Raw genomic sequence first — 57,094 nt, 5'->3', positions numbered from 1 at the left:
CGTAGCCGAGGTAGGCGGGTGCTCCGGCGCGCAGGCCGGGGAACGCCGAGCCGAGCAGCATGTTCGGGTCGTAGGTCGCGAGCCCCGGGGCCGGACCGGCCGCCGAGCGCAGGAACGACGAGGGGAGCGTGCCGAAGGCGGGCGCGAACGCCGGCGCGGCGGCCGCGGCCTGCTGGGGGGTGAACGTCGGCGCGGCGGCGGCCGGCGGGGCGACGGCCGCGGAGCGCGGGGCGGTCGTCCGCGACCGCGGGGCCGGGTCGAGCACGGCACCGGTGTCTCGGCTCAGCTGCTCGGTGGCCTGGCGCAGCGGCGGCGCGGCCTGCGCGACGCCCGCCGAGACGGGCTCGACGACCTGCACCTGCACGCGGCAGAGCAGCCCACCGACGCCGCCGAGGACCTCACGGATCGGCTCCATCCCGCGGCGCACCTCGCGCTCGAACGGGAGGCCCAGCTCGGGGATCACCTTCACGGTCTGGCCGGGCTCCGCGCGGACGGTCTGGCCGCAGCGCGCCTCGACGACGTCCTCGTCGGCCGCCGGGGCGGCCAGCGCGGAGCCGGCGCCGAGGAGCAACGAACCGGTCACCAGCCCACCGGCGAGGACGGCCGTCAGCAGGCGGCGGGGAGCACGCAGCGCCATGAAGGGGACCTTTCTCCGAATGCCCGGGGAGTGCCGGAGGGCCCCGCGGGGGAGCGGGCCGACCGGCGGCACGTGGTGACCAACGAGTAGGTCGCCCGGTGGTGACGCCCAGCCTCACCCGGCCGCCGAGCTCGTCGCCCAGCGACACGCCCGCACCGCGGGTCGCGACCTCATCGAGGGACTCCAGTGCGCGACCGACGGCGCAGCGGGCGCGCCACCACCTCGATCACGGCGTCGGCGCGTGACAGGCGCCGGGTGTCGTCCGGTGCCCCGTCGAGGACGCCGCCGTCGGGGTCGTCGAGGCCCCGCGAGAACGACGGATCCCGCGGCGTGCGGACCGGGTCGCGCTCCGGGCGCAGGACCGACCGCACGACGAGGCCCGCGATGACGAGGACGGCGATGTCGCGCACGACGACCGCCCCGTAGAACCAGGGTGCGGGCAGGCCCTTGGCGTCGGTGCCGAGGTAGTAGTACATCCGCGGCGCCCACACCAGCGCGTCGATGAGCATCCACGCGAGCAGCGGACGCCAGCGGGGATACGCGAGGACGGCGAGCGGCACGAGCCACAGCGAGTACTGCGGGCTCCACACCTTGTTGGTCAGCAGGAACGCCACGATCACGAGGAAGGCGATCGCCGCGAACCGCGGCCGCCGCGGCGCCTTGACCACGAGGACCGTGATCGCGAGGCAGCACACCGCGAACAGCACAGCGCTCACGGCGTTGAGCACCGACGGCGGCTCGCCGGGTGCGAGCGTGCCGTCGAACCCGCTCCAGCCCGTGAGTCCGGAGACGACGTTGTAGAGCGAGTCGGGGTCGGCGCCGCGCTCGCCGTTGAGCCGGAAGAACTCCCACCACCCCGTGGGCGCGGCGAGGGCCACGGGCAGGTTGAGCAACGACCAGGTCAGCACCCCGGTCGAGGTCGCCTGCCCCCACGCCCGCATCCGTCCCGCTCGCAGGCACAGCAGCAGGAGCGGGAAGAGCAGGAACAGCGGATAGAGCTTGGCGGCGGCGCCCACGCCGAGGATCACCCCGGCGAGCACGGGTCGTCGGCGGGCCCACGCCAGCATCCCGAGGGTCGCGGCGGCGACGGCGAGCGTGTCGAAGTTGGTGAAGGCGTGCACCGCGACCAGCGGTGACACGGCGGCGAGCGCGGCGTCCCACGGACGCCCGGGTCGCAGGCGCACGAGCGCCCAGATCGTCACCAGCCACGCGAGGGCGAGCCAGAACGCGGACAGGTCGAAGTAGACGACCACCGCCAGCCCACCGGGGAGCAGCCCCGCCTCGGCGCCGGCCAGCCAGGCGTCCGCGAGGCGGGCGTTGGCCCACTGGAAGAACCCGGTGAGCACCGGGTACTCCATGTACCGGACCTGCTCGCTGCCGTCCTCGCGCCGGTCGACCCACGACGTCAGGTACGGGATGCCGCCGACGTCGAGCCGCTCCGCGGTGTAGAGCGGGACGGTGTCGGAGTAGCACATCGCCACGTACTGACGCCCGTCACGCCAGTCCAGCTCGAGGCCGTTGTCGCCGGGGTACTGCTGCAGGCACGGCGCCTTGGCGAACCACGCGAGCGCGAGCGTGACGACCGCGAGGAGCAGCACGACCCGCAGCGGCGTGAGGAACCGCGCCCGTCCGGCCACGGCGTGCTCGCCGAGCGGGCCGCCGACCACCGAGGACAACGAGGCGACGAACGGGTCCTCCTGGGTGGGGCGCACCCGCAGGTCCGGACCGAGCGAGGCCGGGTCGTGGGTGCGGGCCCGTCCGGTCGGGGCACCGGCCCCGCCGCCGCCCTCGGTGCTGCTGCGCGTCGGCGCGCCGGTCATGCGGTCCTGCAGATGCGGAGTCGGTCAGGCCGGTCAAGTACCGGGGAACAGATCGTTCCCACCGCTTTCGCCGTCACCGCCGCCGTCACCGCCCTCGCCGCCGCTGTCGTTCTGAGCGGCGCCGCCGTCCTGACCACCGCCGCCCTGTCCGCCCTGGTCGCCCTGGTCGCCGCCGTTGCCGAACAGTCCGCCGCCCTGGTCGCCGCCCTGGTCGCCCTGGTCCCCGCCCTGGCCCTGATCACCGCCCTGGCCCTGATCACCGCCCTGCTGCTGGCCCTCGGGCGGGCACGGCTGGCCCTCGACGCAGTTCTGCTGCTCCGGGGGCGCGGCCGGGGTGGTCTGGGGCGGGGTGCCGATCGGCCGGAAGTCCGAGAACTGCTCGACCGGGTCGCCGCGCACGGCGTCGTTCATGTAGCCCTGCCAGATCTGGCCGGGCACGCCGCGCCCGTAGATCGGGCGCCCGTCGCGCGTCTTGATCGGCGTGTTGTCGTCGGTGCCGACCCACACCGCCGTCGAGATCGACGGCGTGAAGCCGACCATCCAGGCGTCGTTGTTCTGCCCGTCCACCGACGACTGCACAGTGCCGGTCTTCGCCCCCACCGGGCGCCCACCCGCGAGCGGGATGCCGGAGTGGTCGGCCACCTGCAGCATCGACTCGGTGACGTTGCGGGCCAGCTGCTGGGTCAGGCGCTGCTCGCCGGCCGGCGCACCGGCGTCGAACAGCACCCGGCCGTCGGCGGTGGTGACGCGGCTGACGAGGTGCGGCCGGTGGTAGACGCCGTCCGCGGCGAACGTCCCGTACGCCGCGGCCATGTCGCCGGGGCGGACCTCGCGGTCGCCCAGCGAGATGCCGCCGCTGGGGTTCGGCAGCTCGGCCGAGATGCCGGCCTGGTGCGCGGCGTCCGCCACGCGCTGGGGGCCGACCTGCACGCCGAGCTGGTAGAAGACCGTGTTGATCGACTGCGTCATCGCCGTGCGCAGGTCGCAGTTGGCGCAGTTCTCACCCTCGTTGTTCGCGACCTCCGTGCCGGCGATCGTCTGCGGACTCGACCCGTCGAAGGTCGTGCCCAGGCCGATCGGCGACGGATTGCGCTGGAGGCCGGCGAGCAGCACGAAGGGCTTGAACGACGAGCCCGGCTGGCGCTGGGCCTGGGCGTAGTCGAACCCGGAGCCGTCCTCCCCGCCGTAGTAGGCGACGATCCCGCCGTTGCGGGGGTCGACCGACACCAGGGCCGTGCGCAGGTTGTCCGGCTGTCCGCGCAGGCGGCGCTCGACGGACTCGACCGCCTGGTCCTGCAGGTCCGGGTCGATCGTCGTCGTGACCTGGAGGCCCTCCTGGTTCACCTGCTGCTCGGTGATCCCGTAGGAGTTCAGCTCGCTGCGGACCGCGGAGACGATGTGGCCGCGGTCGTTGTCCGGGATGCCGCTGCGCCGCGGCTGTGGCGGGATGGCGTTCGGGAAGACCTGCCCGGCCCGCTCGGCGGCGGGCAGCCAGTTCTGGCTGACCATGCCGTCGAGGACGAAGTTCCAGCGCTGCTCGGACATGCCGCGGTCGACGGCGGGGTCCCAGCGCGACGGCGACTGGATGAGCCCGGCGAGCATCGCGCCCTCCGACACCGAGAGCTGCGAGACGTCCTTGCCGAAGTACGCCTGCGACGCGGCCTGGATGCCGTAGGCGCCGCGTCCGAAGTAGATCGTGTTGAGGTAGTTCCCGAGGATCTCCTCCTTGCTCTGCTCCTGGGAGATCTTCGCCGCGATCACCACCTCGCGGTACTTGCGCCAGATCGAGTACTCGTCGCCCACGAGCACGTTCTTCACGTACTGCTGAGTGATCGTCGATCCGCCGCCGCTGCCGCCGGTGGCCTGGAGCCACACGGCACGCAGGATGCCGACCGGGTCGAAGCCGAGGTTGGAGTAGAAGGAGCGGTCCTCGGCCGAGAGCACCGACTGCTGGACGTGCAGCGGCACCTGGGTGATCGGCACCTTGATCCGGTTGCCCTGCTCGGGCACCAGGGAGGCCAGCGAGGAGCCGTTCGCGTACGAGATCGTGGCGAGCTGGTTGTTGGTCGCGTCGTCGGGCGTCGGCACCCGGAAGAAGATCCAGCCGACCGCGAAGGCCAGGACCGGGCCGAGGACGAACAGGCCGAGCAGCACGTACGCGACGCGACGGATGCGGCGGTTCCGGCGCTTGCGGGGGTCCGGACCGGGCTCGGGGCGCTTCGCTCGCCGACCGCCCGGTGGCTCGTCGTCGCCGCCGTCCCCGCCGCCCGGGCGGGTGCGGGCCGGGGCGACGGCGGTGCCGGACAGGCCGCCGTTGCGCATCGCGGAGGTGCTCGCCGCCGGGGCCGTCGCCCGCGTCGCCGTGCCACTGCGGCCGTTCTCGCCGTCGACGCGCGTCGGACGGCCGTTGTCGTGGGTCAGCAGACGCGGCTCACGGGCGGACTCGCGGCCCTCGGGCGGGGTGACCGTGCCGACGGCACTGCGCCGCGCGGCGGGCGCAGCGACCGCGGCTCCGGTGGCGACCGTGGGCGCGTCGGTGGGCGCACGGTCGTGCTCGTGGTGGTGGGTCGGGTTCTGCGACGGCGGCGCCTGCCGCCAGCCGGGAGGCAGGCCGTTCTCCGGCGGGCGCTGGGGTCCGCCCGGTCCGGGCGGGCCCGGCGGGCGCCGGCCCTGGGGCGGGCGGCCCTGGCCGGTCGGAGATCCTTGCGGTCCCGGGGGCGGGCCCTGCTGGGGCGGCGGACCCGGCGGCGGGCCGGGCTGGGGCCCGGGTGGACGGCCGTTGGGGCCGCCGTTGGGGCTGCCGGGTGGCGCTCCGTGGCGGTCGCCGCGCGGGCCGGACCCGGCCGGGGGTGCGGGCGGGGTGCCGCGGTCGGGCCCCGGGGGTCGACCGCCCCCGCGGTCCGTGCGCCGCTCGTCGTCCACCGATCGCCTCCCGATGCCGGGTGGTTCTCTCCTCGGGCCCGTGGGCGTTCCCGTCGGACCGGGTTCCCACGGGCGTCAGGGGGAGGCGGTCCGGCGTCGCCGGCGGCCTCCTCCCGACGCGTCGTCGGTTCCCAGGACGTATGACTGTACGAGGTGGTTCCACCGGCACGACCGGCAGACCTCCACGACGTGCACGGTGAACTCGCTGATCGCATCCGCCAACCGGTTGATCTCGTCGGCAGAACGAGCGGATCCGGCGGCTGCACCGAGTCGTTCGCCGAAGATCCACATCACCTCGACGACCGGCTCCCGCTCGCACAGCGGGCACCTCCGGGTGGTCGGCCGACCGTGGTACGAGGCGGCCTGGAGCAGGTAGGTCCCGGCGTCGCAGGCGTCCGCGGTGGGCACGCGGCCCGCCGCGACGTCGGCGAGCATCGCGCGGCGCTGCAGCGCGTAGTCGACCACCTGACGGGCTCCCGGCACGACACCAGCCTAGCCATGCCCGGCGTCCCGCGTCCCCTGCTCGCGGGCGTGCTCGGGCGTCCGCCGCGACTGTGACGTGATCGCGGATCGACGACGCCTGATGTATCGGTCCGATATAGTCGGCGACAAGGACGTCGTGATCGTCACGGCGGAACCGATGATCGGGACGAGCGGTCCGGTCGGATGCGGGGGAGGTGGCCGTGCTCGAGCTCGCCGTGCTCGGCCTGCTCCACGAGGCCCCGATGCACGGGTACCAGCTGCGCAAACAGCTGCACGCCCGACTCGGCACCTTCCGCGCGTTCTCGTGGGGATCGCTGTACCCGACGCTCCGCAGGCTCCAACGCGCCGGGCTGATCGCCGAGACCACCGACACACCGGGCGAGGGCACCGAGGAGGGCGCCGAGACCGCCGCGTCCTCCCGCTCACGGACCTCGTCCCGGAGCACCTGGGGCTCGAAGTCGAAGACGCGTCGGGGTCGGCGCGTGTTCGAGCTCACCGCGGAGGGCAAGGAACGCTTCGACGAGCTCCTCGCCGAGGTCGGGCCGCAGGCCTGGGACGACGAGAGCTTCGGCATCCACCTGGCCTTCTTCTCCCGCACGCCGGTCGAGGTGCGCATGCGCATCCTCGAGGGCAGGCGCCGACAGGTGGAGGAGCGTCGCGAGGGACTGCGCTCGACGCTGTCCCGCGCGGGCGAGCAGATCGACCACTACACGCGCGAGCTGCACCGCATCGGCCTCGAGTCCACCGAGCGCGAGGTCCGCTGGCTCAACGAGCTGATCGCGGCCGAGCGTGGGGAGCAGCCGCCCCCGTCCCCCGACGACGACCCGGGCACCGGAGCCCGCCCGGCCCCCCACGGCGCCTGACTCCACAGGTCCCGTCACCCGTCACCCCCGAGAAAGAGACAAAGAGGAGAACAGCCATGGGTTCGGTCCGAGTGGCGATCGTGGGCGTGGGCAACTGCGCCGCGTCGCTCGTCCAGGGCGTGCACTACTACGCCGACGCCGACCCGGCCGCGCGGGTGCCGGGTCTGATGCACGTCGACTTCGGCGGCTATCACGTCCGTGACCTCGAGTTCGTGGCGGCGTTCGACGTCGACGCCAAGAAGGTCGGCCAGGACCTCGCGGACGCCATCAGCGCCTCCGAGAACAACACCATCAAGTTCGCCGACGTGCCGCCGACCGGCGTCACCGTCCAGCGCGGGCACACCTACGACGGCCTCGGGCGCTACTACCGCGAGACCATCACCGAGGCGGACAGCGACCCGGTCGACGTGGTCGCCGCGCTCCGGGAGGCCCGCGCCGACGTGCTCGTCTCCTACCTGCCCGTGGGCAGCGAGGACGCCGACAAGTTCTACGCACAGTGCGCCATCGACGCCGGCGTGGCGTTCGTCAACGCGCTGCCCGTGTTCATCGCCTCCGACCCGGAGTGGGCGCAGAAGTTCACCGACGCCGGCGTCCCGATCGTCGGCGACGACATCAAGTCGCAGGTCGGTGCCACGATCACCCACCGCGTGCTGGCGAAGCTGTTCGAGGACCGCGGCGTGCACCTCGACCGGACGATGCAGCTCAACGTCGGCGGCAACATGGACTTCCAGAACATGCTCGAGCGCGAGCGCCTGGAGTCGAAGAAGACCTCGAAGACGCAGTCCGTGACGTCGCAGATCGACCGCGACATGGGCAAGGGCAACGTCCACATCGGCCCGTCGGACCACGTGCCGTGGCTCGACGACCGCAAGTGGGCCTACGTGCGCCTCGAGGGCCGCGCCTTCGGCGACGTGCCGCTCTCGCTCGAGTACAAGCTCGAGGTCTGGGACTCCCCGAACTCCGCGGGGATCATCATCGACGCCGTCCGCGCCGCGAAGATCGCCGCCGACCGCGGTATCGGTGGCCCGCTGCTCGCCCCGTCGTCGTACTTCATGAAGTCGCCGCCGGAGCAGTACCGCGACTCGGTCGCCTACGACCGCGTCGAGGAGTTCATCCGCGGCGAGCGCGGCCCGGCCTGACGGTCGGCGTGCGCCGGGGTTGCCGACCGAAGGGCCCCTTCGGTCGGCGAGATCGGCGAAGGGCAACCCTGACCGGAATGCCGCCCATCACCAGGCCCATCACCAGGTTGTGAGCGGGCAGCTCAGACCGGGAAGCGTCGACGGGCTCGCAGTTCCTCGAGGGCTCTCCGGAGCTTCCGGCGCACGCCCTCGGGATCGTCGCGGATCTCCTTCGGGGTGACGGGGACGACGACGTAGCCGCCGGCGGCGAGCTCCCCGTGGGGTCGCATGGTCGCGTCGTAGGCCCTGAGATCCCGTTCTGGACGAACGGCCCCTTCGGTCGGAACGGGCCGGGCGTCCGGATCCCAGTGTCCGACCGGTGCGGGCTCGGCCGGTTCGTCGCTCCGGTCCTGGCGAAGGGCACCCCTCGCCGGTCTATCCGACCGAACGGTCCCTTCGGTCGGATACACACCGCAACACCCCGCGGCCGCGTCAGCGGACGACGTTGACCAGGCGTCCGGGGACGACGATGACCTTGCGCGGTTCGGCGCCCGCGAGGAGCTCCGTGACCTTGGCGTCGGCCAGGGCCGCGGCGCGGACGTCGTCCTCGCCGGCGGCCGCCGGCACGGTGATCCGCGAGCGGACCTTCCCGTTGACCTGGATCGGGTACTCGACCGAGTCCTCGACGAGCAGGGCCGGGTCGGCCTCGGGGAACGGGGCGTAGGCGAGCGTCTCCGGGTGGCCCAGCCGCGACCACAGCTCCTCGGCCAGGTGCGGGCACAGCGGCGCGAGCAGGAGCACCAGCGGTTCGACCACCGACCGGGGGGTGCCGCCGCCCGGGTAGGTCTTGGTCAGGTGGTTGGCCAGCTCGATGAGCTTCGCGACGGCGGTGTTGTAGTGCATCGCCGGCAGGTCGGAGCGCACGCCGTCGATCGCCTTGTGCAGGGCGGTGAGGGTGTCGCGGTCGGGCTCGGCGTCGGACACGCGCAGCTGGCCGGTCTGCTCGTCGATCACCAGACGCCACACGCGCTGCAGGAAGCGGTGGGAGCCGACGACGTCGCGCGTCGACCACGGCCGCGAGGCCTCCATGGGCCCCGTCGACATCTCGTAGAGGCGGAACGTGTCCGCCCCGTAGGCCTCGCACATCTCGTCCGGCGTCACCACGTTGCGCAGCGACTTGCCCATCTTCCCGTACTCCTGGCGGACGGGCTCGCCGTTCCACGTGAATCCGGTCGCCGAGGAGGAGTCCTCGACGACCTCCTCGGCGGGCACGTGGACCCCGCGCGCGTCGGTGTAGGCCCACGCCTGGACGTAGCCCTGGTTGAACAGCCGGCGGAACGGCTCCGACGACGACACGTGGCCGAGGTCGAACAGCACCTTGTGCCAGAACCGCGAGTACAGCAGGTGCAGGACCGCGTGCTCGACGCCGCCGACGTAGAGGTCGACGCCGCCGGGGTCGCCGGGCGTGCGCGGGCCCAGCCAGTAGCGCTCGACGTCGGGGTCGACGAAGCGCTCCTCGTTGTCCGGGTCGAGGTAGCGCAGGTAGTACCAGCACGAGCCCGCCCACTGCGGCATCGTGTTGGTCTCGCGCAGGTACTCGGCGAAGCCGCGCTCCGGGTCCGAGGGCAGGTCGGCGGAGAACGACACCCAGTCGGTCGCGCGAGCGAGCGGCGACTCGGGCGAGGAGTCGCGGTCGTCGGGCGCGAACGACTTCGGCGCGTAGTCCTCGACGTCGGGCAGCACCACCGGCAGCGACGACTCGGGCAGGCCGCGCGGGATCGACGGGCCGCCGTCGGTCTCACCCTCGGCGGCGTACGCGATGGGGAACGGCTCGCCCCAGTAGCGCTGGCGGGAGAACAGCCAGTCGCGCAGCTTGTACTGCACCACCGACTCGCCGGCGCCCCGGGCCGACAGCCACGCGACGATCGCCGCCTTCGCCTCGGCCACGTCGAGCCCGTTGAGGCTGATCTCGTCGTTCGCCGAGTTGATCGCCGGGCCGGTGCCGGTGTACGCCTCGCCGTCGAAGTCCGCGGGCGGCTCGACCGTGCGGCGGATCGGCAGCCCGAACACCGTCGCGAAATCCCAGTCACGCTGGTCCTGGCCGGGCACCGCCATGATCGCGCCGGTGCCGTAGCCCATGAGCACGTAGTCGGCGACGAAGACCGGCAGCGGCTCGCCGTTGACGGGGTTGGTCACCCAGGCGCCGGTGAAGACGCCGGTCTTGTCGCGGGCTTCCTGCCTCTCGAGGTCGGAGCGCGCGACGACGACGCGGCGATAACCCTCGATCGCCTCCGCGGGGGTCGCGGCGCCCCCGGTCCAGCGGCCGTCGAGCTCCTCGCCGGTCAGCGGCGACGGCCACGCCTCGGGCGTCAGCGCGTCGACCAGCGGGTGCTCCGGCGCCAGGACCATGTAGGTCGCGCCGAACAGCGTGTCGGGGCGGGTGGTGAACACCTCGATGTCGCCGGCGTCCGACGGGAACCGGATCTGCGCGCCCTGCGAGCGCCCGATCCAGTTGCGCTGCATCGTCTTGACCGAATCCGGCCAGTCGACGCCGTCGAGGTCGTCGGCCAGGCGGTCGGCGTACGCGGTGATCCGCATCATCCACTGGCGCAGGTTGCGGCGGAAGACGGGGAAGTTGCCGCGCTCGGAGCGGCCGTCGGGGGTGACCTCCTCGTTGGAGAGCACCGTGCCCAGCGCCGGGCACCAGTTCACCGGCGCGTCGGCCAGGTAGGCCAGGCGGTGGTCGTCGAGGACGCGGTCCTGCTCGGGGCGCGAGAGCGTCGTCCAGTCGCGGCCGTCGGGCAGCGCGCGGACGCCCGCGCGGAACTCGTCGTCGAGCTCGGTGATCGGGCGGGCCCGGCCGGCCTCGGTGTCGTACCAGGAGCCGTGGATCTGCAGGAAGATCCACTGCGTCCAGCGGTAGAAGTCGACGTCCGTGGTGGACACCGACCGGTGCTGGTCGTGCGCCAGGCCGAGCTGGCGGATCTGGGCGCGGTACCGGGCGATGTTCGCCTCGGTGGTGGTCCGCGGGTGCGTGCCGGTCTGCACCGCGTACTGCTCGGCCGGCAGCCCGAACGCGTCGAACCCCATGGTGTGCAGCACCGTGCTCCCCCGCATGCGCAGGAAGCGGCCGAGAACGTCGGTACCGATGAATCCCAGCGGGTGCCCGACGTGCAACCCGGCGCCGGACGGGTAGGGGAACATGTCCATCAGGTAGAACTTCTCGCCCGCGGGCGCCGGGCCGTCCTTCGACGGGTTGGCCACCGCGAACGTGTCCGCCGACTCCCAGTGGTCCTGCCAGCGACGCTCGATCTCGTTCGCGAGCGCGGCGGTGTAGCGGTACGGCGGTGTGCCGTTGCCGCCGCTGTCGGCGCGGCTCGCCACCTCGGGCTCGGCGGTCACGGCTTCCTCCTGGATGTTCCGACCTGGGTCCTCTCGCGGGGAGCCCGCGGCCGGGTCCGGCGCCGCACGACGGGGCACCGCGGATCCCTGCGAGGACGGGTCGAGCCTACTCTGGGGGTGTGATCGTCCCGGCCCTGGTCCTGGCGGCGGCGGCTCTGGTGGTGGGCGCCGCCGGCGTCCTCGCGCTGATCCACCGCCTGCCCCGCAACCGCGTGCTCGGCGTGCGCACGGTGTGGACCATGGGCAGCGTCGACGCCTTCCGCCGTGCCAACCGCGCCGCCGCGCCCGCCTTCGTCGGCGCCGGCGTTGCCGGGCTCGTCGGGGCGGGCGCCGCGCTCGCCGCCGCGACCACCGCCGCCGGGGTGACGATGCTCGTGCTGGGCGCCCTGGCCCTGGTCGGCCTGCTCGGCGCCGGGGGTGTCGCGGGGTCACGGCTCGCGGACGCGGAGCACGCCGAGAACGACGCCCTCATGGCGATGCCGGCGACACCGTGCACCGCGGGGGTGCCCGAGCAGGAACCGGCCGACTGCGCGCCGACGTCGTCGGGGAACTGCGGCGGTTCGTGCGCGATCTGTCCGCGGGCCGACGCCTGACGCTCACCAGCCCCGGGTCCCGGGCGCGCCCTTGAACGGGCCGACGACGTCCGCGGTGATCCAGCCGCCGTAGAAGCCGCCGGGCTGGGGCTCGACGCGCTCGCCGTCGAGGGTGATCTCGTCGAACGGGGCGGGGTAGAGCGCGACCCGGTCGGCGAGCTCCGGGCGGACCGACGCTTCCCACGGTCCAGCTCCGCTGCCCTGCGTGGCCCCCTCCGGGTACCACCACCCGACGTCGGTCAGCGGCGCCGCGCCCGGGACGACGATGTCGACGTAGCGCGCGGTCCCCTTCCACTCGCAGACGGTGCGCCGCTGCGCCGGGTGCAGCACACCGTCGGCGAACGCCGTGCGCGGCAGGTACCAGGTCGGCGGGTGGCTGGTCTCGAGCACGCGGACGAGATCGTCGGAGTCGGCGACGACGGTGCCGGCGTGCGTGACGACGGCGCGGCGGCGGACGGCCTCGGCGCGGGGTGGGCGGGGGTAGTCCCACACCGACTCCTGCCCGGGTCCGGGTTCGACGCGTCGCACCGCGGTCACGCTAGGTGCTCCCGCGCGGCCCGGCCCAGCGAGCGAACGGGGACTTCGCGCGCATAGAAGCAGCGAACAGCGCGTTCGCTGCCAACCGAGGGCCCGCTCAGTTCCGGCGCGGCTCGGTGACGTGGGTGGCGAGCAGGGCGAGGGGGACGCCCTGGCGACGCAGGACGCCGCCCCAGAGGTCGTAGCCGGCGGGGGCGAGGACGTCGTCGGGCAGGGCGGGGACGACGTACCAGTCGCCGCGGCCGATCTCGCTGTCGAGCTGGCCGCGGTCCCAGCCCGAGTAGCCGGCGAAGACGCGCAGGCCGCGGACGCGAGGGGCGAGGTCGTCGGGGTCGCCGTCGAGGTCCACGAGCGCCACGGGGCCGCGCACGCCGACGACGCCGCCGGTCCGCGCCGGATCCTCGCCGGTGCGCAGGGCCGCGAGGCACAGGGCGGTGCGCTGCTCGACCGGACCGCCGACGAACACGGCGTTCGGGCTGGTCGTGTGCGGGTCCCAGCCGGGGAGGACGTCGCCGACCGACACCTCGCTGGGCCGGTTGAGCACCACCCCGAGGGTGCCGGCGGGCCGGTGGTCGATCACGAAGACGACCGAGCGCGCGAAGTTCGGGTCGGTCAGGGACGGGGAGGCCACGAGCAGCGTTCCCGCCTCGACCTCGGCCTGCTGATGTTCACCCACACCACTGGCCACGCACCCCATCGTCGCACCGGCGCGCCGCGGCCCGGCAGGCACGTCCGGCGGGGGGCCGCCCGCCGGGACGGACCGGTGGGACGGGTCATGGCCGTGCCCCGTCCGGGCGACACGTGCTCGACGGGTACCCGACACCGCACCCCGGACCGCGGTGGCGGCGCACCGCGTAGCGTGGACGTCCGTGTCCGTCGCTCCCGGTCCGACCGCTCCCGCGGCCACCGGCGCGACCCCGGCACGCGGGCCGCTGCGCCGGCTGCGCGAGCTGCTCACCCACCCCGGATTCGGGAAGCTCCTGACGGTCCGGCTCGCCGCCCAGTGGGGCGACGGCGTGTTCCAGGCGGCGCTCGGCGGGCTGGTGCTGTTCAGCCCCGAGCGCGAGGCCGACCCGGTCATGGTCGCCCTGGGTGTGGCCACCGTCCTGCTGCCCTACTCGCTCATCGGCCCGTTCGCCGGGGCGCTGCTCGATCGGTGGGACCGGCGCCGCGTCATGATCGTCGCGGGTGCCCTGCGCGGGGTGCTGACGCTGATCACGGCGGCGGTGGTCCTGGTCGGGGTCACCGGCCCGGGCCTCTACCTCGGCGCGCTGGCGACGATCGGCGTGAGCCGGTTCATCCAGGCCGGGCTGTCCGCGGCGCTGCCCCACGTGGTCGCCTCCGAGCACCTGATCGGCGCGAACTCCCTGGTCACGACGTCGGGGGCGGTCGCCGCCGCGATCGGCGCCGGCTGCGCGATCGGGCTGCGCGGGATCATCGGCCCCGAGGACGCGAACGCGGCGTGGACGACGTCCGTGGCCGCCGTCGGCTCGCTGATCATCGTGCTCGTGGCTGCGACGATCGCCCGCGGCTCGCTCGGTCCCGACGAGCGCACCGAGGCCTCCCGGGCGCTGCGGGCCGTCGCGCACGGCCTCGTCGACGGGGCCCGGGCCGCCCGCGACGCCCCCGGCGTGCTGGCCGCGTTCGGCGCCGTCGCCGCCCACCGGCTGGCCTTCGGCATCACGACGCTCGTGGTGCTGCTGCTGATGCGCAACTCGCTGACCGACGTCGGGCCGCTCAAGGCCGGGATCGCCGGGCTGGGCGAGGTGGTGGGCGCGGTGGCCGCCGGCCTCGGCGTGGCGGCGGTGGTGACGCCGTGGCTCACCGGGCGGATCGGGCGCGCCGGCACCGTCCGCGTCATGCTCGTGCTCGCCGCGGTCGCGCTGCTGAGCCTGGGGCTGCCGATGACGCTGCCGACGGTGCTCGCCGGGTCGTTCGTGCTCGGGCTCGTCGGGCAGGCGATCAAGCTCTGCTCGGACGCCGCGGTGCAGCGCGAGGTCGGCGACGACGTGCGCGGCCGGGTGTTCTCGCTCTCCGACACCACCTTCAACGTCACCTACGTGATCGCCGTGGCCGGCGCGGCGTTCCTCTGCCCGCCCAACGGGCGCTCGCCGCTGCTGCTCGTGCTGGCCGCCAGCATCTACCTTCTCGGGCTCGTGGTGCACGAGCTCGCGATCCGGTGGCAGAACGCTCAGGGCGGCACCCAACCCGCCGCGCCCTCGGCGACCGGCGTGTCCACGGCGCCGTCGCCGTCGGTGTCGACGAGCAGCACGTCCCAGCGCGCCGACGGCGAACCGGGCGCCGACGACAGGTAGGCGAGCTCCGCCCGCCCGTCGCCGTCCGCGTCCACCAGCAGCTGCTCGGCGCGGCCGTCGCCGTCGAGATCGCACACCACCTCGTCGCCGGCCTCGTGGTCGGCGTCCACCGCGACCCCGTCGAGCACGCCGTCGCCGTCGGTGTCCAGCGCCGGCGCGGCCTGCCCGGACCGGCCGCGGACGTCGGTCCAGCTCAGCACCGCCCCCGCGGCGACGGGCTCGGGGCCGGGCAACGGCGCCCGGGCGTCCCACAGGCCGCGGCCCGACGGGTCGGTGTAGGCGTGGTCCGGGCGGCCGTCGTCGTCGAGGTCGAGCACCGAGTGGTCGGCGACGCCGTCGGCGTCGGCGTCCCACAGGGCGTCGTCGACCCGGCCGTCGCCGTCGAAGTCGAGGGCGACGGCATCCCGGGCGCCGGACGGACCCAGGTCGAGGTCGGCGGGGGAGACGTGGCGGTGCACCGGGCCGTCCCCGGTGCCGAAGACGTAGGCCAGAGAGGTCACACCCGGTTCGACGCAGGCGTCAGCTCTCCGGTTCCGTGCCGTCTCGGGCGTCGACGGTCGAGCTCCGCTGCGCTCCGTCTCCGGCGTCGACGGTCGAGCTCCGCTGCGCTCCGTCTCCGGCGATCCCTTCGGCGGCGGCCCACCGCAGCAGCTCCTCGCGGGCCTCGTCGTGGTCGAGCGGCCCGCGTTCGAGCCGGACGTCCTTGAGGTGACGCCACGCCTTCCCGACGAGCGGACCCGGCGGGATCCCGAGCAGGTCCATGATCGCGTTGCCGTCGAGGTCCGGGCGCACGCGCGCCAGGTCCTCCTCCTCGGCGATCCGCGCGATGCGCTGCTCGAGGTCGTCGTAGGAGCGCTGCAGTGCGGCGGCCCGGCGCTTGTTGCGGGTCGTCGAGTCCGACCGCACGAGCTTGTGCAACCGGTCGAGCAGCGGCCCGGCGTCGGTGACGTAGCGGCGGACGGCGGAGTCGGTCCACTCGCCCTTGCCGTAGCCGTGGAAGCGCAGGTGCAGGAACACGAGCTGGGCGACGTCCTCGACGACCTGCTTCGGGTAGCGCAGCTCGCGGAGCCGCTTGCGCGTCATCTTCGCGCCGACCACCTCGTGGTGGTGGAAGCTCACGCGCCGGCCGGGCTCGACCTTGCGGGTCGCGGGCTTGCCGATGTCGTGCAGCAGCGCGGCCAGGCGCAGCACGAGGTCCGGGCCCTCGGTCTCGCGGCCGATCGCCTGCTCCATGACCGTCAGCGAGTGCTCGTAGACGTCCTTGTGCTGGGCGTGCTCGTCGATCTCGAGGCGCATCGCGGGCACCTCGGGCAGCACGACGTCGGCGAGCCCCGTGTCGACCATGAGCTCGATGCCGCGGCGAGGGTGCGCGCCGAGCAGGAGCTTCGAGAGCTCGGTCTGGACGCGCTCGGCGGTGATCCGCGCGAGCTGCGGGGCCATCTCGGTCATCGCCTCGCGCACGCGCGGCGCGACCTCGAAGCCCAGCTGCGAGACGAAGCGGGCCGCCCGCAGCAGGCGCAGTGGGTCGTCGCCGAAGGACGTGCGCGGGTCGGTCGGGGTGTCGAGGACGCCGCGGGCCAGCGCCGCGAGGCCCCCGTACGGGTCGACGAAGGTGCGGTCGGGCAGCGAGAGCGCCATCGCGTTGGCGGTGAAATCGCGGCGCACGAGGTCGCCGTCGACGGTGTCGCCGAACGCGACCACGGGGTTGCGGGACACGCCGTCGTAGGCGTCCGCGCGGAACGTGGTGATCTCGCAGGTCACGCCGTGGCGGACCGCGCCGACCGTGCCGAAGGCGATGCCCGTGTCCCAGACCGCCTCGGCCCATCCCGACACCAGGCGCTGGATCGCGTCGGGCCGCGCGTCGGTGGTGAAGTCGAGGTCCGTGGACAGCCGGCCCAGCAACGCGTCGCGCACGCTGCCGCCGACGAGGTAGAGGCGGTGGCCGGCGTCGGCGAACCGCTGCGCGAGCTCGTCCGCCACCGGGGAGTAGCTCAGCATCTCGACCACCGCCGCGTGATCGGCGCCGGTCGTGGACGTAGGAGCGGGCGCGGGTCCGGGCACGACAGGACAGAGTACCGCGCGAGGGTATGGCCGCCCCGACAGCGGGATGTCCGGAGTGCGACACCCGCGCGTCGACCGGCCGACAGATCCCCGTCATCGCGGGGGCGCCGTACGATCGCGGGCGTGTCCAGCCCGTCACGCCGGTCCGGCGACCGGCGACGGCGGGGCTCCCGGCGGCGGATGCGCACGGTCGACGAGACCTCGGCGGGAGGCCTCGTCGTCGACGCCGCCGGCACCAGCGCGGCCCTCATCGGCCGCCTCGACCGTCGCGGGCGCCTGCTGTGGTCGCTGCCGAAGGGCCACCTCGAGGAGGGCGAGACCGCGGAGCAGACCGCCGTGCGCGAGGTCGAGGAGGAGACCGGCATCATCGCGTCCGTGCGGGCGTTCCTCGGCAGCATCGACTACTGGTTCGTGGCCGAGGACCGTCGCATCCACAAGACGGTGCACCACTACCTGCTGCGGGCCCACGGCGGCGAGCTCTCCGACGCCGACGTCGAGGTCACCGAGGTGGCGTGGGTGCCGCTCGGCGAGCTCGACTCCCGCCTGGCCTACGCCGACGAGCGCCGCCTGGTGCGCCGCGCCACCCAGATCCTGGAGGAGTCGGCGTGAGCCCTCCCCGCCGTCCGCGGGGACTCCGTCGTGCGTCGCGGGCCCTCGGGTCGGCCGTTGTGCTCGCCCTGGTGGGCCTGCTGCCGGCCCTGGTCGCCCCGCCGGCGGCGACGGCCGCGCCCGAGGAGGCGGAGCCGGCGCCGGTCGAGGTCGTGCTCGACACCATGACGCCCCGCGTGGTCACCGCCGACGGGCCGCCCGAGATGGTCGTCACCGGGCGCGTCGTCAACCGGTCGGCGGTCCCCGCGCGCGACGTCGGGGTCCGGCTCGAGCGCGGCGCGGCCGTGAACGGCAGCCGGGCGGCGCTCGGTGCGCTCGAGGGCAGTGGTTCCGGCGGTTCCGGCGGCGCGGTCCGCACGCCGTCGGCGGAGGTCGCGCCGCAGATCGCCCCGGGGACCGAGGCGTCGTTCCTCGTGCGCGTGCCGGTGACCGGCGCCGGGCCCGGGTCCCTTGGGATCGCGACCGCGGGCGTCCACCCCGTGCTGGTGGTCGTGGACGGCGCCCTGGGCGGCGCCGGCGCGACCCGGCTCGGCGCGGTCCGCTTCCTGCTGCCGGTCGTCGGCGTGCCCGGCGGGGGGCCGCCCGCGGCACCCCCGGTCGGGCGCGCCACCGGCGTCTCGCTGCTCTATCCGCTGGCCGACCGGCCGCGGCGCGTCCCGGTCCTCCCGGGCGCGCCGACCCTGCTCACCGACGACGACCTCGCCGCCTCGTTCGGCCCCGGCGGACGGCTCGCCGGGCTCGTCGACGCCCTCGGCCGCGCGGCGCCGGCCGGCTCGGCCGCTGCCCGGTCGGTGTGCCTGGCCGTCGACGCCGACCTGCTGGAGACCGCCCAGGCGATGGCGGCCGGCTACGAGGTCCGCACGGCCGGGGGCGGGACGGCACCCGGAGCGGGCGCGGAGGCCGCGGGACGGTGGCTCGACGCGGTCCGCACCCAGGCTCGCGGACGCTGTGTGACCGCCCTGCCCTACGCCGGCACCGACCTCGTCGCCACCGCGCGCGGCGACCAGCCCGACCTCACCACGGCGGCCGTCGCCACCGGCTCCCGGCGCGTCGGCACGATCCTCGGGACGACCCCGGTCCCCGACACGGTCTGGCCCGCCGGCGGGGTCGTCGACGAGCGCACTCTCGGCGACCTCGCGGGCGGCGGCAGCCGGACCGTGCTCCTCGACGGCGACGTGCTCGACGGCACCCTCCCGGCCGGCGGGCTGGCCCGGCTCCCCGGCGGATCCACCGCGGTCACCCTCGACCCCGTCGCCGCCGAGGCGCTCGGTCCCCGCGTCGGCGACGACGACCAGGGCGACTCCACCAGCCCCGCCGGGACGTCCGGGGCGCTCGCGGCCCAGGACGGGCTCGGGGTGCTGGGGCTACGGGCCCTGCAGGACACGCCGGCGAACGGGCCACCGCCGGTCGAGGTGCTCGCGCCGCCCACCGACTGGGCCGCGAGCGGGGCCGAGGCGAGCGCGCTGCTCGCGGGCGTCGACGAGCTGACCCGCCTCGGCCTCGCCCGCCCCGTCGACCTCGGGAGCCTCGTCGGCCCGGTCGGCGCCGACACCCCGCGGCCCGGGGCGACGCTCGCCACCCCCGCCCGCGAGGTCGACGCGATCGCGCCCTCGGCGGTGGCCCGGGCGGCCGACGTCCGCGACCGGCAGCGCGCCCTGCTCGCCGCCGCCGAGCGCGACGGCGTCGGCGCCCCCTCGCCCACGGATTTCACCGAACCGCTCACCGACGGCATCCTGCGCAGCCTCTCCGCGTCGTGGCGCGGCGATCCCGCGATCCAGGACGCCCAGGTCGGCGCGGTCGAACGGCAGGTCGACGAGCTGCAGGGGGCGGTGCGGGTCGTCCAGCCGTCGGGGTCGTACTCGCTCGGCACCAACGACGCCCCGCTGCTACTCACCGTGGAGAACCGCCTGCCGGTCGCCGTGCGGGTCCAGGTCGTGCTCGAGCCCACGAACGGCCTGCGCACCGCGCCGCTGCCCGTCGTGACGGTGCCCGCGTTCGGCAGCCGCCAGGTACAGGTCGAGGTCGAGGTCACCCGCGCGGGCCAGTTCCAGGTGGACGCGCAGGCGCAGACACCGGGGGGTGAACCTCTCGGGCCCACGGCTCGTCTGCTGCTGCGGTCGACGGCCTACGGCACGATCACGGTGTGGTTGACCGCGTCCGCAGCCGTCGTGCTGGTGATCCTGGCGAGCGTTCGGATCGCTCGCCGGGTGCTGGCGGCCCGACGCGACCGCAGGTCCCGCCGCAGGCACCGTCGCGGACCCCCGACGGGCCCGGAGGAGCCGGACCTCCCGACACGCGAGCTGCAGAGACGGTGACGGCCCGCGACCCGGGTCGCCGGCCGGAGGACGCCCCCGCCGACGCCGACCAGGCCGGGACGGGGCGCGACGCCGACGCGGCTCCCGAGGTCGTCCCCCCGCCGCCCCCGCCCGCCCACGGCGACGTGCCGCCCGCCCGACCGGGCGGGCTCGGCGGACCCCAGGCGGGGCACCCGGGGCAGCCGGGACATGCCGGGCCCCCGCCCCCGGGCCAGACCTCTCAGGCACCGCACCAGGCACCGCACCAGGCACGGCACCAGGCACCGGGCCCGCCGGGCCGCGCACCGCACGGCCCGCCGCAGGGCGCACCGCACGGCCCGCCGCAGGGCCCACCCCCCGGGGGGCCCCAGGGGCCGCCTGCCCCGGGCAGGCCCCGCCAGGACCGGCCGCCCCCGCACGGTCCGCCCCGGCCGCCGCCGGGGGCACCCCCGCCACCCCCGGGACCGCCGCCCGGCCCGCCACGGCGCCCGTCGGGGCCGGACGCGCCCGGACCCCCCACTCCGCCCGGTCCGCCCGCCGGCCGGCCCGGAGCCCCCGGCGGCGCTCCGTTGCCACCACGTCCGCCCGGCTCGCCCCCGGGCGCCGCCGCGGACGAGGCGTTCACCACCGGCCTGACCGCGCCCACCGCCGCGGTCGAGGCCGTGGACCACGCCGACGCGAACGACCTCACGGCCACCGTGCCGGGCGGTCCCGCGGTCGACCCGCATCGGACGGAGACACTGCGCACCGCCGGCAGCACCGCCGGCAGCACCGCCGGCAGCACCGCCCGCAGCACCGCCCGCAGCACCGCCCGCAGCACCGACCCGCTGAACGAGCGGACCGTGCGCTCCGCGCGCCCGACCCCGCTCGCGTCGTGGAGCGTCGGCGGCTCGGCGGACGAGACCGTGCTGCTCCCGCGCGCGCCGCTCGAGGACGGGGCGTCCGCCGTCCCGAAGCCGCGCGACCCCGCGGACGACTCGGGCCGCGACGACAAGGCGCTCGTGAAGGCGTCGGGCGGCATGGCCGTGGCGACCCTCGTGAGCCGTCTCACGGGCTTCCTGCGCACGCTCGGGCTGACCGCGATCGTCGGCCTCAACCTCGTCGGCAGCTCGTTCAACGTCGCGAACACGCTGCCGAACATCGTCTTCGAGCTCCTGCTCGGCGGGGTGCTGACCAGCGTGGTCATCCCCGTGCTCGTGCAGGCGGCCAAGGAGGACGGCGACCGCGGCGACGCGTTCGCCCAGAAGCTGCTCTCCGGGGCGAGCGTGGGCCTGCTCGTCGCCACCGTGCTCGCGACGGTGGCGGCACCCCTGCTCATCCGGCCGTACCTGGACCCGAGCGTCGACGTCGACCTCGCGGTGGACTTCGCCTACCTGCTGCTGCCGCAGATCTTCTTCTACGGCATGGGCGCCCTGTTCGGCGCGATCCTCAACTCGCGGGCCAACTTCGGTCCCGCGGCGTGGGCACCGGTGCTGAACAACGTCGTCGCCCTCGTCGCGCTCGGGATCTACGCCGTGCTCCCGTCGCCGCCCGAGGGCATCTCGACCACCCAGCTGCTGGTCCTCGGGATCGGCAGCACGCTGGGCATCGTCGTGCAGGCCGCGGTGATGCTCCCGGCGATGCGGCGGGTCGGCTTCCACTGGAAGTGGCGCTTCGGGTGGGACCGCCGTCTCTCGGCGTTCGGTGGCCTCGCCGCCTGGGTCGTCGGGTACGTGCTGGTCAGCCAGGTCGGGCTCGCGGCGATCACCCGTGTGGCGTCCGGGGCGGACGAGGGCGGGCCCGCCATCTACGCCTACGCGTGGCTGCTCATCCAGGTGCCCTACGGCGTGCTCGGCGTGTCGTTGCTGACCGCCCTGATGCCCCGCATGAGCGCCGCGGCCGCGAACGGGCGCCACGACCAGGTCGTCGCCGACCTCTCGCTGGGCACGCGCCTGTCCACGGTGACGCTCCTGCCGATGAGCGCCCTGCTCACGGTCTTCGGCTCACAGCTCGGCGTCGCCCTGTTCAGCGTCGGGCGCTCGGGCCCCGAGGGCGCCGCGTCCCTCGGCGGGGCCATGGCCGCGTCCGCGTTCGGCCTGCTCCCGATGGCCGTCGTCATGCTCCAGATGCGCGTGTTCTACGCCATGAACGACGCCCGCACGCCGACGCTCATCATGGTCGTCATCACAGCGATCAAGGTGCCGATGGCGTACCTGTGCCCGGTGCTGCTGCCGCCCGAGCAGGTCGTCCTGGGCCTGGCCGGGGTCAACGCGTTCGGGTTCGTGATCGGCCTCGTGGTCGGCAACATCTGGCTGCGCATCCGGCTCGGGAACCTCGACACGCGCCGGGTGCTGCGCACGTTCGTGCTGACCTTGCTGGCGTCGATCGTCGCGGTGCTGGTGGCCGTCTTGTGCGTGACGCTGCTCGAGCGGGTCCTCGGCGGGAGCGCGTCGCTCGTCCTCCGATCGTGGATCGTCCTGGTCAGCGGTTCGGCGATCTTCCTCGTCGTCGTCGCCGTGGCCATGCGCCTGCTGCGCGTTCCCGAGCTGGAGCCGGTGGTCTCGCGCCTGCGCCGCCTGCTGGGCCGACGGCGCGCGTCCACCGGCTGACGTTGGTCCGCGCGGGTGTCGCCGAGCAACCCCCGACGCGGGCCCGGCGTCCCCCGAGGCGACACGGAAGTCCCGTAGGCTCACACGACGTCGAGGGGGAGGTGAGCAGGGTGGCCGGCGAATCGTCGGGGGACCGCACGCCCACGGGCCCCCCGCCCGAGGAGACCGAGGCCGCCGGCCAGGACACGAACGGGCACGAGCCGCCCGCGTCCCACCCGCCGCGCCGCACCGGCGTCGGCATCGACGGGCCGACCATGCACGTCGCGCGCGCCGAGTCGTCCTCCTCCGGGGCCTCCGACAACGGCACGACAGCTGCGACGCCGAACGGGACGGGCGGCGCCGGCCGCTCGCCGCGCGGGCCCGCCGCGCAGGGCCCGGGTCCCGGCCGTCCCGCCGGCTCTCCGTCGGGCCCCGTCCCGGTACCGCCCCGCCGACCCGGCCGCGGACCCGGCGGGCCGCTGCGCCCCGGGACGCCGTCCGGCCCGATGCCCGCCGCCGGTGCCCTCATGCCCGGCACCCTGCTGGCCGACCGCTACCGCCTGGTCGCCGAGGTGGGCCGCGACCGCAGCGCCGACGCCACCCTGTGGAAGGCGCGCGACGTCATGCTCGAGCGTGACGTCGCGATCACGCTTCTGGTCGGCTCGTGGCAGGGCGATGCGCGCGCGTCCGCGGCGCTGTCCCGGGCCACCCGGACGGCACACTTCGAGCACCCGCACGCCGCCCGCATCCTCGACGTCGTCCGGCCCGGCGGCAGTCCACTGCCACCCGGGGTGCTGGGCGCCGCGGTCGCCGAGTGGACACCGGGCCGCGACCTCGCCGAGCTCGTCGCCGACGGCCCGCTGCGCCCGAGCGCCGCGCTGCGTGTCATCGAGCCGCTCGCCGACGCGGTGGCGGCCGCGCACCGCTCCGGGCTCGTCCTGGGCCTCGACCACCCGCAGCGGGTGCGGGTCAGCGCCCGGGCGGCCACCCGCCTCGCCTTCCCGATGCCACGCGGCGACGCCACGAACGCGGAGGACGTGCACGGTCTCGGCGCGCTGCTCTACCTGCTGCTGACCGCGCGCTGGCCCGGCAGCGAGGGCGCGCGGACCCCGGCCGGCCTGCGGCCCGCGCCGCACGGGCCGGACGGCGCGCCGGTCTCGGCCCGCCAACTGCGCCCCGACCTGCCGACCGAGCTCGCGGCGCTCGTCGACCGCACCCTCGACGAGGACGGCGGCATCCGGACCGCGGCCGCCGTGCACCGTCTCGTGACCCAGATGCGCGAGGGGCTCGAGGACGACGGCGTGCTGCTGCCGGTGCTCGAGGACGGGCAGACCATCGACGCCGACGACCCGACCGAGGTCTGGCACGACCACGCCGTCCCCGAGCCCGTCCCGGACCCCTCGCGCAAGCGCAAGCTGCGCGTCGGGGTCACCGCACTCGTGCTCGCGACCCTCGCGATCCTCGGCTTCGTGACCTTCCAGATCGTGTCCGTCGTGGCCGGCGGCGGGCAGTCGGGGCCGCCGGTCGTCGTCATCCCGCCCGAGACCTCGGCCGCCGCGCCCGCCCCCGGCACGGCGGCACCGGCGCCCGCTCCGACACCGGCCCCGGCCGGCCCCGTCCAGCTCTCGAGCGTCGCGGTGTACAGCCCGGCGGGGAGCCCTGACAACCCGACGCGCATCAACCGGGCGGCGGACAACGACCCCGAGACCACCTGGTCGACCTCGCAGTACCGCCAGCAGCTCCCGGCGCTCAAGCCCGGGATCGGGATGATGACCACGTTCACCGCGCCGTCCTCGGTGGCGGCGGTGACGGTCCGCTCGCCCAGCCCCGGCACGCGCATCGAGGTCCGAGCCGCGCCCGCCGCCGACGTTCCGGTCACCCAGACCCAGCTCCTCGGCACCGGCACCGTCGAGGGCGACCAGCTGCGGATCCCGCTCCAGGCCGCGCCGCCGACCGGCAACCTGCTCATCTGGATCACCGCGCTGGGCCAGGACGACGACGACCGGTACGTCAGCGAGCTGGCCGAGGTGACGATCGAGCGCGCCGGCCCCTGACGAGCTTTCCCGAACGGCCCTCGGGGCGCCGCGTCCGCGGCTAGCGTCCGGCTCCGTGCCGGAGACGCCCCCTCTGTCCGCTGCTGGGCGCAGCGACCGCGAGCTGCTCGCGGCGCACGTCGCGGGGCACGCCGGCGCGTTCGACGAGCTCGTGCGCCGCTACGCCGAGCGCCTGTGGCTGCTCGCGTTCCGCACCCTCGACCACCGCGAGGACGCCGCGGACGCCGTCCAGGAGACCTTCGTGTCGGCCCTGCGCAGCGCCCACCGCTACCGTGGGGAGTCCGAGGTGTCGACGTGGCTGCACCGGATCACCGTCAACGCCTGCCTGGACCGCATCCGGCGCCGCCGCGCCCGCGCCGTCGAGCCCCTCGCCGGCCACGACCTGCCCACGCCGCGCGACGGCATCGACGACCACCTCACCCGACTCACGGTGGCTGACGCCCTCGCCGCCCTCCCGGACGGGCAGCGGCTCGCCGTGGTGCTCGTCGACGTCCACGGGTTCTCGATCACCGAGACCGCCGAGATCCTCGGGGTCCGGGAGGGCACCATCAAGAGCCGGTGCGCCCGGGCGCGGGGCCGCCTGGCCGTCCTGCTCGGCCACCTGCGGCCCCACGGGGAGACCGGCGGGAACGACGGGGACGCCGGCGACGTCCAATCCACGAGCGGACCGACCAGGCCGGCCCGGAGGGGAGGAGGACCGTGACCGACGACCGCGACGACGACCGGCGCCTCGACATCGGCCCCGACGACCCCGACGACCCCGACCACCCCGCCGTGGGCACCGCCCTCGCGCGCACCCGCGCCGACCTGGCCGCCCACGGCGCCGGTACCCCGGCGATGCCCGCCGGGCTCCTCGGTGACATCGCCCGGACGCTCGCCGCCGAGCGCGCCGCGCCGCCCGTGGGGAATGACGCCGGCGACATCAGCGACGCCCCCGTCCGGCGGTCCCGCCGCGTCCTCGCCGGCGCTGCGGTCGCCCTCGTCGCGGCCGCGGCCGTGGTCGCGGTGGTGGTGGCGTCCGTCACGGCGTCCGGCCCACCGACCGTCCCTCCGGTGCCGACCGCCGCGCCGCTCCCGCCCCCCGGCACGCCTGTGCTGACCGGTGGGGACGGCGTGTCGGCCCTGCGCGCCGGCCTCGGCCGCTCCGACTACGGGCCGCTCGCCGATCCGGGCCGTCTCGCCGGCTGCCTCACCGCGCACGGGGTGGCCCCGGACACGCGGCCGGCCGGCGCGCGCCAGGTCGTCGTCGACGGGCGTCCCGGAGTGCTGCTCGTGCTGCCCACGGGCACGGCGGCGCGCTTCCGGCTCCTGGTCGTCGAACCCGGATGTGCGCCCGCGGCACCGCTCACCGTCTCAGACACGCTCGTCGGCCGGTGAGCGGGGTCCGTGGGGAATCCTGCTGGGTCCCGGGACGTTGAGGCCGACGTGAGCGACCAGACCATCCACGACGTCATCATCGTGGGCTCGGGCCCGGCCGGATACACGGCGGCGGTCTACGCCTCGCGGGCCCAGCTCGACGTGGTGGTGTTCGAGGGCAGCCAGTTCGGCGGCGCCCTCATGACCACCACGGGTGTCGAGAACTACCCCGGCTTCGCCGAGGAGATCCAGGGCCCCGAGCTGATGGACCAGATGCGCCGCCAGGCCGAGCGGTTCGGCGCGGTGCTGCGCCCGGAGGACGTCGACACGCTCGACCTCGCCGGGGACGTCAAGTCGGTCCGCGCGCACGGCACGGAGTACCGCGCCCGCGCCGTCATCCTCGCGATGGGCGCCCAGGCCCGCTACCTCGGTGTCCCGGGGGAGGAGAAGCTGCTCGGCCGCGGCGTCAGCGCCTGCGCCACCTGTGACGGCTTCTTCTTCCGCGACCACGACATCGTCGTGGTCGGTGGCGGCGACTCCGCGATGGAGGAGGCCACCTTCCTCACGCGGTTCGCCCGGTCGGTGACGATCCTGCACCGGCGCAGCGAGTTCCGGGCGTCCGCGATCATGCTGGACCGCGCCCGCAAGGACCCGAAGATCACCATCCGCACCGACACGGTGGTCGACGAGGTCGTCGGTGACACCACCGTCGAGGGCGTCAAGGTCCACAACACCGTCACCGGCGAGGAGGAGACGCTGGCCGTCACCGGCTTCTTCGTCGCCGTCGGCCACGACCCGCGCTCGAATCTCGTGCGTGACGTCGTCGAGACCGACGACGAGGGCTACGTCCGCGTGGCGCTGCCCGGCACCGGCACCAACGTGCCCGGCGTCTTCGCCTGCGGCGACCTCGTCGACCACACCTACCGCCAGGCCATCACGGCCGCCGGCAGCGGGTGCCAGGCCGCGATCGACGCCGAGCGCTGGCTCGCCGAGCAGGACTCGTCCGAGACTGCGCCGCCCCCCACCCCGGGCGTGGACGGCGCCGAGGTGAACGGCTTGGCCTCCATCGGGGCCTCCATCGGGGCCTCCTCCGCTCCGCGCCGCAGCGGTGGTTCGGTGGACGAGGGCTCGCCCGACCCCACCGACGCAGCCGTCCCCGCCCCGTCCTGATCCGCCCACGAGTCCCGTCACCGTCCCCTGGGAGAGGAAAGCCCCGATGAGCGCGCCCGTGAACGTCACCGATGCCACCTTCGCCGACGAGGTCCTGCAGAGCGACAAGCCCGTCGTCGTCGACTTCTGGGCGACCTGGTGCGGCCCCTGCAAGATGGTCGCGCCGGTCCTCGAGGAGATCGCCGCCGAGCACGGCGACAAGCTGACCGTGGCCAAGCTCGACATCGACCAGAACCCCGCCACCGCGCGCGACTACCAGGTGATGTCGATCCCGACCCTCCTGGTCTTCCAGGGCGGCAAGCCGGTCAAGCAGATCGTCGGCGCCAAGCCGAAGTCCGTCCTGCTCGACGACCTCTCCGACGTGCTCGCCTGATCAGGCCCCACTGGTCGGAGCACGACCGTTCGTCGCTCACGGCGCCGGGCGACCGTCCCTTCGGACGGCCGCCCGGCGCCGCCGTGCGTCCGCCCGGCGAGCCCGAACCGTGACCCGCGGGCGCGCCCCGCTTCACGGCGCGACGCCCCGGACAAGGCACAATGAGACGCCAGTGAAGCGCGACCACGCGCGGAGTCCGGACCCCGGACGGGACGATCGGGAGCGAACTGCATGCAGCTGCTGAGCCGCGGTGACGCCGGCCCGCCGGTCGCCGAGGTCCGTGCAGCACTCGAGGAGATGGGCATCCTCGAGCCGGCCGGACCCGGTCCGGCCCTGTTCGACGAGATGCTCGAGCAGGCCGTGCGCATCTTCCAGCAGCACCGCGGACTGATCACCGACGGCGTCGTCGGGCCCGCCACCTACCGCGCCCTGCGCGACGCGCGCTGGGCCCTCGGGGACCGCATGCTGCTGCTCAACACCCAGCAGCCCCTCACCGGGGACGACGTGTTCTCCCTGCAGGAGCGGCTCCTCGAGCTCGGGTACGACTCCGGGCGCGCCGACGGGGTCTTCGGCCGGCAGACCGAGCAGGCCCTGCGCAGCTTCCAGCGCGACTACGGCATGAGCCCCGACGGGATGTGCGGCCCGCGCACCTTGCGCCACCTCGGCTACCTGGGCCGCAAGGTCACCGGGGGACGTCCCGGCCTGCTGCGCGAGCAGGAGCGCCTGCACCGCGCCGGCCCCCGGCTCTCGGGCAAGCGCATCGTCATCGACCCGGGCCACGGGGGCGCCGACCGCGGTGTCTCGGTGGGCCAGGGGCCGGAGTCCGTCACCGAGGCCGGGATCGTCGGCGACATCGCCCGCCGCCTCGAGGGCCGCATGGCCGCGGCCGGCATGGAGGCCCTGCTGTCCCACGGACCGCACGACTGCCCCAACGACGCCGAGCGTGCCGGGTTCGCCAACTCGGCGGGCGCCGACGTCGTGCTGTCCCTGCACGTCGACGCGAACACGAGCCCGGCCGCCAACGGGCTCGCGGCGTTCCACTTCGGCACCGGCACCGGTGCCACCTCCACCGTCGGCGAGGCGCTCGCGGGTTTCATCCACCGCGAGCTCCTCGCCCGTACCCGCATGCTCGACTGCGGGGTGCACCCCCGTCCGTGGGAGCTGCTGCGGCTCACGCGCATGCCGGCCGTGCGCGTCGAGATCGGCTACCTGACGAACGACCGCGACCGCGCGGCCCTGCTCGACCCGGGCTTTCGCGACGTCGTCGCCGAGGGGATCCTCGTCGCGGTCAAGCGCCTCTACCTGCTCGGCCAGGACGACAAGCCGACCGGCACGTTCACCTGGGCCGAGGTCCTCCAGCGTGAGAGCAACCGGCCCGCCGGCGTCTGAGCCGACGGGCCACGCGCCCCGGTCCTGCCCCGCCGTTCCCGGGCCTCAGTTCACGCGGGCGGGTGCGGCGGCCGGGGCCGTCGAGATCGTCACCGAGCCCAGCAACTGGGCAATGGCGGCCTCGACGTCCTCCTTCCAGTTGAAGCCGGTGCGCAGCTCGTAGCGCATCCGCGGCCACCGGGGGTGCGGCGCGACGGTCTTGAAGCCGACGGCACGCAGGAACGCCGCGGGCAGCACACAGGTCGGCGTGTCCAGCTCCGTGCGGCCGTGGCCCTCGGCGCGCGGGCGGCCGGTGTCGTCGGCGAACGACTCGACGGCCTTGACCCCGCGGCGGGTGAGGTCGCGGACGACGTCCTGGACCAGCAGGCGCCCGACGCCCTCGCCGGCGAAGTCGGGCAGGACGTGCACGCCGCAGAGCAGCACGGCGTCCGGGGACACCGGAGCCGTCGGGAACGCCGCGGCGCGCGGCACCACCGTCGGCGGGGCGTAGAACGCGAACCCGGCCGGCACACCGTCGACGTGGGCGATGCGCCCGCAGGAACCCCATTCGAGCAGGACGCCGGAGACCCAGGCCTCCTTCTCGAGCTCGACGGTGCCGAACTCCTCCGCCTGGTCGCTCAGGTGCGGGGGGATCTCCCAGTAGACACAGCGACGGCACTGCTTCGGCAGCTCGTCGATGTTGTCGAGGGTGACCCCGACACAGCTTCGCGACACGCGTTCCGCCTTCCCCGACTTCCCCTGGACCATGGGGGTCGGCATCCGCTGCGCGGCGTCCCGACCGTTGTCCGCCGAGAGCCTACGGTCTCCGCTCCGGACGGTGCCCGTTGCGGGGTCCCCCGGGTGGACGAACGGTCCTTCGGAACCATCCGTCGGATTCAGCCCGGGTGCCGACCGCAGCTCTCCGTCGATCTCAGGGCGTCCCCAGATCGACGCTGAGGCCCTGAACGATCAAGCCTGGGGTGACGGTCCCGAGGAGGGGTCCGGACCCATCAGGCGCGCGATGCGCTCCAGATCGTCCACCGAGCCGAACTCGACGACGATCCGACCCTTCCGCTGGCCCAGTTCGACCTTGACTCGGGTGTCGAAGGTGTCCGACAGCCGCTCGGCCAGGTCCTGGAGGCCCGGGGCGTGCATCGGCTTGCGGGCCGAAGCGCGCTTGCCCGCGTCCTTCTGCCCGCCGCGGGCCAGCGTCACCGCCTCCTCCGCGGCGCGCACCGACAGGCCCTCGGCGACGATGCGGGCCGCGAGCTCCTCCTGGGCGCCCGCGTCGTCCAGGCCCAGCAGGGCGCGCGCGTGGCCGGCCGAGAGCACTCCGGCCGCGACGCGACGCTGCACCGCGACCGGCAGCCGGAGCAGTCGGATCGTGTTCGTGATCGCCGGGCGGCTGCGGCCGATGCGGTCGGCGAGCTGCTCGTGCGTCACGTCGAACTCGGTCAGCAGCTGCTGGTAGGCGGCCGCCTCCTCGAGCGGGTTGAGCTGGACGCGGTGGATGTTCTCGAGCAGTGCGTCGCGCAGCAGTGTGTCGTCGGGCGTCTTCCGGACGATCGCCGGGATGTGCTCGAGCCCGACCTTCTGGGCGGCGCGCCAGCGGCGCTCGCCCATGACCAGCTCGTGGGTGAGCGTCGGGCCGCCGTCGACGCCCGGCTCGGGCTCGGAGAGCTCGCGGACGACGATCGGCTGCAGCAGGCCGAACTCGCGGATGGAGTGCTCGAGCTCGGCGAGGGCCTCCTCGTCGAAGACCGTCCGTGGCTGGCGCGGGTTCGGCCGGATCCCGGCGAGCCGCACCTCGCGGTACACCGCGCCGGCAACCTCCCCGGAGGGCTCCGGACTCGTGGATGCCGCGGCGGCACCGTTCGACGTGGGTGCGTCGTCGTCCGCGGGGGCCGAGGGGGCGTCCGAGCGTCGGGCTCCGAACATGACGTCGGCGGCCTGGTTGCCCAGACCGTGACGCGACGGCGCGGTGGCCCCCTCGGTCTCGGGGGGACCGGTCGGGATGAGAGCGGCGAGCCCTCGTCCCAGTCCACCGCGACGCTCCACCCTCGATCGCTCCGTGTCCGCCCGCTCCGTCATCGTGCTCCCTCGCCCTCGGGCTGGCGCCGCACGACCGTGCGCGCCGCGAACTCCCGGGCGGCATCGAGGTAGCTCATCGCTCCACGGGATCCCGGGTCGTAGGTGAGCACCGTCTGGCCGAAGCCGGGCGCCTCGGAGACCTTGACGCTGCGCGGGATCACGGTACGGAGCACGACCTCGCCGAAGTGGTCGCGCACCTCGGAGGTCACCTGGTCCGCGAGCTTGGTGCGGCCGTCGTACATGGTCAGCAGGATCGTGGACACGTGCAGCTCGGGGTTGAGGTGCGACTGCACGAGGGCGATGTTGTTGAGGAGCTGGGACAGACCCTCGAGGGCGTAGTACTCGCACTGGATCGGGATGAGCACCTCGGGCGCGGCGACCATCGCGTTCAACGTGAGCAGGCCGAGCGACGGCGGGCAGTCGATGAGGACGTAGTCGACGTCGAGCCGGTCGAGCGCGTCGCCGGTGAGCGCGTTCTTGAGCCGCGACTCGCGGTTGAGCATGGAGACGAGCTCGATCTCCGAGCCGGCGAGGTCGATGGTCGCCGGGACGCACAGGAGGTCGTCGGAACGCTCACAGACGGCGGCGGCCTCGTCGATGGTCATCTCGCCGAGGAGGACCTCGTAGATGGACGGCGTCCCGCTGCGGTGCTCGACGCCGAGGGCCGTACTCGCGTTGCCCTGGGGGTCGAGGTCGACCACGAGGACGCGCGCGCCGTGCAGGGCCAGCGCTGCGGCGAGGTTGACCGCGCTGGTCGTCTTCCCGACGCCGCCCTTCTGGTTGGCGACGGTGATGATGCGGCGCTCCGAGGGACGGGGCAGCCGGTGGTCCTCGGGATGCAGCACCCGCGCGGCGCGCGCCGCCTCCTCCGCGATCGGCGTGAGGCCCTCCTCGCCGTGCGGGTAGAGGACCTCACCGGCACCGACCACGCCCGCCCCGGCGCTCGCCGCGGCGTCGCTGACGGCCTCGCGCACCTTCTCGGCAGAGGGTCGGTCGCCGCGCGTTTCACGTGGAACGGTGCGGCCGGACGGGGAGGTCGGTCGCTCAGTCACGGGCACGATCCTTCCTGCCGCGGGCGCGGCGTCCGGAACCGGGGGAGGGGCCGCGTCGCTCGCTCCGGCTTACCAGCACGACGGTGGCCGCCGCGTCTCCCACGCCGCAACTCACCACTCGGGGGTCGTCCCCGCCCGCCGCGCGAATCTCCTTGAGGTCGCGCTCGACCTCGTTCGCGGCGCTCGCACCCTTCATCGCCGCCAGGATCCCACCCGGCCGCACGAGGGGGAGCGTCCAGGTCGCGAGTCGCCCGATCGGCGCCACCGCGCGGGCCGTGACGACATCGCTCTCGCCACACCGGCGACGCGCCTCGCGCTCCTCGGCCCGGCCGCGGACGACGGTGACCGTCAGGCCGAGCTCGTCGACCACCCGCTCCAGCCACACCACGCGACGGGCCATGGGCTCGAGGAGCGTGATCGCGAGGTCGGGGCGGGCGAGCGCGAGAGGGATGCCGGGGAGACCGGCGCCCGACCCGACGTCGACCACCGACGCGTCCGCGGGCAGCACCTCACCGATCGCCGCACTGTTGAGCACGTGCCGGTCCCACAGGCGCGGGAGCTCGCGTGGCCCGATCACGCCCTGCGCGTGACCGGGCCCGGCGAGCAGGGCGACGTACTGCTCGGCCGCGGCGAGCCGGTCACCGAAGACCTCGGCGGCCGCGGGCGGCGCCGCCGGCGCCTCCAACGTTTCCAGGACCGCCGGCGTCTCGAGCGGACCGGTGCCGTCGGTGGACCCGTCGTGGGTCGTGTTCATCGCCGTGTTCCACGTGGAACGTCGTGGCGAGACATGTCAGCCGACCGGGTGGACCACGACGCGACGGCGGGGCTCCTCGCCCTCGCTCTCGCTGCGCACGCCGCCCGCCGCGGCCACCGCGTCGTGCACGATCTTGCGCTCGAACGGCGTCATCGGACGCAGGCGTTGGGAGCGCCCGGTGTCCTTCGCCTCCTGGGCGGCGGTGCGTCCGAGGTCGCTCAGCTCCGAGCGACGCTGCAAGCGCCAGCCGGCGATGTCGAGCATGAGGCGGTTGCGGGAGCCGGTCGACTGCTGCACGGCCAGGCGCGTGAGCTCCTGCAGTGCCTCGAGGACGTCGCCTCGGGCACCCACGAGCTTCTCGAGGTCCTTGCCGCCGTCGACGCTCACCACCGCGCGGCCGGCCTCGACGTCGAGGTCGATGTCCCCGTCGAAGTCGAGGATGTCGAGCAGGCGCTCGAGGTAGTCGCCCGCGATGTCGCCCTCACGGACGAGCTGGTCCTCGGAACTGCGCTCCGCGCGCGAGGCGTCCTCGGCCGGGGCGGACTCCGCCACACCCTCCGCCGCCGTCGTCTCGTCCTCGTCCTGCGACGCCACCGTCTCCGACACGCCGTCTCCTTCCGCCGGGCCCCGGTCGCGGGGCCTCTCCTGGCACGCGCCGCGCCGCTCTCGCCGGCGTCGCGTGCGGGTCCGTGGGTCCGGCTCGCGCGGTCCGTGGGGACGGACGTGCGCGGTGGCCGGGGGCTCGCGGCGGCGGAGTGACGAGCCTGCGGCCGTCTGCCCTCACCGCCGGTGAGCTACTTCTTCTTCTTGCCGCGCTTGTTGCCCTGACCCGACGACGTGAGCTGTCCGCTCTTGCCGCCGCCCTTGCCCGCGTTCCCCGAGCCGCTCCCCGACCCCTTCCCGGAGCCGTTGCCGGAGCCGTTGCCGGAGCCGTTGCCGGAGCCGTTGCCGCGGTTGACCTTGCCCGGTGACGCGTTGCCGGAGCCCTGTCGGCCGCCGCCACCGTTGCGCGCCGGCCCGACCTTGCCGGGCGCGCGCTTCCCGGAGCCGGCCTTGGCGCCGCCGCCACCGGTCCCGGACGCACCGTTCTTGCCACCGACCGCCCCCTGGTCCGACGCGTTCTCCTCGGGGCCGGTCGTGTCGGGGGTCGTGTCGGGGGTCGTGTCGGGGGTCGTGTCGGCGGTGGCGCTCTGGCGCTGCGGCTTCTGACCGACCTGCGGCTTCTGACCGACCTGTGGCTTCTGACCGACCTGCGGCTTCTGGCCCGGCTTGGGAGCGAGGGCGTCACGCGCCTCGCGCGCCTGCTCCCGCTGCTGCTCCTCCTCGCGGGCGATCTTGCGGTAGATGAGGAACTGCTGGCCGAGTGTCCAGGTGTTCTGGCTCAGGAAGTAGATGAGGATCGCGATCGGGAAGAAGGCACCGAAGACGAGCAGACCGGCCGGGAACAGCCACATCGTGATCTTGCCCATGATCGCCGCCTGGGGGTTCGCCGCGGCGGCGGGGCTCTGGTGCTGCTGGGAGACGCGCGCGGTGAAGTGGGTGGCGACCGCGGCGAGGACCATCAGCGGGAGCGCGACGGGCAGGACGTGCGGCTGGAACTCGCCGAAGTTGAACGAGAAGGTGCCCAGCGACTGCATCCCGCCGGCGATCGCCTCGTTCAGCCGGACACCGAAGATGTCGGCGTTGGTGAACGACTCGATGTCGGCGCGGTCGAAGACGTAGTTGTACGGGTAGTTCGGCTGGAAGCCCCGCAGCACGTGGAACAGACCGATGAAGACCGGGAGCTGCACCAGCAGGGGGAGACAGCCGCCGAGGGGGTTGACCCCGTGCTCCTTCTGGAGCTTCTGCATCTCCTCGGCGAGCTTCTGCCGGTCGTTCTTGTACTTCTCCTGCAGCTTCTTGATCTGCGGCTGGAACTCCTGCATCTTCCGCATCGAGCGGACCTGGCTGATGAAGGGCTTGATCAGCAGCGCGCGCAGGGTGAAGACCAGGAAGATGACCGACAGCATCCACGCGAAACCGTTGGCCGGCCCGAGGACGAAGCCGAACACCTCGTGCCAGAACCACATGATTCCCGACACCGGGTAGTAGATGAAGTTCAGCACTGCTCTCGCTCCTCGGTGTGGGGGGTGTCGGCCCCCGTGTCGGCGGCGCGGCGGGGCCACCCGCACCACGTCCGGTGCCCGCGGGGCGGCACCGGGTCCAGGCCTCCAGGGTGCCAGGGGGCGCACTTGGCCACCCTGACCAGGGTCAACCCCGTGCCGATCACGACCCCGTGGGTGCGCAGCGCGCCGACGGCGTAGGCGCTGCAGCTGGGGTGGAAGCGGCACGAGGGCGGGAACAACGGCGAGATCCACCGCTGGTAGACGCGGAGCACGGCGACCAGCGCACGGACGGCGACGGACGGGCGGCGAGCACCGACGTCGGGGGACGCGGCCACCTCACCCACCGATGCCGTCCTCCTCGTCGGGGCCACGGGCGCGCGCCGCGGATGTGCTGCTGGGGCTTCCGTCTCCGTGGGTCGCGCCGGCCCCGGTGCTCGCCTCCATGGTGCCCGTCCACGCGCCCGGAAGCGACCGTCAGGGCAGGGTCGTCCCGCCCCCGTGGGAGCATCCGCAGCGTGTCGATCGCCGGAGGGCCGCCCCCCGAACGACCGAGCGGCGGGGACGGAGCGCAGCGGAGCACGACGCTCCGGAGCCGCGGGACGCGCCGCTCGCGCGCGGTCCACGGGGCCCTCGTGGCCGCCGCCCGCCGGGGCGCGGTCGTCGAGAAGGAGATCCTGGGGCTCGCCGAGCTGGTCGGTCCGGGCGACGTCTGCCTCGACATCGGCGCCGAGTTCGGGCTCTACACCCACATCCTCGCCGACCTCGTCGGCCCGGACGGCACCGTGCACGCCTTCGAGCCCCAGCACAGCGCCCACCGGGCCCTGCGGCTCGGGGTGCGCGCCGCCGGCCTGTCGTGGGTGCACCTGCACCGGCTCGCGCTCTCCGACACCCCCGGCACGGCCGAGCTCTCCGTCCCGCGGCGGCGCGGGCTGCCCGTGCACGGGCGCGCGTACGTCACCGCGGGGGCGCGGGACGCCGGCCCGAACCGCGAGTTCGCCGGCCACCGGCTGGAGTCGGTGGCGGTCGAGACGGTCGACGCCGTCGTGGCCGACCTCGCGCTGGGCGCAGTGTCCTTCGTGAAGGCCGACGTCGAGGGCGCCGAGGGCGCGCTGCTCGACGGGGCCGCCGCGACGCTCGCCACTCACCGGCCCCACCTCCTGCTCGAGATCGAGGACCGGCACACCCTGAAGTACGGCGTGCGCGCCGCGGACCTCTTCGACCACGTCACCGGCGAGCTGGAGTACCGGGCCTTCACGTGGTCGGCGGGCTGGCGGCCCGCCCCGGGGATCGTCGACACCGAGCGCAACTACCTCTTCAGTCCCTGAGCCGCAGGCGGGCCAGGGCCGCGTCGAGGTCCTCGCCGAGCTCGGCCGAGGTCGCGTCACCGGCGGCGGGCTGGGCCCGGATCACGAGGTCGGTCCCGGCGGGCAGCGCCTCCAGCCGTGGGCGCAGCAGGTGCCGCAGCCGTCGGCTGACGCGGTGCCGCACGACCGCGGGCCCGACGGCGCGACCGACGACGAGGCCCGCCCGCGCCGGGCGGTCCGGGGTCGGCGGGACCGCCGAGGGCGCCAGGGCGTGCACGACCAGGCGGCGCCGCCCGGCGCGCCGTCCCCGGCGCAGCACGAGACGGAAGTCCTGGGGCCGGGTGATCCGGAGGTCGCGGGGAAGCACGAGGGAGAGACGGGCGGACGAACCGGCGACCCGGCACACGACGACGGGACCGCGTCCACGTGGGAGCGGTCCCGTCTCGAGGTCGTGCCGGCGGGCCGGGCCCGCACACCGATCAGGCGCTGAGCGTCTCGCGGCCCTTGCGGCGACGCGCGGCGAGCACCGCACGCCCGGCGCGCGTCCGCATGCGCAGCCGGAAGCCGTGGGTCTTGGACCGCCGACGGTTGTTCGGCTGGAACGTGCGCTTGCCCTTGGCCACTTTCGCGTTCTCCTGCTCCAACGCGTCGCGTGAACACGACGCCACGGTGGGTGCCGGACGCCCCCGTGGGTCGTCGGCTCCGGTCGTGACCAGGGTAGCCGGTGCCGCCGGGCCCGGGCACACCCCGGGTCCGCACACTCGGGGCAGGGAGGTTGTGGGGTCCGCCGGGACCTTGTTAGCGTCCACCACTCGCCGAGGACGCGGGCCTCGGCCCCGGGTCCGGCACACGTGCCGCCCGAGCGGGGAGAGGAAGAGGACCTCGGGTGCTGGGGGGCGCCCGTCGCACCCGCTCGACACCGCCAACGAGCCGTCGTGCACAGTTGTGGACAAGGCTGTGGACGCGCATGCCCCACGCATGCCCACGGGCGAGTCGGCCGGTCCTCGCGCCGGGTCAGGGACGGAGGGGGTGCGCGGTGTCGGACCAGCTCTTCGACCTCGACGAGACCTGGGGCCAGGTCGTCGCCGAGCTCACCGCAGGCTCCGGCCACGGCGCCATGCTCTCCCCCCAGCAACGGGCCTGGGTGCGCGTCACGCGCCCGCTCGGGCTGCTCGACGACACCGCGCTGCTGGCCGCGCCGAGCGAGTTCGCCAAGGAGGCCATCGAGCGGGCGCTGCGCGACCCGATCGTCGCCGCGCTCTCCCGCCACATCGGCCGACCCGTGTCGCTCGCCGTCCGCGTCGACCACAGCGCGCGTCCCGCCCCGGAGCTCGGTCCCACCACGTCGCCGCTCCCGCGCGTGACGCTCCCGGCACCGACCAACGGCGACCCGTCCACCGACGGCCACCACGGCAACGACTCCGGCCCGGACACCGGCTATCTCGCGGCGACGTCCTCGCCGTCGGAGCCGACCTCGTCGCACCGGGCCGAGGCGATCGCCGCGGCGGCCGGCGTCGGGCGGGTCACCCACAACCCGGACCGGGCGCACCCCGAGGAGGAGGTCGACGAGGTCCGCGACGGCCTCGCCGCCGTCCACGAGATCTGGCAGCCCCGCGGCCCCGGCGAGCCGGTCACCGAGCTCCGCGACACCGGCCCGGACCCCGCGCGCGGTGCCCCGCGCTCGCAGACGCGCCTCAACGAGAAGTACACGTTCGACACCTTCGTCATCGGGGCGTCGAACCGGTTCGCGCACGCGGCCGCCGTCGCCGTCTCCGAGGCGCCGGCCCGCGCCTACAACCCGCTGTTCGTCTGGGGCGACTCCGGGCTCGGCAAGACCCACCTGCTGCACGCCGTCGGGCACTACGCCCAGCGGCTGTTCTCCGGCATGCGGGTGCGGTACGTGTCGACCGAGGAGTTCACCAACGACTTCATCAACAGCCTGCGCGACGACCGCAAGATCGCCTTCCAACGGCGCTACCGGGACGTCGACGTGCTGCTGGTGGACGACATCCAGTTCCTGGAAGGCAAGGAAGGAACCCAGGAGGAGTTCTTCCACACCTTCAACACCCTCCACAACGCGAACAAGCAGATCGTCGTGTCGTCGGACCGCCCGCCCAAGCGGCTCGAGACACTCGAGGACCGCCTGCGCACGCGGTTCGAGTGGGGCCTGATCACCGACATCCAGCCCCCCGAGCTCGAGACCCGCATCGCGATCCTACGCAAGAAGGCCGCCGGTGAGCGCATGGCCGCGCCGCCCGAGGTGCTCGAGTTCATCGCCGACCGGATCGAACGCAACATCCGCGAGCTCGAGGGCGCGCTGATCCGCGTCACGGCGTTCGCGTCGCTCAACCGCCAGCCGATCGACCTCCAGCTCGCCGAGATCGTGCTCCGCGACCTGATCCCGGACTCGCGGCAGTCGGAGATCACGGCGCCGACGATCATGGCGGTCACCGCCGAGTTCTACGGCGTCTCCATCGACGACCTCTGCGGCCCGGGCAAGACCAAGGCGCTCGCGCTGGCCCGCCAGATCGCGATGTACCTGTGCCGCGAGCTCACCGACCTCTCGCTGCCCCGCATCGGGCAGACGTTCGGCAACCGCGACCACACGACGGTCATGCACGCGGACAAGAAGATCCGCAAGGAGATGGCCGAACGGCGCCGGACCTACGAGCAGGTCCAGGAGCTCACCGCGCGTATCAAGCAACGCGCCCGCGGCTGACCGGCCCCTTTCCCGCAGCGAACGTGCTGTTCGCTGCTTCTACGCGCGCGAAGTCCCCGCTCGCACGCCGCTAAGGAGCCGAGAGCGGAACGATCACGCTGAGTCGATAATTTGCCCTCCTCGAGCGACACAGCGTGACCACTGGAGCAGGGGTCGCGCGACGAGCCGCGGTCCCCGGTCGCCGAACACCGAGGCCGGTAGCACACCGCGATCGTTCGACTCCCGATCGACCCACAGCTGGGGACAAGTCTGTGGACATCTGTCCGGGGCCGGTGGAAACGGGCGGGACGAGCGGGACGGAGCGCCGGCCGTCCACCGGACACGCCGCTCCGTCCCCGGATCCGGGCATCCTCCGCGCCGAGGTGTCCACACGGGGTCGGGCCGCCCCACCAGCGCCGACGGTCTCGATCCACACCACGCACAGGACCTACTGCTCCTGCTGTCTTTCTCTTCTAGGAGAACTCCAGAAGAACAGGTGGTGTGGACGCGTGGCGCGAGCTCCCGGAGCGAATCCGCCGCGAGCCGACCGGGCCACCCGATCGGCTCGAATCGGAGACGGGCCCGGAGTGTCGGACCCCTCCTGCACGCTCTACCGTGATGCACCCGCGCCGGGGTGCGTCCCCGCCCGGAGACGACACCGTGACGACACCGCACGGCCCAGCAGGGGGAGGACCCGCGATGAAGTTCCGCGTCGAACGAGACGCCCTCGCCGACGCCGTCGCCTTCGTCGCCCGCAGCCTGCCGAGCCGCGCGCCCGTCCCGGTCCTCGGCGGCGTGCTGCTCGACACCGAGGGCGACGGCACGCTGACGGTCTCGGGGTTCGACTACGAGGTCTCCGCCCGCGTCGAGGTCCCGGCGATGATCGGCGACGCCGGCCGTGCACTGGTGTCCGGTCGTCTGCTCGCCGACATCACCCGCGCCCTGCCCCCGCACCCGGTCGACGTCACGGTCGACGGCCCGCGCGCGGCCATCGCGTGCGGCAACGCCCGCTTCAGCCTCCCGACCATGTCGGCCGAGGACTACCCGCAGCTGCCGGACATGCCCCCGGTCGCCGGCGCGCTCGCGCCCGAGGTGTTCGCCCAGGCGGTCGGGCAGGTCGCGGTCGCCGCCGGTCGTGACGACACGCTGCCGATGCTCACCGGCATCCGCATCGAGATCGACGGCTCGACGCTGACGCTCGCGGCGACCGACCGGTTCAGGCTCGCCGTCCGCGAGTTCGCCTGGGAGCCGGGCGAGAGCGCGGGGGCGGGCGAGTCGGGCGAGGTCGCGCTGCTCGCCCCGGCCAAGACCCTCGCCGAGGCGGCCAAGACGCTGACGTCCTCGGGCTCGCGCATCGAGCTCGCGCTCGCCCGTGGCGACGGCCTGCTGGGCCTCGCGGGCGGCGGGCGCCGGTCCACCACGCGGCTGCTCGACGCCGAGTTCCCGCGCTACCGCCAGCTGCTGCCCAAGGAGCACACCTCGGCGGCGGTCATCGAGATCGGACCGCTCGTCGAGGCGATCAAGCGCGTCTCGCTGGTGGCCGAGCGCGGCACGCAGGTGCGCCTCGAGTTCGCGGACGACTCGCTGCGCCTCACCGCGGGCGGCGACGACGAGGGCAGCGCCGAGGAGGAGCTGTCCTGCCGGTTCGTCGGTGAGCCGCTGACCATCGCGTTCAACCCCGGTTACCTGCTCGACGGTCTGGGCGCCCTGGGTGCCGACCACGCGCACCTGTCCTTCACCACCCCGAGCCGGCCGGCGCTGCTGCGCCCCGCGAGCCCGCCCGGGGAGTCCGGCGACGACGGCGGTGCCGACGCGACCGAGCCCGCCGAGGGCGGCGCCACCGCGGTCGAGCCCGGCCCGGGTGACCACGCCGACGACCTCCCGGATCCCCGCCCCGGCTATCTCTACCTCCTGATGCCGGTGCGGCTCCCGGGCTGAGGCCCGATCGTCCCCGAGACTCCCGACCCGAGCGCAGACATGCCCCGCGGTGGGGGACTGACGAGAGGAACGCGACGTGCAGCTGGGGATGGTCGGTCTCGGACGCATGGGCGGCAACATGGCCGAACGGCTGCGGGCCGCCGGTCACGAGGTCGTGGGCTACGCCAACGACGGGTCCGGCGACGTGACGTCGCTGACCGAGCTCGTGTCGGCGCTCTCGGCGCCCCGCACGGTCTGGCTGATGGTCCCCGCGGGCGAGGCCACGAACTCGACGGTGAACAGCCTCGCCGACCTGCTCGAGGCCGGTGACCTCGTCGTCGACGGCGGCAACAGCAAGTTCACCGACGACGCCGTGCACGCCGAGCTGCTCGACGCCACGGGCGTTCGCTACGTCGACTGCGGTGTCTCCGGCGGCGTGTGGGGGCGCACCGAGGGCTACGGCCTCATGGCCGGCGGCAACGCCGCCGACATCGAGCGGCTGCTGCCGGTGTTCGACGCCCTGCGGCCGGAGGGCCCCCGCGAGGAGGGCTTCGTCCACGCCGGCCCGGTCGGCGCGGGACACTACGCGAAGATGGTCCACAACGGCGTCGAGTACGGCCTCATGCAGGCCTACGCGGAGGGTTACGAGCTGCTGTCCGCCGGCGGCCCGGTCGACAACGTCGGCGCAGTGATGAAGGCGTGGAGCCGCGGCACCGTGGTGCGCAGCTGGCTGCTCGACCTCATGGTCCGGGCGCTGGAGGCCGACCCGCACCTCGACCAGATCACCGGTTACGCCGAGGACTCCGGCGAGGGCCGCTGGACCGTCGACGAGGCGATCGTGCACGCCGTGCCGGCGCCGGTGATCTCGGCGGCCCTGTTCGCGCGGTTCGCCTCGCGCCAGGTCGACTCGCCGGCGATGAAGGCCGTTGCGGCGCTGCGCGCCCAGTTCGGTGGGCACGCCACGCACAAGGCGGGCGAGGCCGCGAACGAGCCGCCCACGGGAGGCTGAGCGCGTCGTCGAGGGCGAGCGGAGCGACGGGATAGGGATGTACGTGCGGGCGCTGTCGGTCACCGACTTCCGGTCCTGGGAGCAGGCCGACCTCGAGTTCATGCCCGGCGTGTCGGTGCTGGTGGGCGCCAACGGCCAGGGCAAGACCAATCTGGTCGAGGCCGTCGGCTATCTCGCGACCCTGTCCTCGCATCGCGTCGCGGGCGACGCGCCGCTGATCCGGCGGGGCGCCTCCTCGGCCACCGTGCGGGCGGTCGCCGTCAACGAGGGCCGCGAGCTCACGGTCCAGGTCGAGATCGCCAGCGGGAAGGCCAACCGCGCGCGGGTCAACCGGGCGCCGGTGCGCAGCCCGCGCGAGGTGCTGGGGATCGTCCGCACGGTCGTGTTCGCCCCCGAGGACCTGGCCTTGGTCCGGGGGGATCCGGGCGAGCGGCGCCGGTTCCTCGACGAGCTGCTCGTCTCGCGGGCGCCGCGCTGGGCCGGGGTGCGCGCCGAGTACGACAAGGTGCTGCGCCAGCGGTCGGCACTGCTCAAGACCGCGCGGCACGCCCGTGGCGACACGAGCACGCTCGACGTCTGGGACGCCCACCTCGCCCGCGCCGGCGCCGCGCTGGTCACCGGGCGCCTCGCGCTCACCGCCGCCCTCGCTCCCCACGTCACCGCCGCGTACGCCGAGGTGGCGCCGGAGTCGGAGCCGGTCGGGGCCCGCTACCGGTCGCGCGCAGAGACGGTGGACGCCCTCGGCGCCCCGGAGGCCGCCCTGCCGGCGGCGGAGGACGTCGAGGCGATGCTGCTCGAGGAGATGCGCCGGCGGCGCGGCCAGGAGATCGAACGCGGGGTGTGCCTCGTCGGGCCGCACCGCGACGACCTCGAGCTCACCCTCGGCGAGGGACCGGCGAAGGGCTACGCGAGCCACGGCGAGTCGTGGTCGCTCGCGCTGGCGTTGCGTCTCGGCGGGTTCGAGCTGCTGCGCGGGGAGGGGTCCGAGCCGGTGCTGATCCTCGACGACGTCTTCGCCGAGCTCGACGTCCGGCGCCGGCGCGCGCTCGCCCGCACCGCCGCGCGGGCGGAGCAGGTGCTCGTCACGGCGGCCGTGGACGACGACGTGCCCGACGACCTGCAGGGTGCGCGCTACGTAGTCGAATCGGGCACGGTCAGTGAGATGACTGCGGTCGGTAGGGCGACAGGGGGTGGATCTGATGGCCCGGACGCGTGATCTCGGTGGAGGTCCTGGGGACAGACCTGTGGATGCTGTGGACAACTCGAGCAACAGATCCGCACCGGGCGGCGCATCGGGCCCGGATCCGGGGCGGGAGCAGGGCGACTCCCCGCCGGACGCTGTCCACATCCCTGATCGTGACCATCCGGGCACCTCGCGCGACGCCGCGACGGCCGGTGACGGGGCGACACGGCGCGGCGCCGACCTGGCCCGCGACGCCCTCGCGGCGGCCCGGGCGGCGACCGCCGAGCGCCGCGCCGCCGGGGGCGGCGGGGGCGGTGCGGCCGGGGTCCGCAAGCCCGTCCGGCGGTCCGGGACGGGCCTCGGGCGCCCCCGGCGGCGGGGCTGGTCGGGGGCCGGCTCCGACGACCGCGACCCGCAGACGCTCGGCCGCCTCGCGTCCCGGCTCTCGGGCGACCGCGGCTGGGCCCCGCGCCTGGCCAGCGGGTCGGTCTTCGGGCGCTGGGCCGAACTGGTGGGTGACGAGGTCGCCGAGCACGCCCGGCCCGAGTCGCTGCGCGACGGTGTCCTCACCGTGCAGGCCGACTCGACGGCGTGGGCCACGCAGCTGCGGCTCCTGCAGCGCCAGTTGATCGCCCGGATCGCGTCGGGCCTGGGCGACGGCGTCGTGACGAGCATGCGCATCCACGGCCCGGCCGCCCCGAGCTGGCGGCGCGGCCCCCGTCACGTGTCGGGCCGCGGGCCCCGTGACACGTACGGTTGAGCCCCACGATCGCTCCTGTGGGATTCTGGGGCGCGCAGAGACGCCTGCGAGAGCCGCGAAGGGTGCCTCTCGGCCGGTCGCACCCTCCCGACGTCGTTTCGTGCGACGTGTGACGCGCTGAGCCGCGTGCCCGACCCGTTCTGGAGAGGGTGACCCGGTAGACTGGAGTCAGTACTTCCGCCCGCGTGCGAGCCGCGCGGGCACGTGTCCACGCGAGGGAGACACCGGAGCCCGTGGCAGCCGCACAGAACTCGGCCCAGAAGAAGAACAACGGGGACTACAGCGCCTCGTCCATCACCGTCCTCGAGGGCCTCGAGGCCGTTCGCAAGCGGCCCGGCATGTACATCGGCTCCACCGGCGAGCGTGGTCTGCACCACCTGATCCAGGAGGTCGTGGACAACGCCGTCGACGAGGCGATGGCCGGCTACGCCACGAAGGTCGAGGTCACCCTCCAGGCCGACGGAGGCATCTCGGTGGTGGACGACGGGCGCGGGATCCCCGTCGACACTCACCCGGTCGAGAAGAAGCCGGCCGTGGAGATGGTGCTGACCATGCTCCACGCGGGCGGGAAGTTCGACGACAAGTCGTATGCGGTCTCCGGTGGTCTGCACGGTGTGGGCGTCTCCGTCGTCAACGCGCTGTCCACCGCGCTGGACGTCGAGATCCACCGCGACGGCCAGATCTGGACCCAGCACTACGCGCGTTCGGTGCCCGGCCCGCTCACCGAGGCCGGCAAGACGAAGAAGACCGGCACGAGCATCACGTTCTGGGCCGACCCGGACATCTTCGAGACGACCACCTACAACCTCGAGACGATCTCCCGCCGGCTGCAGGAGATGGCCTTCCTCAACAAGGGCCTCACCATCGTGCTGCGCGACGAGCGCAAGCCCGAGGGGTCCGAGGTCGGGGACGGCACCGGGGTCGACGATGCGCCGGACGCCGAGGGGTACGTCGCCAAGGTCAAGGAGCGCACGTTCCACTACCCGGGCGGCCTCGAGGACTTCGTCGCCCACATCAACCACGCCAAGGAGCCCATCCACCGCAAGCCGGTGGGGTTCCAGGCCGAGGGCACCGGCCACCAGGTCGAGATCGCGATGCAGTGGAACTCGGGCTACTCCGAGTCGGTCTACACCTTCTGCAACACGATCAACACCACCGAGGGCGGCACCCACGAGGAGGGCTTCCGCTCGGCGCTGACCGCCACGGTCAACCGCTACGCGCGCGACAAGAAGCTCATCAAGGAGAAGGACCCGGCGCTCACCGGCGACGACATCCGCGAGGGCCTCGCCGCGATCGTCTCGGTGAAGGTGGCCGAGCCCCAGTTCGAGGGCCAGACCAAGACCAAGCTCGGCAACACCGAGGTCCGCTCGTTCGTCCAGAAGGTCTGCAACGAGTACCTCGCCGACTGGTTCGAGGCGAACCCGGCCGAGGCCAAGACCATCATCAACAAGGCGGTCGGTTCGGCGCAGGCCCGTCTCGCCGCCCGCAAGGCCCGCGAGCTCGTGCGCCGCAAGACGGCCGGCGACCTGGGCGGCCTGCCCGGCAAGCTCGCCGACTGCCGCAGCAACGACCCGGAGCGCAGCGAGGTCTACATCGTCGAGGGCGACTCGGCCGGTGGCTCGGCGAAGTCGGGCCGCGACTCGATGTTCCAAGCGATCCTCCCGATCCGCGGCAAGATCATCAATGTCGAGAAGGCCCGGATCGACCGCGTTCTCAAGAACAACGAGGTCCAGTCGATCATCACCGCGCTCGGCACCGGCATCCACGACGAGTTCGATCTCGCCAAGCTGCGCTATCACAAGATCGTGCTGATGGCGGACGCCGACGTCGACGGCCAGCACATCCGCACTCTGCTGCTGACGCTGCTGTTCCGGTTCATGCGCCCGCTGGTGGAGAACGGCCACGTGTTCCTCGCGCAGCCGCCGCTCTACAAGATCAAGTGGAGTGGCCGGAACGCCGAGCCGGACTTCGCGTACTCCGACCGCGAGCGCGACGGCCTGCTCGAGGCGGGCCGGGCGGCCGGTAAGAAGATCAACAAGGACGACGGCGTCCAGCGGTACAAGGGCCTCGGCGAGATGAACGCCAAGGAGCTGTGGGAGACCACCATGGACCCCACCACCCGGATGCTGCTGCAGGTGACGCTGGACGACGCGGCCACCGCGGACGAGCTCTTCAGCGTGCTGATGGGCGAGGACGTCGAGTCGCGCCGGTCGTTCATCACCCGCAACGCCAAGGACGTGCGGTTCCTCGACGTGTAGTCGAGGTCGAGGGACGGGGGTGGCCGAGGTTTCCCGTGGAACCACGCATCCGCCCCGAAGTCGGGCGGGCCCGGTGACCGGCAGGAACACGCCGGCACCGACCGTCCGGGGGAGCCGGGAGAGCACCCCCGGCCCCGATAGCATCGACAGCGTCCGGCGCCTCGCGTCTGGGGCGCCAGGAGGGTGAGAACCGCGTGACCGAGACGACCCTGCCTCCCGGTGGGTCCGGCGACCGCATCGAGCCGGTCGACATCCAGCAGGAGATGCAGCGCTCCTACATCGACTACGCGATGTCGGTCATCGTGGGTCGCGCGCTGCCGCTCGTGGAGGACGGCCTCAAGCCGGTGCACCGCCGCGTCCTGTACTCGATGTACGACTCGGGCTTCCGGCCCGACCGCAGCTACGTCAAGTGCGCGCGCGTCGTCGGCGACGTCATGGGGAACTACCACCCCCACGGCGACTCCCCGATCTACGACGCGCTCGTGCGCCTGGCCCAGCCGTGGTCGATGCGCTACCCGTTGATCGACGGGCAGGGCAACTTCGGCTCGCCGGGCAACGACCCGGCCGCGGCCATGCGCTACACGGAGTGCCGTCTCACCCCGCTCGCGATGTCGATGCTCGCCGACATCGACGAGGAGACCGTCGACTTCGTCGACAACTACGACGGCCGCACCCAGGAGCCGTCGGTGCTCCCCGGCCGCGTGCCCAATCTGCTGATCAACGGCTCCGCCGGCATCGCGGTGGGCATGGCGACCAACATCCCGCCGCACAACCTGCGCGAGGTCGCCGACGGCGCGATCTGGGCTCTCGACAACCCGGACGCCTCCGAGGAGGAGACCCTCGAGGCGGTCATGGCGCGCATCAAGGGTCCCGACTTCCCCACCGCCGGCCTCGTCGTCGGCACCGACGGCATCGAGTCGGCGTACCGCACCGGGCGCGGCTCGATCCGCATGCGTGCGGTGGTCGAGGCCGAGGAGGACGCCAAGGGGCGCACGATCCTCGTCGTCACCGAGCTGCCCTACCAGGTCAACCCTGACTCGCTCATCGAGTCGATCGCGACGCTGGTGCGCGACGGCCGCATCCAGGGCATCGCCGAGATCAACGACGAGTCCTCGGACCGCGTGGGTCGCCGGATCGTCATCACGCTGCGCCGCGACGCCGTCGCGAAGGTCGTGCTGAACAACCTCTACAAGCACACGCAGCTGCAGTACAGCTTCGGCGTCAACATGCTCTCGATCGTCGACGGCGTGCCGCGCACCCTGCGGCTCGACCAGATGATCCGGCACTGGATCCGCCACCAGATCGACGTCATCGTCCGGCGCACGCGCTACCGCCTGCGCAAGGCCGAGGAGCGGGCCCACATCCTGCGTGGTCTGGTCAAGGCGCTCGACGCCCTCGACGAGGTCATCGCGCTGATCCGCGCGTCGGAGACCGTCGACGTCGCCCGCGCCGGCCTGATCGACCTGCTCGAGATCGACGAGATCCAGGCGCAGGCGATCCTGGACATGCAGCTGCGGCGCCTCGCCGCCCTCGAGCGTCAGAAGATCGTCGACGAGCTCGCCGAGCTCGAGGAGACGATCCGCGACCTCGAGGACATCCTCGCCCGCCCGGAGCGCCAGCGGCAGATCGTCCGCGACGAGCTCGGTGAGATCGTCGAGAAGTACGGCGACGACCGCATGACCCGCCTCGTCGGCTACGACGGCGAGGTCGCCGACTCCGACCTCATCGCGGTCGAGGACGTCGTCGTCACGATCACGCGCACCGGCTACGCGAAGCGCACCAAGACCGACCTCTACCGCGCGCAGAAGCGCGGCGGGCGGGGCGTGCAGGGCGCGACGCTCAAGCAGGACGACCTCGTGGCGCACTTCTTCGTCTGCTCCACGCACGACTGGCTCCTGTTCTTCACCAACAAGGGCCGCGTGTACCGGGCCAAGGCCTACGAGCTGCCCGAGGCCAACCGCAACGCCCGCGGCCAGCACGTGGCGAACCTCCTCGCGTTCCAGCCCGAGGAGCAGATCGCCCAGGTCATGCACATCAAGGACTACGACGCGGCGCCGTACCTGGTGCTCGCGACGAAGGCCGGCCTGGTGAAGAAGTCGCGGCTGACCGACTTCGACTCCAACCGTTCCGGCGGCCTCATCGGCATCAACCTGCGGGAGAACGACGAGCTCGTCGGCGCGGTGCTGTGCTCCGGGGACGACGACCTGCTGCTCGTCTCCGCCGAGGGCCAGTCGATCCGCTTCACGGCCACCGACGACGCGCTGCGCCCGATGGGCCGGGCGACGTCGGGCGTCACGGGCATGCGGTTCAACTCCGGTGACGAGCTGCTCTCGCTCGGTGTCGTGCGCGAGGGGACGTTCCTGCTGGTCGCGACCGGCGGCGGGTACGCCAAGCGCACGCCGATCGAGGAGTACCCGGTGCAGGGCCGGGGCGGCAAGGGCGTCCTGACGCTGCAGTACGACCGTCGTCGCGGCACCCTCGTCGGCGCGCTCATCGTCGAGCTCGACGACGAGCTGTACGCGATCACGACGAGTGGTGGGGTGATCCGGACGACGGCCAAGTCGGTTCGTAAGGCGGGCCGCCAGACCAAGGGGGTGCGCCTGATGAACCTCGGGGACAACGGCACCCTGCTCGCCATCGCGCGCAACGCGGAGGAGGCGGCCGATCCCGACGCCGGCGGATCGACCACCCAGCCCGAGCCGTGAGTCACACGGTGATCCAGCCCTGATCTTCTCCCGTCACCGACCGACGAGACGAGTCCTTCCGTGAGCACACCGAGCAAGCCGGACGAGCCGGACCCCGCGACGCCGGAGGCGGCGAGCGGGGGCGGGACGCGGACGAGCACGCAGGAGCCCACTCCGGAGCCGGGCCGCAACGGGGACGCGGAGTCGACGACCCGGGTGGACGCGGTCGAGGACGAGTCGCCGTCGGGGGTGGCGTCCTCGTCGGCCGCGTCGGAGGAGACGCACGGGTCCGAGCCCGCGGCGAACGGCGAGGCCGCCGCGCCCTCCGCGCCCTCCGTGCCCTCCGTGCCCTCCGCGACCCCGGAGAGCGAGACGTCGGGCGGACCCGCGGGTCCGCCCCCGCCGTGGCAGCGCGGCGGGGCGGCCGCCGGCCCGCCGTCGGGTTCGATCCCGACCGGCAACCGACCCGCCGGCGCGCCCACGTCGGGCGGCCAGCCGCGGCCCGGTCCGGGCGGTCCCGGTGGTCCCGGTGGTCCCGGTGGTCCCGGTGGTCCCGGTGGCCCTGGTGGTCCCGGAGGCGGGCCGCCGTCCGGGCCGTTCCCGCGTCCCGGCGGCCCCGGTGGATCCGGTGGTCCGCAGGGACCCGGCTACGGGCGCGCCCCCGGTGACGGGTCGGGGACGCCGGCGGGCGGCATCCCCATCGCGGCGCGCACCGCGCCCGCCCCGGGGACGGCGCGCACGGGCGGCACGGGCGGCACGGGCGAGGGTCAGGGCGGGCCCGGGACGACGAGCTCGTCGGGCATCGACGCGCCGACCAACCAGCTCTCGCCGGAGCAGCTCGGTCTGCGGAACCGCGACGAGGAGACCCGTCGCGAGCCGGACGACGTCGCGGAGCTCTCGGCGGGGCGCCCCCGCAGCGGCAAGGCGCCACGCCGGGCGAGCCTGCAGGTGCGCCGGTTCGACCCGTGGTCGGTACTGAAGCTCGCGCTGGTGCTGGGCGTGGCCCTGTTCTTCGTGTGGATGTTCGCCGTCGGTGTGCTCTACGCGGTGCTCGACGGCATGGGCGTGTGGGCGCAGCTCAACGGCACCTACCAGGACCTGACCTCCGATGCGGGGGGCGGCGGCGAGCTCATCACGGCCGGCGGGGTCTTCGGCGTCGCGGCGGTGATCGGCGTCGTGAACATCATCCTGTTCACCGCCCTCGCGAGCGTCTCGGCGTTCATCTACAACATCTCCGCCGACGTCGCCGGCGGTATCGAAGTCACGCTGTCCGAGCGCGACTAGGCCCCCGTCGCCGGGACGACAGAGGGCGGATCCCGGTGTCGGGCGCCCGGTGACCGTCGGGTACCGTGACGTCCGCACTTGGGTTGGTTCCTGTCAGGGCCCATAGCTCAGTTGGTTAGAGCGCGTCGCTGATAACGACGAGGTCGCTGGTTCAAATCCAGCTGGGCCCACCCCCCAGGTGCACCCGATCGACACGAACGGCCCCGGAGCGTCGCGCTCCGGGGCCGTCGTCGTCCGGCGTGGCTGTCTCAGCCGGAGAACGTCGCGGCGTGGTCCGAACCCTTGCGCTGGGCCTCCCAGGCCTCCACGACGTTGTTGGGCACGCGGCCGCGATCGGACACCTCGAAGCCCTGGGCCTTGGCCCACTCCCGGATCTGCTTCGAGGTCTCGCGGTCGTAGCCGCCGGGGGACGTGGCCCGAGGGGTGCCCGTGCCGGCCCCGGAACGGCGGCGCCCGTTCGAGCGACGGCCCCCGGTGCGGCGCGCGGCGGCGACGTACTCGGCGAGTGCATCGCGCAGTCGGGCGCTGTTCTTGTCGTCGAGGTCGATCTCGTAGGTCACGCCGTCGAGTGCGAACTCGACCGTCGTGATGTCCTCGGCCTCCTCGCCGGTCAGGTCGTCGACCAGGGTGACGATGGTCTTCTGTGCCATGGCTGGCGTGACTCCTCACTACATCATCGAACCGATGAGGTGCCGTGTATTCGTTGCGCGGCGAGAATAGCAAAGGAAAGACGGCACGTTCGACGGGGAGGAGTTTCGTGCTGCGAACGTCACGCCGTGGGCGACAAATACGCGACCAGACCGTCCAACCCGGTTCCGAACACATCCGTTCCGAACAGCTCACTGAGCCGTTCGGCGTCGTCGAGGTCGCAGTCGAAGAGCACCGACCAGGAGACGAAGGATTCCCCGGTGCTCGTCACGGGATGGACGCGGATCGTCGAGCGGTAGTCGTGCACCGGGAACGGCGAATCGAGGATCGCGTAGGTCAGCCGTCGCTCGCGGTCGTCGAGGGCGACGAGGCTTTCGCGCACGCTACCGCCGTCGCCGAGGGTGAGTCGTCGCACGGCGCCCACCTGGTCGGTGTGTGCGCCGCCCTCGAGTTCGCTCGCGGCGATCGCGGGGTGCCAGGAGGGCAGTCCGTCGAAATCGCGGATCACTCGCCACACGGTGTCGGCGTCGGCCGGGATCACCGCGCTGGTGGTCACGTCGGGCATCTCTCACGTCCTTCTGGTCAGGGGCTCTCGGTCCCCGGGCGCAGGTCGACGAACGCCCGGGTCGTGGCGGTCAGGGCTTGCTCCGTGGGCAGTCGCTCCATGCTGCTGGCCCCGTAGAAGCCGTGGCAGGCGCGCGTCCGCGAGAGCACGTACGCGGCGTCCTCCGGCGACGAGACGGGCCCGCCGTGCACGAGCACGAGGACGTCGTCGCGGACCGAGCGCGCCGCGTCGGCCCATTCGTCGACCAGTGCGACGCAGTCGTCGAGCGTTTTCGCCGTCTGTGCGCCGATCGTCCCGCCAGTGGTCAGTCCCATGTGGCAGACGACGATGTCGGCGCCGGCCTCGGTCATCGTCCGGGCGTCCTCGCCGGAGAACACGTAGGGTGTGGTGAGCAGATCCTCGTCGTGCGCGGCGGCGATGAGTTCGACCTCACGGTCGAAGCCCATCCCGGTCTCCTCGAGATTCACCCGGAAGGTGCCGTCGATGAGGCCGACGGTCGGAAAGTTCTGCACCCCGGCGAACCCGAGCTCGCGGAGCTCGCGCAGGAAGCGCGAGCGGATGAGGAACGGATCGGTGCCGTTCACGCCCGCGAGCACCGGTGTGTGGCGCACCACCGGGATGACCTCGCGCGCCATCTCCACGACGATGTCGTTGGCGTTGCCGTAGGCGAGCAATCCCGCCAGCGAACCGCGGCCGGCCATGCGGTATCGGCCGGAATTGTAGATGACGACGAGGTCGATACCGCCCTCTTCCTCGCAGCGCGCGGACAGGCCGGTGCCGGCGCCGCCGCCGACGATCGGCTCGCCACGGTGGACCTTGGCGCGCAGTCGCTCCAGGATCTTGGCGCGGGTCACGGGCGTCCTCCGGTGATCTCCCCCAGCGCCGCGACGAGCGTCGCGGCGAACTCGGGGTCGTTGACGTGGTGGGGGCTCTCGACCACCCGGTGGGTGTCGTCGGTGCGGACGTGCTCGCGCAGGGTGTCGAACAGCGCGGCGTCCGCCTCGGGGTCGGCGAAGGGCATGTCCGGCGCGTCGAGGGCCGAGACGCCGCCGAGGGGCAGCACGAGGCGGACCGGGCCGGGGCAGGCGTTGAGCCGGTCGGCGAGGAACTCCGCGGCGGCGCGGTTCTCCTCGGGCGTGGTGCGCATGAGCGTCACCTGCGCGTTGTGCTCGTAGAGGGTGCGTCCGCGGAACCGGTCCGGGACGGTGTCGGGCGCTCCGAAGTTGACCATGTCGAGCGCGCCGACCGACCCGACCCAGGGGACGCCCGTGCGCGCGATCGCCCCCAGGCGGTCCTCGGTGGCCGCCATGACGCCGCCGACGACGAGGTCGGCGATCTCGGTGGTGCTCACGTCGACCACGGCCGCCACCAGCCCGTCGTCGACGAGCTTCTCCATCGCCCGCCCGCCGGTGCCGGTCGCGTGGAACACCAGGCAGTCCCACTGCTCGCTGACCGCCTCGGTGACCGCGGTCACGCATGGCGTCGTCACCCCGAACATCGTCAGGCCGAGGGCCGGCTTGTCCTGCGCCGCGGGCGGCTCGGTGGCGATCATGCCGCCGAGGGCGTGCGCGGCGTTGCCGAGCACCCGCCGGCTGATGCGGTTGAGCCCGGCGACGTCGGTGACCGAGTACATGAGCGTCAGGTCGACCGAGCCGACGTAGGGCGCGACGTGGCCCGAGGCCACCGTCGACACCACGATCTTCGGAAGCCCGACCGGGAGCCGCTGCAGCGCCGGTGTCACCAGCGCGGTGCCACCGGACCCGCCGAGCGCGATCACCCCGGCGACGTCGTCGCGCGCCGGGAGCCAGCGCTCGAGCGCGGCGCTCATCGCCGAGACCGAGCTGCCGCGGTCGCCCGTGAACGCCTCCGCGCCGGCGATCTCGCGCGGACCGATGTCCGCGGTGCTCGCGCCCGGGTCGCTGGTGCCGACGTCCACGGTCGTCACCGCGTGCCCCGCATCGCGCAGGAGCCCGGCGACGTACCGGAGCTCCTCGCCTTTCGTGTCGAACGTGCCCACCACGTAGGCACGACCCGCCCCGGCCATCCGAGCTCCCGTCCACGACGCCGTCGTCCGCGAGAGTCCTACCGCTCAGGAGCCACCCGGCGCGAGGCCCTCCGACGATCAACGGACGTTCCGACCGAAGGGCACCTTCGATCGAACGAGCGGGCGAGGGGGCACCCTTCGCCGGATGGCGCCGTGGCGCGAGAGGCGCGTCCGGTCGGTGCTTCAGCCTGTCGATCATGCGCCGGGTGCCGCTCGCTGTGACGAGGAGGGCTCTGCGGGTGCTGGGGTACCGTGGTCGGGGTCGTCATGGGAAGGAGCGCGGTGAAGGCACTCGTCACGCTCGCCCTGGCCGCCGGGGCGGTGCTCCTCCTTCGGCGCCACCGCGAGCAGCAACCCACCAAGGACGTCTGGCACGAGGCGACCACCACGGCCTGACCCTCGGGGACGTAGCTCAATTGGCAGAGCACCGCCTTTGCAAGGCGGGGGTTGAGGGTTCGATTCCCTTCGTCTCCACTGCTGTGACCAGCAGAAACGTGTTTCACGGGAAACATCAACTGTCCTCCTCGTCGCTGTGGTTCACATCTGGTGCACAGACCGCCGCGTCCATCCGGTCGGCGAGGTCGTCGAGCCGGTCCGGGAACAGGTGGCCGTAGAGGTCGAGGGTCAGCGTCGCGGTCTTGTGGCCGAGCATCTGCTGGACGACCTTCACGTCCGCGCCCGAGGCGATCGCCAGGGACGCCGCGGTGTGCCGTAGTTCGTGCGGGTGGAAGCCGGGTGGTCCGACGAGACGCACGGCCGGATCGAAGGTGTTGCGTCGGAAGTTCCGCCCGCGCAGGACGCCGCCGCTCGGCGCGCTGAACACCAGGTCGTCGGCGTCCTTGCCGGCCACCAGCGGTTCGAGGTCCGCCAGCAGGAAGCGCGGCAGGGGCACGGCGCGCCGGGCGTGGGTCTTGGGTGCGCCCCACACGAGCCGGCCCTTCACCTCGGTCACCGACTCCGCCACCGCGAGCCGGCGGCGCGTGAGGTCGACCCGCTTGGCCCGCAGGGCGGCGGCCTCCCCCCAGCGCAGGCCGGTGTAGGCAAGGAGGCGCACCAGCGGCGAATAGTCCTCGCACGCCTTCGCGAGCAACGCCACCGACGCGTGGTCGAGGTAGCGGTGATCCCTCAGCGCCGGCCGTCGGATGCGGATGCCGGCGGCCGGGTTCTTCGTGATCCGCTCGTCGGTGACCGCCCACGCCATGATCAGTGAGAACACGCGGTGGACCTTGTCGACCGAGCTGGGCGAGAGACCGGTCCCGAGTTGGGTCACCCACGCCTGGACCTCGGCGTGACGCACGGACGAGAGCGCGGTCGTCCCCCAGCGCGGGACGATGTAGTTGTCGACGGCTCCGCGGTACCGGTCGTAGGTGGACGGGGTGAGGTGACCTTGGACGGCGAGCCACTGAGCCGCCCACTCGCCGACGATCGTGCGACCGGCGGCCGGGGAGACGTAGGTGCCGGACCGCATCCCGTGCTCGACCGACGTCGCGTAGTCCTGAGCGTCGCTCTTGCGGCGGAAGCTCTTGGCCCGCTGCTCGCCGGCCGGGTCGCGCCAGCGAACGAGCCAGCGGGCGCCCGTCCCGTAGCGGGCGCTGCGCACCGGCTTGCCGTCGGGGCCCTTGCGGTGCCAACGGTCGTCGATCTCGGCCATCACGCCACGTCCTTGTTCGGCGACTCGCGGTTCAGCCAGGCGTGGAAGCGCTCCCGCGGGATGAGGTACCGCTTGCCCATCCGGATCGCGGGGATGTCGCCGGCACGGACGTGCTCGTACGCCTTGCCGCGCGCGATCCCGAGGAGGACGGCGACGTCCTCGACGCTGTAGGTCAGGGACTCCATGCCCTCAGTCCTCCCGCGTCCGTCGGCCGAGGTGGCCGAGGTGGCCGAGGTGGTTGTGGGCGTGGTCGAGGTGGTCGGCGAGGTCGTCGACCAGGTCGCGGGCGTCGGTCAGGTGGTCGTAGGCGTGGTAGAGCGCGCTGGCGGGGTCGGTGCCGCGGTCGTCGTAGTGCTCGGCCGGGCCTGCGCGATTCAGACCGCGGGTGAGGAAGTCGAGGACCTGCGGGAATCGGTGGACGAGCTCGGAGAGGTTGCCGACGACGGCGTAGGTGTCGGGGCCGTCGAGGGCGCCGCGCATGGTGGCGTGGTTGGCGCTGCGGACGGCGTCGGCGGCGCGCTCGATGTCGCGGGCGACGAGGTTGGTCATCGCTGGACCTCCTGCGGCGGGATGTCGGCGGCGCGGTCGGTGGCGGCGCCGAGCTGGTGGGCGAACTCGCCGGCGCTGCTCGATACCGCCGGGCCGAGGGTCGGGAAGGCGGCGAAGAGCAGCACGAGGGTCACGACGCCGGAGACGAGCGCGGGGGCGGCCTTGTGGCTCTTGATCAGGAGCGCGGTGACGAGGCCGGCGATGACGACCATGGCGATGAGGTTCATCGGTGGGCCCGCCGTCCGTGCGCGGCGATGCGGTCGCAGTACTCGGCGTAGTCGCCGAGGTATGGGACGCGGATGCGTTCGCAGTCGCGGCCGAGCCCGGAGAGGTAGGCCACGCCGGGGTCGGCGTTGGCGTGCTCCTGTCCGAGCGGGCGGGCGTCGGTGCCGTGGAGCATCTCCAGTGAGTCCGCCGGCACCCGGAAGCTCAGCCGGAGGGCGAACTGGTCGCGGGCGTAGCCGCCGCCCACGGCGGTGGCCTCGAACCGCTGGGCCAGCATCAGGACCCGGAACGCCGCCTTGCGGCCCTCGGAGAGCAGCCGCAGCACGGCAGTGCGGATGCGCTCGCCGACCGGGACGCCCTCGCCGCGCTTGGGCCTCGGGACGCCGTCAGCGGCGCGCAGCAGGCCCGGGAACTCTTCGAGCACCACCAGGACGGTCGGGCACTCCGGCGACGGCTCGATCTTGTCGCGGCGCGGTGGGATGGTGGCCAGCCGGCGGTCCATCTCGGCGACCAGGTCTTCGAGCAGCACGGCGTGCGCGGCGATGTCGTGGGTGCCGGTGACCTGGTGAGGCCGGTGGGCGGTGTCGTCCCAGGCGCGGCCGAGCAGGAGCCCGGTGATGTCCGAGCCGGTGACGAGAACGTCGGGCGCGGCGGCGAGCTGGGCGAGCAGCCCGTAGGTGAACACGCTCTTGCCCGAGCCGTTCATCCCCTGCACCGCGAGGTGGGCCGGGTCGGTGATCGCGTGCCCGAGGGTGATGGCGTCCTCGGTGCGGCCGAGGATCACCGACTCGCACCCGGAAGCCACGGTGACCGGTGGGAGGCCGAAGCCGTCGCGCAGCGGGTCGGCGTCGAGCAGGTGCAGGCGCACCCAGCGGCCCGCGACCGGTTCGACCCGCAGGGCGTGGGCGCCGAGGGTGTGGGCGAGGCGGGCGCCGTTCTCGCCCTTGGTGAAGTCGCCGGGCTCCTGGCCGGCCATGAGTTCGACGGTGAACGAGGTCGGTGGCCCGACGCGGACCTCCCCGACCCGTGGAGTGCGGATCGTGATGCCCGCGGCGACCTGCACGTACTGGCACAGCTCGATGCCGGTGCAGGCCTCCCGGAACACCGCCTTGAGCGAGGCCGCGAACGCCAGCACCGAGGCCTCGTGCTCCCGGCGGGCGCGCTCGGCACGGAGCCGCGCGAACAGCCCGAGGCCGTGGGCCCCGGGGCCGCGAGCACGGCCGGAGCGGTGCTCGAGGCGCCGCGTGTGCTCGAGGGCCGTCATCACGCCGCCCCTCTTTCCTGGCAGCGCCAGCAGATCGTCCCGTCGACCGCCGGGAGCGCGAACAGGAGCGAGCAGCCGGGGCACATCGGGTCCCGGTCGACATCGGGGTCCGGGTCGCCCGCGGCCCGCGCCCGTCGGATCGCGCGCAACTCCGTCGGCGAGTGACCGGCCCAGATACCGAAGCTCTGGCCGGACTCGACGGCGTAGGTCAGGCACTCGCGGCGCACCGGGCAGCGTCCACAGATCGCGCCTGCGGTGACGAGCGCTCGTGCGTTGGCCGCCGAGGTGTAGTCCTCGGAAGCAGGAAAGAAGGTCTCGGGATCACCGTCCCGGCAGGCCGACCGTGCCTGCCAGTCGAGGCCGACGATCCGTGTCATCACGCCCTACCTTCAGAGGTGCGGCCGGAGCTGGTGTTGGCTCCGGGTGTGCAGGCGGAGCGGGGATGGCTTCCATCAGAGCTGCCGTCAATGGCCGTAGGCTGCTGTTCCCCCCGCTCTGCCCCCTGCT

The 57,094-nt window shown here is 73.7% G+C and carries 50 protein-coding genes, 2 tRNA genes and 1 pseudogene (1 of these 53 cut by a window edge); 25 read left to right on the top strand and 28 right to left on the bottom strand.

From position 1 onward, the window contains the following. The 4 genes from AC2A1K_RS11435 to AC2A1K_RS11420 form a co-directional block, all read right to left on the bottom strand. On the bottom strand, positions 1-637 hold the 5' portion of the coding sequence (locus AC2A1K_RS11435) for a hypothetical protein (protein WP_483896418.1). It extends 317 nt beyond the left edge of the window; the window shows 637 of its 954 coding nt (coding positions 1-637); its start codon is at positions 635-637; its stop codon lies off the left edge, out of view. Between the two features lie 170 nt (positions 638-807). Continuing rightward, positions 808-2,457 (bottom strand): glycosyltransferase family 87 protein, encoded by a 1,650-nt coding sequence (locus AC2A1K_RS11430; protein WP_483896417.1) that lies wholly within the window; start codon positions 2,455-2,457, stop codon positions 808-810. 33 nt (positions 2,458-2,490) lie between these two features. Beyond that, on the bottom strand, positions 2,491-5,379 hold the full coding sequence (locus AC2A1K_RS11425; protein WP_483896416.1) for a transglycosylase domain-containing protein: 2,889 nt from the start codon (positions 5,377-5,379) through the stop codon (positions 2,491-2,493). A 75-nt stretch (positions 5,380-5,454) separates the two neighbouring features. Beyond that, positions 5,455-5,862: a DUF5318 family protein gene (locus AC2A1K_RS11420; RefSeq protein WP_483896415.1), complete on the bottom strand. Its 408-nt coding sequence runs from the start codon at positions 5,860-5,862 to the stop codon at positions 5,455-5,457. A 200-nt stretch (positions 5,863-6,062) separates the two neighbouring features. Between AC2A1K_RS11420 and AC2A1K_RS11415 the strand changes: the two genes are divergently transcribed. Next, on the top strand, positions 6,063-6,725 hold the full coding sequence (locus AC2A1K_RS11415; protein WP_483896414.1) for a PadR family transcriptional regulator: 663 nt from the start codon (positions 6,063-6,065) through the stop codon (positions 6,723-6,725). A gap of 56 nt (positions 6,726-6,781) precedes the next feature. Next, positions 6,782-7,864, top strand: a complete 1,083-nt coding sequence (locus tag AC2A1K_RS11410; protein ID WP_483896413.1) for an inositol-3-phosphate synthase — start codon at positions 6,782-6,784, stop codon at positions 7,862-7,864. Positions 7,865-7,986: 122 nt separating this feature from the next. On the opposite strand, the gene AC2A1K_RS11405 is transcribed toward AC2A1K_RS11410, so the two are convergent. Both AC2A1K_RS11405 and AC2A1K_RS11400 read right to left on the bottom strand, forming a co-directional pair. After that, positions 7,987-8,133 (bottom strand): hypothetical protein, encoded by a 147-nt coding sequence (locus AC2A1K_RS11405; RefSeq protein WP_483896412.1) that lies wholly within the window; start codon positions 8,131-8,133, stop codon positions 7,987-7,989. A 202-nt stretch (positions 8,134-8,335) separates the two neighbouring features. After that, positions 8,336-11,227, bottom strand: a complete 2,892-nt coding sequence (locus AC2A1K_RS11400) for a leucine--tRNA ligase (protein ID WP_483896546.1) — start codon at positions 11,225-11,227, stop codon at positions 8,336-8,338. A gap of 137 nt (positions 11,228-11,364) precedes the next feature. Between AC2A1K_RS11400 and AC2A1K_RS11395 the strand changes: the two genes are divergently transcribed. Continuing rightward, positions 11,365-11,838, top strand: a complete 474-nt coding sequence (locus AC2A1K_RS11395; protein ID WP_483896411.1) for an SdpI family protein — start codon at positions 11,365-11,367, stop codon at positions 11,836-11,838. Between the two features lie 3 nt (positions 11,839-11,841). Here the strand turns inward: AC2A1K_RS11395 and AC2A1K_RS11390 are convergent, their stop codons facing one another. Next, on the bottom strand, positions 11,842-12,375 hold the full coding sequence (locus AC2A1K_RS11390; RefSeq protein ID WP_483896410.1) for a DUF427 domain-containing protein: 534 nt from the start codon (positions 12,373-12,375) through the stop codon (positions 11,842-11,844). Positions 12,376-12,472: 97 nt separating this feature from the next. Next, a complete protein-coding gene (locus tag AC2A1K_RS11385; RefSeq protein ID WP_483896409.1) occupies positions 12,473-13,072 on the bottom strand; it encodes a YqgE/AlgH family protein in 600 nt (199 codons plus the stop codon). Positions 13,073-13,244: 172 nt separating this feature from the next. Between AC2A1K_RS11385 and AC2A1K_RS11380 the strand changes: the two genes are divergently transcribed. Continuing rightward, entirely contained in the window at positions 13,245-14,690 is a 1,446-nt protein-coding gene (locus AC2A1K_RS11380) for an MFS transporter (RefSeq protein WP_483896408.1), read from the top strand. 519 nt (positions 14,691-15,209) lie between these two features. On the opposite strand, the gene AC2A1K_RS11375 is transcribed toward AC2A1K_RS11380, so the two are convergent. Continuing rightward, the gene (locus AC2A1K_RS11375; protein WP_483896545.1) at positions 15,210-16,688 is read right to left on the bottom strand and encodes a CCA tRNA nucleotidyltransferase; all 1,479 of its coding nucleotides are present in this window, start codon (positions 16,686-16,688) and stop codon (positions 15,210-15,212) included. Between the two features lie 243 nt (positions 16,689-16,931). Between AC2A1K_RS11375 and AC2A1K_RS11370 the strand changes: the two genes are divergently transcribed. The 9 genes from AC2A1K_RS11370 to AC2A1K_RS11330 all read left to right on the top strand — a co-directional run bounded on the left by AC2A1K_RS11370 (position 16,932) and on the right by AC2A1K_RS11330 (position 28,563). Continuing rightward, positions 16,932-17,360, top strand: coding sequence for an NUDIX hydrolase (locus AC2A1K_RS11370; protein WP_483896544.1), 429 nt, complete (start codon positions 16,932-16,934; stop codon positions 17,358-17,360). Next, entirely contained in the window at positions 17,357-19,675 is a 2,319-nt protein-coding gene (locus tag AC2A1K_RS11365; RefSeq protein ID WP_483896407.1) for a DUF6049 family protein, read from the top strand. Before AC2A1K_RS11370 ends, AC2A1K_RS11365 begins: the two co-directional genes overlap by 4 nt. Before the next feature lie 548 nt (positions 19,676-20,223). Next, entirely contained in the window at positions 20,224-22,242 is a 2,019-nt protein-coding gene (murJ, locus tag AC2A1K_RS11360; RefSeq protein WP_483896406.1) for a murein biosynthesis integral membrane protein MurJ, read from the top strand. A gap of 110 nt (positions 22,243-22,352) precedes the next feature. After that, on the top strand, positions 22,353-24,275 hold the full coding sequence (locus AC2A1K_RS11355; protein ID WP_483896405.1) for a protein kinase family protein: 1,923 nt from the start codon (positions 22,353-22,355) through the stop codon (positions 24,273-24,275). Positions 24,276-24,348: 73 nt separating this feature from the next. Continuing rightward, entirely contained in the window at positions 24,349-24,978 is a 630-nt protein-coding gene (sigM, locus tag AC2A1K_RS11350) for an RNA polymerase sigma factor SigM (RefSeq protein WP_483896543.1), read from the top strand. After that, positions 24,975-25,652 carry a hypothetical protein gene (locus tag AC2A1K_RS11345; protein ID WP_483896404.1) on the top strand — a complete coding sequence of 226 codons (678 nt, stop codon included), beginning with the start codon at positions 24,975-24,977 and terminating at the stop codon, positions 25,650-25,652. Before sigM ends, AC2A1K_RS11345 begins: the two co-directional genes overlap by 4 nt. Before the next feature lie 48 nt (positions 25,653-25,700). Then, entirely contained in the window at positions 25,701-26,801 is a 1,101-nt protein-coding gene (gene trxB, locus AC2A1K_RS11340) for a thioredoxin-disulfide reductase (protein WP_483896403.1), read from the top strand. Between the two features lie 46 nt (positions 26,802-26,847). Continuing rightward, a complete protein-coding gene (trxA, locus tag AC2A1K_RS11335; RefSeq protein ID WP_337705867.1) occupies positions 26,848-27,174 on the top strand; it encodes a thioredoxin in 327 nt (108 codons plus the stop codon). Positions 27,175-27,405: 231 nt separating this feature from the next. Then, positions 27,406-28,563, top strand: coding sequence for an N-acetylmuramoyl-L-alanine amidase (locus AC2A1K_RS11330; protein WP_483896402.1), 1,158 nt, complete (start codon positions 27,406-27,408; stop codon positions 28,561-28,563). Between the two features lie 45 nt (positions 28,564-28,608). Here AC2A1K_RS11330 and AC2A1K_RS11325 read toward each other — a convergent pair whose 3' ends face one another. The 7 genes from AC2A1K_RS11325 to yidD form a co-directional block, all read right to left on the bottom strand. Next, on the bottom strand, positions 28,609-29,277 hold the full coding sequence (locus tag AC2A1K_RS11325) for a GNAT family N-acetyltransferase (RefSeq protein WP_483896401.1): 669 nt from the start codon (positions 29,275-29,277) through the stop codon (positions 28,609-28,611). A 234-nt stretch (positions 29,278-29,511) separates the two neighbouring features. Continuing rightward, on the bottom strand, positions 29,512-30,600 hold the full coding sequence (locus AC2A1K_RS11320) for a ParB/RepB/Spo0J family partition protein (RefSeq protein WP_483896400.1): 1,089 nt from the start codon (positions 30,598-30,600) through the stop codon (positions 29,512-29,514). Between the two features lie 29 nt (positions 30,601-30,629). After that, entirely contained in the window at positions 30,630-31,562 is a 933-nt protein-coding gene (locus AC2A1K_RS11315) for a ParA family protein (protein ID WP_483896542.1), read from the bottom strand. Between the two features lie 115 nt (positions 31,563-31,677). Beyond that, positions 31,678-32,439 carry a 16S rRNA (guanine(527)-N(7))-methyltransferase RsmG gene (gene rsmG, locus AC2A1K_RS11310; RefSeq protein ID WP_483896399.1) on the bottom strand — a complete coding sequence of 254 codons (762 nt, stop codon included), beginning with the start codon at positions 32,437-32,439 and terminating at the stop codon, positions 31,678-31,680. A 36-nt stretch (positions 32,440-32,475) separates the two neighbouring features. Next, on the bottom strand, positions 32,476-33,045 hold the full coding sequence (locus AC2A1K_RS11305; RefSeq protein WP_483896398.1) for a Jag family protein: 570 nt from the start codon (positions 33,043-33,045) through the stop codon (positions 32,476-32,478). 188 nt (positions 33,046-33,233) lie between these two features. Continuing rightward, positions 33,234-34,544 carry a membrane protein insertase YidC gene (gene yidC / locus AC2A1K_RS11300; RefSeq protein WP_483896397.1) on the bottom strand — a complete coding sequence of 437 codons (1,311 nt, stop codon included), beginning with the start codon at positions 34,542-34,544 and terminating at the stop codon, positions 33,234-33,236. Further along, positions 34,538-34,888 (bottom strand): membrane protein insertion efficiency factor YidD, encoded by a 351-nt coding sequence (yidD, locus tag AC2A1K_RS11295; RefSeq protein ID WP_483896396.1) that lies wholly within the window; start codon positions 34,886-34,888, stop codon positions 34,538-34,540. Before yidD ends, yidC begins: the two co-directional genes overlap by 7 nt. Before the next feature lie 171 nt (positions 34,889-35,059). Here yidD and AC2A1K_RS11290 point away from each other — a divergent pair, with 171 nt between their 5' ends. Further along, a complete protein-coding gene (locus AC2A1K_RS11290; protein WP_483896395.1) occupies positions 35,060-35,869 on the top strand; it encodes an FkbM family methyltransferase in 810 nt (269 codons plus the stop codon). Here the strand turns inward: AC2A1K_RS11290 and rnpA are convergent. Both rnpA and rpmH read right to left on the bottom strand, forming a co-directional pair. Beyond that, complete coding sequence (gene rnpA / locus AC2A1K_RS11285; protein WP_483896394.1) at positions 35,859-36,215, bottom strand: ribonuclease P protein component; 357 nt, start codon at positions 36,213-36,215, stop codon at positions 35,859-35,861. The genes AC2A1K_RS11290 and rnpA overlap by 11 nt on opposite strands. 112 nt (positions 36,216-36,327) lie before the next feature. Continuing rightward, entirely contained in the window at positions 36,328-36,471 is a 144-nt protein-coding gene (gene rpmH, locus AC2A1K_RS11280; protein ID WP_133826811.1) for a 50S ribosomal protein L34, read from the bottom strand. A gap of 413 nt (positions 36,472-36,884) precedes the next feature. On the opposite strand from rpmH, the gene dnaA reads away from it, so the two are divergent. The 9 genes and pseudogenes from dnaA to AC2A1K_RS11235 all read left to right on the top strand — a co-directional run bounded on the left by dnaA (position 36,885) and on the right by AC2A1K_RS11235 (position 49,811). Further along, the gene (gene dnaA, locus AC2A1K_RS11275; protein WP_483896393.1) at positions 36,885-38,567 is read left to right on the top strand and encodes a chromosomal replication initiator protein DnaA; all 1,683 of its coding nucleotides are present in this window, start codon (positions 36,885-36,887) and stop codon (positions 38,565-38,567) included. A 678-nt stretch (positions 38,568-39,245) separates the two neighbouring features. Then, entirely contained in the window at positions 39,246-40,484 is a 1,239-nt protein-coding gene (gene dnaN, locus AC2A1K_RS11270) for a DNA polymerase III subunit beta (RefSeq protein WP_483896392.1), read from the top strand. Between the two features lie 88 nt (positions 40,485-40,572). After that, complete coding sequence (gene gnd, locus AC2A1K_RS11265; protein ID WP_483896541.1) at positions 40,573-41,472, top strand: phosphogluconate dehydrogenase (NAD(+)-dependent, decarboxylating); 900 nt, start codon at positions 40,573-40,575, stop codon at positions 41,470-41,472. 37 nt (positions 41,473-41,509) lie between these two features. Beyond that, positions 41,510-42,688: a DNA replication/repair protein RecF gene (gene recF, locus AC2A1K_RS11260; RefSeq protein WP_483896391.1), complete on the top strand. Its 1,179-nt coding sequence runs from the start codon at positions 41,510-41,512 to the stop codon at positions 42,686-42,688. A 130-nt stretch (positions 42,689-42,818) separates the two neighbouring features. Continuing rightward, positions 42,819-43,415 carry a DciA family protein gene (locus AC2A1K_RS11255; RefSeq protein WP_483896540.1) on the top strand — a complete coding sequence of 199 codons (597 nt, stop codon included), beginning with the start codon at positions 42,819-42,821 and terminating at the stop codon, positions 43,413-43,415. A 233-nt stretch (positions 43,416-43,648) separates the two neighbouring features. Beyond that, positions 43,649-45,673, top strand: a complete 2,025-nt coding sequence (gene gyrB / locus AC2A1K_RS11250; protein WP_483896390.1) for a DNA topoisomerase (ATP-hydrolyzing) subunit B — start codon at positions 43,649-43,651, stop codon at positions 45,671-45,673. A gap of 194 nt (positions 45,674-45,867) precedes the next feature. Then, positions 45,868-48,378 carry a DNA gyrase subunit A gene (gene gyrA / locus AC2A1K_RS11245; RefSeq protein ID WP_483896389.1) on the top strand — a complete coding sequence of 837 codons (2,511 nt, stop codon included), beginning with the start codon at positions 45,868-45,870 and terminating at the stop codon, positions 48,376-48,378. An 888-nt stretch (positions 48,379-49,266) separates the two neighbouring features. Then, positions 49,267-49,641, top strand: a pseudogene (locus AC2A1K_RS11240) (DUF3566 domain-containing protein); the annotation flags it as partial. Positions 49,642-49,737: 96 nt separating this feature from the next. Continuing rightward, positions 49,738-49,811 (top strand) — tRNA-Ile (locus AC2A1K_RS11235). Positions 49,812-49,889: 78 nt separating this feature from the next. On the opposite strand, the gene AC2A1K_RS11230 is transcribed toward AC2A1K_RS11235, so the two are convergent. The 4 genes from AC2A1K_RS11230 to AC2A1K_RS11215 all read right to left on the bottom strand — a co-directional run bounded on the left by AC2A1K_RS11230 (position 49,890) and on the right by AC2A1K_RS11215 (position 52,898). Continuing rightward, positions 49,890-50,291 (bottom strand): histone-like nucleoid-structuring protein Lsr2, encoded by a 402-nt coding sequence (locus AC2A1K_RS11230; RefSeq protein ID WP_483896388.1) that lies wholly within the window; start codon positions 50,289-50,291, stop codon positions 49,890-49,892. A 119-nt stretch (positions 50,292-50,410) separates the two neighbouring features. Further along, positions 50,411-50,854: an SRPBCC family protein gene (locus AC2A1K_RS11225; protein ID WP_483896387.1), complete on the bottom strand. Its 444-nt coding sequence runs from the start codon at positions 50,852-50,854 to the stop codon at positions 50,411-50,413. A gap of 17 nt (positions 50,855-50,871) precedes the next feature. After that, complete coding sequence (locus AC2A1K_RS11220) at positions 50,872-51,708, bottom strand: phosphoenolpyruvate hydrolase family protein (RefSeq protein ID WP_483896386.1); 837 nt, start codon at positions 51,706-51,708, stop codon at positions 50,872-50,874. Further along, the gene (locus AC2A1K_RS11215; protein WP_483896385.1) at positions 51,705-52,898 is read right to left on the bottom strand and encodes a Tm-1-like ATP-binding domain-containing protein; all 1,194 of its coding nucleotides are present in this window, start codon (positions 52,896-52,898) and stop codon (positions 51,705-51,707) included. The genes AC2A1K_RS11220 and AC2A1K_RS11215 overlap by 4 nt, the downstream gene beginning before the upstream one ends. A gap of 282 nt (positions 52,899-53,180) precedes the next feature. Between AC2A1K_RS11215 and AC2A1K_RS11210 the strand changes: the two genes are divergently transcribed. Beyond that, positions 53,181-53,294 carry a DLW-39 family protein gene (locus tag AC2A1K_RS11210; protein ID WP_483896384.1) on the top strand — a complete coding sequence of 38 codons (114 nt, stop codon included), beginning with the start codon at positions 53,181-53,183 and terminating at the stop codon, positions 53,292-53,294. Positions 53,295-53,299: 5 nt separating this feature from the next. Further along, positions 53,300-53,372, top strand: a tRNA-Ala gene (locus AC2A1K_RS11205). A gap of 37 nt (positions 53,373-53,409) precedes the next feature. Here AC2A1K_RS11205 and AC2A1K_RS11200 read toward each other — a convergent pair. Genes AC2A1K_RS11200 through AC2A1K_RS11175 form a run of 6 tightly spaced genes read right to left on the bottom strand, consistent with a single transcriptional unit; the run spans position 53,410 to position 56,964 of the window. Next, a complete protein-coding gene (locus AC2A1K_RS11200) occupies positions 53,410-54,549 on the bottom strand; it encodes a tyrosine-type recombinase/integrase (protein WP_483896383.1) in 1,140 nt (379 codons plus the stop codon). Next, positions 54,549-54,734 carry a helix-turn-helix domain-containing protein gene (locus AC2A1K_RS11195; protein ID WP_483896382.1) on the bottom strand — a complete coding sequence of 62 codons (186 nt, stop codon included), beginning with the start codon at positions 54,732-54,734 and terminating at the stop codon, positions 54,549-54,551. Before AC2A1K_RS11195 ends, AC2A1K_RS11200 begins: the two co-directional genes overlap by 1 nt. 4 nt (positions 54,735-54,738) lie before the next feature. Then, positions 54,739-55,098, bottom strand: coding sequence for a hypothetical protein (locus AC2A1K_RS11190; protein WP_483896381.1), 360 nt, complete (start codon positions 55,096-55,098; stop codon positions 54,739-54,741). Continuing rightward, positions 55,095-55,325, bottom strand: a complete 231-nt coding sequence (locus tag AC2A1K_RS11185; protein ID WP_483896380.1) for a hypothetical protein — start codon at positions 55,323-55,325, stop codon at positions 55,095-55,097. The genes AC2A1K_RS11190 and AC2A1K_RS11185 overlap by 4 nt, the downstream gene beginning before the upstream one ends. Next, on the bottom strand, positions 55,322-56,587 hold the full coding sequence (locus AC2A1K_RS11180) for an FtsK/SpoIIIE domain-containing protein (protein WP_483896379.1): 1,266 nt from the start codon (positions 56,585-56,587) through the stop codon (positions 55,322-55,324). The genes AC2A1K_RS11185 and AC2A1K_RS11180 overlap by 4 nt, the downstream gene beginning before the upstream one ends. Then, complete coding sequence (locus AC2A1K_RS11175) at positions 56,587-56,964, bottom strand: WhiB family transcriptional regulator (RefSeq protein ID WP_483896378.1); 378 nt, start codon at positions 56,962-56,964, stop codon at positions 56,587-56,589. Before AC2A1K_RS11175 ends, AC2A1K_RS11180 begins: the two co-directional genes overlap by 1 nt. Between the last annotated feature and the right edge of the window lie 130 nt (positions 56,965-57,094).

It is taken from the genome of Actinomycetospora sp. 2LY8.5 (assembly GCF_057180585.1).
Note: the sequence above shows the minus strand (reverse complement) of the source record. Positions and strands in the feature narration are given on the sequence as shown.

What these genes read in the sequence shown, in the direction of transcription:
- gnd (WP_483896541.1), top strand. Translation starts at nt 40,573, where the DNA reads ATGGTCGGTCTCGGACGCATGGGCGGCAACATGGCCGAACGGCTGCGG.
- AC2A1K_RS11230 (WP_483896388.1), bottom strand. Translation starts at nt 50,291, where the DNA reads ATGGCACAGAAGACCATCGTCACCCTGGTCGACGACCTGACCGGCGAG.
- AC2A1K_RS11185 (WP_483896380.1), bottom strand. Translation starts at nt 55,325, where the DNA reads ATGAACCTCATCGCCATGGTCGTCATCGCCGGCCTCGTCACCGCGCTC.
- AC2A1K_RS11195 (WP_483896382.1), bottom strand. Translation starts at nt 54,734, where the DNA reads ATGGAGTCCCTGACCTACAGCGTCGAGGACGTCGCCGTCCTCCTCGGG.
- AC2A1K_RS11330 (WP_483896402.1), top strand. Translation starts at nt 27,406, where the DNA reads ATGCAGCTGCTGAGCCGCGGTGACGCCGGCCCGCCGGTCGCCGAGGTC.
- AC2A1K_RS11180 (WP_483896379.1), bottom strand. Translation starts at nt 56,587, where the DNA reads ATGACGGCCCTCGAGCACACGCGGCGCCTCGAGCACCGCTCCGGCCGT.
- AC2A1K_RS11225 (WP_483896387.1), bottom strand. Translation starts at nt 50,854, where the DNA reads ATGCCCGACGTGACCACCAGCGCGGTGATCCCGGCCGACGCCGACACC.
- AC2A1K_RS11430 (WP_483896417.1), bottom strand. Translation starts at nt 2,457, where the DNA reads ATGACCGGCGCGCCGACGCGCAGCAGCACCGAGGGCGGCGGCGGGGCC.
- AC2A1K_RS11215 (WP_483896385.1), bottom strand. Translation starts at nt 52,898, where the DNA reads ATGGCCGGGGCGGGTCGTGCCTACGTGGTGGGCACGTTCGACACGAAA.
- AC2A1K_RS11385 (WP_483896409.1), bottom strand. Translation starts at nt 13,072, where the DNA reads ATGGGGTGCGTGGCCAGTGGTGTGGGTGAACATCAGCAGGCCGAGGTC.
- rsmG (WP_483896399.1), bottom strand. Translation starts at nt 32,439, where the DNA reads ATGAACACGACCCACGACGGGTCCACCGACGGCACCGGTCCGCTCGAG.
- recF (WP_483896391.1), top strand. Translation starts at nt 41,510, where the DNA reads ATGTACGTGCGGGCGCTGTCGGTCACCGACTTCCGGTCCTGGGAGCAG.
- AC2A1K_RS11200 (WP_483896383.1), bottom strand. Translation starts at nt 54,549, where the DNA reads ATGGCCGAGATCGACGACCGTTGGCACCGCAAGGGCCCCGACGGCAAG.
- AC2A1K_RS11190 (WP_483896381.1), bottom strand. Translation starts at nt 55,098, where the DNA reads ATGACCAACCTCGTCGCCCGCGACATCGAGCGCGCCGCCGACGCCGTC.
- AC2A1K_RS11405 (WP_483896412.1), bottom strand. Translation starts at nt 8,133, where the DNA reads ATGCGACCCCACGGGGAGCTCGCCGCCGGCGGCTACGTCGTCGTCCCC.
- AC2A1K_RS11375 (WP_483896545.1), bottom strand. Translation starts at nt 16,688, where the DNA reads ATGCTGAGCTACTCCCCGGTGGCGGACGAGCTCGCGCAGCGGTTCGCC.
- AC2A1K_RS11410 (WP_483896413.1), top strand. Translation starts at nt 6,782, where the DNA reads ATGGGTTCGGTCCGAGTGGCGATCGTGGGCGTGGGCAACTGCGCCGCG.
- dnaN (WP_483896392.1), top strand. Translation starts at nt 39,246, where the DNA reads ATGAAGTTCCGCGTCGAACGAGACGCCCTCGCCGACGCCGTCGCCTTC.
- AC2A1K_RS11370 (WP_483896544.1), top strand. Translation starts at nt 16,932, where the DNA reads ATGCGCACGGTCGACGAGACCTCGGCGGGAGGCCTCGTCGTCGACGCC.
- trxA (WP_337705867.1), top strand. Translation starts at nt 26,848, where the DNA reads ATGAGCGCGCCCGTGAACGTCACCGATGCCACCTTCGCCGACGAGGTC.
- AC2A1K_RS11175 (WP_483896378.1), bottom strand. Translation starts at nt 56,964, where the DNA reads ATGACACGGATCGTCGGCCTCGACTGGCAGGCACGGTCGGCCTGCCGG.